A 57,671-nucleotide genomic window follows, 5' to 3' on the forward strand; every position below is an offset into this window, starting at 1 on the left:
CCGCATGCGAGCTGATGCGCAGCCGTGGGTACGGAGCGATCGGCGTGGCGGAGATCTGTGCGCGCGCCGGTGTGCGCAAGGGCAGCTTCTACCATTTCTTCGAGTCCAAGCAGGCGCTGGCCGTCACGGTCATCGACACGCACTGGCAGGCGCAGCGCGCCGTGTGGGGGCGGGCGCTCGCCGCCGACGTGCCCGCGCTCGACCGGCTCGAGCGGTTGTTCGCCGCGCAGGCGCTGGCCCAGTCCGAGGCCAAGGCCGGCGGCGGTGTGGTCGACGGGTGCCTGCTGGGCAATCTCGCCGTCGAGCTCAGCGGGCAGGACGAGGTGCTGCGCACCCGGCTCGGCGAGGTGTTCGACGAGCAGATCGCCCTCGTCCTGGCCACCCTCGCCGACGCCGTGACCGAAGGCGCCCTCGCGAGCGCCGACCGCGCGACCGCCAGGGCGCTGGTGGCCCAGCTCGAAGGCATGGTCCTGTTCGCCAAGCTGGCCGACGACCCTCACGTCCTCGACGGGATGTGGGCTCAGGCGCGGCTGTTGCTGGCCGCGTGACACCTGGGAGCCGCGTGACACATGCGAGCTGCAGGCCCTCGCCGCGTCGTGATACGGCGAGCGCGTAGGACCCGCCGATTCTGTCGGTGGGCGTGCGTACGATGCGTGGCATGACTGTCGCATTCGCCGACTTTTCCACGCCGACCGGTCAGATGATGGTCGCGGTGTCCGAAGAGGGCGTGGTCGCCGTCGGATGGCGCACCGGGCCGGCCGCGCGGGCCAGGCTGGCCGAGCAGCTCGCGCTCACCGAGGTCGTCGATCCGGGCCGCACGACGGCCGTGCTCGCCGAGTTCGACGCCTACTTCGAGGGTGAGCTGCGCACGTTCGCGACGCCGCTGGACTGGCGGCTGACCTCGCGCAGTGCCCGGCAGGTGCTGCAGGCCCTGCACGCCGTGCCCTACGGCAAGGTCGTCACCTACGGCGAGCTGGCCAGGCGGGCCGAGTCGTCCGTGCCTGCCAGGGGGATCGGCTCCATCATGGGGGCCAATCCGATCCCGATCATCGTGCCGTGTCACCGCGTCGTCGCGGGCAACGGGCTCGGCGGGTTCAGCGGAGGCGTGGGTGTGGAGTCCAAGCGCTGGCTGCTGACCCACGAGGGGTATCTGCAGCCAACGCTGGAGCTCTTCTAGCGGCCGGGGCTCAGCCCTGCTTGCCGTCCAGCTTGTCGGCGACGTTTCGGGCGGCTTCGGCGCCCTTGTCGATGTGCTGGCTGTACTTCCCGTCGGTCGCGCGGTCGGCGGCGTCCGCGGCCTTGTCGATGCCGCTCTTCGCGGCCTCCTCGGCCTTGCCCATGAGGTCGCCGGTCTGCTCCTTGAGCTTGTCCATCATGCCGCCCGCCGAGTCCTTGGCGTCGGCGGCGGCGCCCTCGGCCTTGGTCGTGGCGCTCTCGGCTGCCGACTTCGCCTGCTCAGGGACGGTCTGCGTCTTCTCGCCCTCGCCGCCCAGCATTTCCTTGACCTTGTCGAAGATCGACATGTCGTTCCCCCCGATGGTTCTGGCTGCGGGCCGATGGCCGCAGTGGTGTTCCCCGGTTCAGTCATACCCAGGGAGTTGACACACTTATCGATGTGGGTCAGCAGCCAGTCATCGCCGTCGTGGGTCCGACCGCGGCAGGAAAGTCCGATCTCGCCGTGGATCTAGCGCTTCGGCTGGGGGGTGAGTGCGTCAACACCGACTCCATGCAGCTTTACCGAGGAATGGACATCGGAACGGCCAAACTCGACCTTTCCGAGCGCAGAGCCGTACCTCATCACCTTCTCGACATCTGGGATGTGACGGTCACCGCGAGTGTCGCCGAGTACCAGCGGCTGGTCCGGCCGCTCATGGACTCGATGCTGGCAGGCGGGGTGACGCCGGTGCTGGTCGGCGGGTCGGGGCTGTACGTCCGGGCGGCGCTGGACGACCTGGAGTTCCCCGGCACGGACGCGTCGATCAGGGCCAGGCTCGAGGCCGAGCTCGACGAACGCGGCGCCGCGCCGCTGTATGCCAGGCTGGCCGAGCTCGACCCGGTAGCGGCGGCCAACATCCTGGCGACCAACGGCAGGCGTATCGTCCGGGCGCTGGAGGTCATCGAGCTGTCCGGACGGCCGTTCTCGGCGACGATGCCCTCCTACGACGCGCTCTATCCCAGCGTGCAGGTGGGCGTCGAGGTGCCGCGTCCCGTGCTCGACGAGCGCATCACACTGCGGGTCGGCCGGATGTGGGAGGCGGGCCTGGTCGACGAGGTGCGCGGCCTGCTGGAGCACGGCCTGGCCGAGGGGCGCACGGCGAGCAGGGCGCTCGGGTACGCCCAGGTCCTGCGCTTCCTGGCGGGCGAGTGGAGCGAGGAGCAGGCCTACGAGGAGACGGTCAGGGCCACCCGCAGGTTCGCCCGCAGGCAGGAGTCGTGGTTCAGGCGCGATCCCCGGGTGATCTGGGTGGCGCAGGACGACCCCGCGCTGCTGGATAGGGTGATGGCATGCGTTTCCTGAAGGGGCACGGCACCGAGAACGACTTCGTCATCCTCCCCGATCTCGACGACGAGCTCGACCTGACGGCCGCGCTGGTCGCCCGCGTCTGCGACAGGCGCGCGGGCATCGGCGCCGACGGCGTGCTGCACGTGGTGCGCACCAAGTCCAGCGACGAGGTCGCGAGCCAGGCCGGACAGGCCGAATGGTTCATGGACTACCGCAACGCCGACGGCAGCGTCGCCGAGATGTGCGGCAACGGCGTGCGCGTCTTCGCCCGCTACCTCGTCGACGCCGGACTGTCCGGGCCGGGCGAGTTCGGCGTGGCCACGCGTGGCGGCGTCAAGCGCGTGCGCCTGGGCGAGAGCGGCGACGTCACCGTCGACATGGGCCTGCCCGTCGTGTACGGCGAGAGCGTCACGTCCGTCGCGGGCGTCGACTACACCGGACTGCACGTCGACGTGGGCAATCCGCATCTGGCCTGTGTGATCGGCGACCCGGTCGCCCAGCTCGACCTCACCCACCAGCCCGCCTTCGACCCCGCGGTCTTCCCCCAGGGCGTCAACATCGAGCTGCTCAACGCCGTCGGGCCGAGGCGCGCGGTCATGCGGGTGTTCGAGCGCGGCTCGGGCGAGACGCGCTCGTGCGGCACCGGCGCCGTCGCCACCGCGGTCGCCGCCGCCCACCTGGCGGGCGAGACGAGCGGCACCTGGGCGATCGAGGTGCTCGGCGGCACCGTCCAGGTCACCCTCGACGAGGAGAGCAGCTACCTGAGCGGCCCCGCCGTCATCGTCGCATCGGGCGAGCTCACTCTCTGACCGCTGCGCGTACTGCGCCTGCCGTACTTGCCGAACGATGTTCTAGTAAGTGATGCTGAACCCATGGACCCCAAAGCGACGGCTGCGGCAGTCAAGATCCCGATCGGTGCGCTCGGCGGCGGATTCATGATCTCCCGCGAGGTCAAGGCGGCATGCGAGCGCAGCGGTCTCGGCGCACGCGAGATGTACTTCCGCGGGCGCTGCGGCGTGCTCGGCGAGGTCGACGCGTCGGTCGTGACGGCGGCTACGTTCTTCTTCCCGCCCGAGCACGTCGAGGAGCACTGGGACGCCGGACGCGCGCTGCCGGTCGGCGAGGCCGTCGAGCTGTTCGCGGCGGCGTGCGACGCCTGGGGTGCGCGCAGGCTGGCGCCCGACCACGACTGCGTACGGCTGGCCGAGATCCTGCTGCCCGTCGTCGAGCAGGCCTCCGTGCTCGGGGCGCCGCTGTTCGCCGGGTGGCGCGCGCTCCCGCTGCCCGCCGATCCGGCCGCCAGGGCCATGCGGCTGCTGCACCTGGTGCGCGAGTTGCGCGGCGGGCTGCACGCGGTCGCCGTGCAGGCCAGCGGGCTGACCCCGCTGGAGGCAACGCTCACCGGCGAGCACGGCGGCGCGCCGCTGGGCGTCTCCGCCGGGGTGGCGATGGCCAGGTTCTTCGAGTGGCGGGAGCCGTACCCGGAGCCGGGGCCCGAGACGGTCGCGCGCAGGGCCGAGGCGGAGGCGCTGACGGACGAGCTGATGGCGCCCAGCTTCGCCGTACTGGCGGGTGACCAGAGACAAGAGTTGCTACGCCTGCTGCATGTGTGAAGGTCAGCGGTGTGCCGAGGGCTGAATGCGGTCGTTCGCGTTTGGGGCACCCCCCGTGACCTGGCAGACTGACGGACCATGGACGTGGACATCTGGGCCTGGGTCGGCGACACCCAGCGGCAGCTTGCTGAAGACGGAAACGCCGGCCTCGCCATGGCGTTGGGCGACCTGCCCGCGCAGGCCTACGAAGGCCGCTACGCGCAGCTCGACGTGATGGCTCCGGCCATCGCGCAGCAGGCGGAGGTGCTCGGTCTGCCCTGGATGGAGTTCTACGCCCGCTACTGGCACCTGATCGGCAGGGTCGGCGACCGGGCCCAGGGCGTGGTCGCCATCGGCGACGCCGAGGAGCTCGTCGCGTTCTCGCGGCGCGAGGACGTGCGCGACTGCCCGGCCGCGCCCGCGGCCGTCGAGGCGCTCGCCCAGACCTGGGCCAATGCCGACTCCGCCGGTTACGCCGCCGAGCGGCTGGCCACGGTGGGTCCCGTCCTCGACTCCGTCGAGCCGGACTCGCCCGCCTTCTGCGGCCTCGTGACGCAATACGTCTCGGCGCTGACCGACGACGGCAGGGCCGAGGAGGCCGTGGCCTACGCCGAGGCCGCCGTCGAGCGGCTGAGTGCCGCCGGGGCCCAGGCGAGCTGGGAGCTCGGCGCCGAGAGCGCACGCGCGCTGCTGGCCGTCGGCCGCACCGAGGACGCGCTGGTCGCCCTCCAGGCCGCCGCCGACTTCAAGCCGGACGACCCGGTCGCCAAGCCGCACCGCGAGGGTGTGCGCCGCGCGCTCATCCTGGCCACGCTCGGCAGGCCGGCCGAGGCCGTCGACGCGCTGCCCGACCTCGATGTCGTCGGCGACCACCCGCGTTCGTTCGTCGAGTGGTCCCACGCCGTCAACAAGCTGGCGAGCTCCTCGCAGATCACCAACACCTGGCAGCTCGGCCGGGTGCTTCGCCAGTGGACCGACTACTTCGGCATGATGGGCTGCTACCGCTCCCGTGTCGAGCTCGCGCTGGTCGCGGGCGATCTGGCCATCGCGCGCAAGGGCCTGTGGCAGGCCAGGCTGCTGGCCGACGTGGCCGAGGCCGGCACCGCCGAGCTCAGGACCACCGAGGGCCTGCCCGAGCGGATCGCCGCCCTGCGCGCCGCCGCCGACGCCGCCACCCCGGCGCCCGCGCCCGGCCCGGCGGCCGAGCTGGTCGGCATCTTCGACGCCGCCGACGGCCGGGTCGCCGACCCCGAGGCGTGGATCGGCTGGCTGGCCCCGCTGTCCGGCCAGGACGTCGAGGCCACGCGCAGGCACACCACCACGCTCGGCTTCCTCGGCTACCCGGCGACCGGCGCCGACGTCTACTGGACGATGCTGGTCGACGGCGGTTCGATCGCCACGGCCGACGCCGAGGACGTGGGCTACCTCACGACGCTGCTCATCGAGGCCCGTCAGGACGAGCGTCTGGAGCAGATGGCCGCCCTGCTGCCGCATGCCGCCCAGCACCTCACGCTGGCCAGGCTGCACGCGGCCCGCGAGCGCTGGGCCGAGGTCGTGGAGGAGGCGGGCCATGCCAAGGAGGCCGGGGCCGGCATCGAGGCCAAGCGCCTGCTCGCCGGGGCCCTGCAGCAGCTCGACCAGGACGGCAAGGGCGCCGAGGTGCTCCGCGAGGCGCTGTCGGACGCCGACTCCGGCGACGAGGACGTCTGGCGCATGATCGTCATGGCGTCCGCCGCCGAGGACTGGGAGACGGTCAGGGCGGGTGCCGCCAAGCTCGGCATGCCGCTGACCTCGACCGAGGGTCCCGTCGAGGAGGAGATGGGCCTGATCAGGGTCATCCTGCCCTCGCCCGACGGCGGCCAGCGCCAGGTGCTGAGCCTGCGCACCGGCCCGGCCACGGCCCGCCTGGCGCTCCCGCAGCCGCGTGGCATGGACTACAACGCCGGAGACCTGGTCGTCTTCAACCCCGAGCTCCTCGAGCCGATCCCCGACGACCCCGAGGAGCAGCAGAACTTCGTCCCGCCGTTCGCGGCGGTGCGCATCCTGCGGCCCGGCGGCTACACCAGCTACTTCTTCGACGGCGCCGCGCCGAGCGAGGAGGACTGGTCGGAGTTCAACGAGGTGCTGGCCGAGCGCGGCTGGCCCATGTGGGTCTACAGCGACGAGAACTACCAGGTCACCCATCCCACGACCGGCGAGTCGCTGCCCGGTGTCTTCGGCTGGGTGGCCGTGCCGCCGACCGTGTCGCCCGCCGAGGTCGACGCCCTCCTCGACGACGCCACCGAGCGCTGGGTGCACCCGCTGGCCTGGCTGGAGCTGGCCCAGCAGCTCGAGGTCGAGGTCGAGCGGCACGAGCGCATCGTGAAGGAGTACGGCCTCTAGGCCGAAGGCGGGACGAGGGGCGGAGGCGTGAGCTTCCGCCCCTTTCACGTGCGCTCGCCCCTCAGGAACACCGCCGCCAGCACGCCACCGGCCGCGGCGAGCAGGGCGTTGACCAGGATCGCGGCGCTCACCCCGGTGAGCACGGAGGAGCCCGAGGCGACGACGGCGGTGGTGATGGTGCTCATGACCGGGATGCCCATCGTGATGCCGATCTGCTGCGTCATCGTGGCCAGGCCGGTCGCGAGCCCCTGCTCGGCATCGGGCAGGCCGGACGTCGCGGTGACCATGAAGCCGACGATCGCCACCATGTTGCCCACACCCCCCGCGAACGTCGCCACCAGCAACACCGGCAACCACCCACGCGAGTCCCCGAGCGAGACCAGCGCGAGCGTGGCCACAGCCTGTACGGCGAAGCCGACGACAAGGGCGCGGCGCGTGCCGAGCCGGGCCAGGACGCGAGGCGCGAGCACGCCGCCCGCCACGGTGCCCGCGCCGAGCACCCCGAACGCCAGACCGGTCGCCAGCGCCGAGTACCCCAGCACCTTCTGCAGATAGATCGTCAGCAGGAACACCAGCGACGTCTCGGTCAGGAAAGCCAGCAACCCGGCCACATTCCCCCAGCTCACCGAGCGACGCCGCAGAATACGCACGGGCACGAGCGGCGAGCCCACGCGCCTCTCGACCGCCCAGAACACCGCGAGCGACGCCACCCCGAGCGCCAGGAAGCCGATCGCGGCGGGGTCCCCCCAGCCGTGCTCGCCCGCCACCGTCAGCCCGTAGACCAGCGCCAGCAACCCACCGGTGACCGCGACGGCCCCGGGCACGTCCAGCCTGCCGCCCCCGTCCTGACGGCTCTCGGCGAGCAGCCTGGGCGCGACGGCGAGCACGCCCAGCACGACGGGCACATTGACGAGGAAGGCCCACCGCCACGACAGCAGGTCGGTGAGCAGCCCGCCCAGCACGGCTCCCGCGGTGAACCCGGCCGACATCAGCGCGCCGTTGAGCCCGAGCGCCCGGTCGCGCAGCCTGCCTTCGGCGAAGGAGGTGGTGAGCAGCGACAGCCCGGCCGGTGTGACCATGGCGGTGGCCAGCCCCTGAGCGACGCGCGCCGCCAGCAGGACGCCGGGGCTCGTCGCCAGGCCGCCGGCCAGCGAGGACACGCCGAGCAGGACCATGCCGAGCAGGAACAGCCTGCGCCTGCCGAACAGATCGGCTATCCGCCCGAACAGCAGTGTGAACCCGGCGGCGGTGAGCGCGAACGCGGTGGCGATCCACTGCAGCGACCCGAGCGGGAACCCGAGGCCCTGGCCGATCACCGGCAGTGCGACGTTGAGGATGGAGAAGTCGACGGCGAGCATGAACTGCGACAGGAGCAGCACGACGAGAACGGCACGCTGCCGAGACGTCATGCGCTCCCCGGGCCTTGCGAGGACTGCGGTCATGAGATGAACCCCAAACGGGAGATTTGTTCCGTTAAGATGATGGGGACGCTAGCACCTCTTCGCGCTTAATGGAACTGGAGACCCATTTGGACCCCACCCCCGGCACCGTACGGCCAGGCGGACGCACCGCGAAGGTCCGGCAGGCGGTCATGGAAGCCACGCTCGCCGAACTGCTCGACGGCGGCTTCCACGGCCTCAACATGGACCGCGTCGCGGTCAGGGCGGGCGTCGGCAAGACGACCGTCTACCGGCGCTGGGGCCACACGATCGGCCTGGTCACCGACCTGCTGATGGCGCTCGTCGAACGGGCGACACCCCTGGTCGACACCGGCTCGGTCGAGGCCGACCTGACCGCCATGGGCCGGGGCATGGCCGCCTCGCTCACCGACCCCGCGACCAGGGCCGTCGTCGAGGCCGTCGTCGGCGCGGCCACCTGCGACGCCGACGCCTCGGCCGCCCTGTCGGCGTTCATCGACGGCAGGACCGGCCAGTGGGGCGAGGTCGTCGACAAGGCCGTGGCGCGCGGCGAACTGCCGCCGGGCACGGCGGGTATCGAGGTGGCCCGGGCGGTCGCCGCGCCGATCTACTACACGCTGCTGATGCGCCGCAGGCCGCTCGGCGCCGAGGTGGCGGACGCGGCCGTGCGTGCGGCGCTCGCGGCGGCCAGGGCGGGTGCGTTCACGGCGGAGCCCGGCCTCTAGAATCTCCTTCGGTAGCTATCTGGGAGGTCCAACGTGCTCGACCGGTTCAAGCTCGACGGCAAGGTCGCGATCGTCACCGGAGCGTCGTCGGGGCTCGGCGTCGCGTTCGCGCGGGGTCTGGCCGAGGCGGGCGCCGACATCGTCGTCGGCGCGCGGCGCAAGGACCGGCTCGCGGCCACGCGGGAGCTGGTCGAGGCCGCGGGACGGCGTTGCCTTGCCGTACGGACCGATGTGACCAGTCCGGAGGACTGCACGGCGCTGGCCCAGGCGGCGCTGGAGGAGTTCGGCGCGGTGGACGTCCTCATCAACAATGCCGGGGTCGGCACGGCGGTGCCTGCGTTGCGCGAGACGCCGCAGGAGTTCAGCCAGGTCGTCGAGATCAACCTGCACGGCACGTACTGGATGGCCCAGGCCTGCGCCCGCGTCATGAAGCCGGGCTCCTCCATCGTCAACATCGGCAGCATCCTGGGCGAGACCACGGCCGGGCTGCCGCAGGCCGCCTACAGTGCCTCGAAGGCCGCCGTCATCGGCCTGACCCGCGACCTGGCCCAGCAATGGACGGGCAGGCGCGGCATCCGGGTCAACTGCCTGGAGCCCGGCTTCTTCGCCTCGGAGATGACCGAGCAGTACGCCGAGGGGTACCTGGAGCGCATGCTGGAGCAACGCGTGCCGATGGGGCGCCCCGGAGACCCGGCCGAACTCGTCGCGGCGGCGATTTTCCTGGCCTCCGACGCGTCGTCTTATGTGACCGGCGTCACTTTGCCGGTCGATGGCGGTATCCTCGTCACCTGAGCTCCGTAGGGGATCACCCTGGCTTCACCCGGGAGTCTCCGGAGCAACGTGTGCAGGTCACCGGCCTGTGCCACAGTTCATCTCATGACTTCGCAGGGCGACGATGGAGGCATCTTGCTGGACAGCGACCGGCTCGACAAGGTGATCCGCGACGAGCGGCCATGGGGGGCGTTCGAGCAGTTCACGCTCAACGAGGCGTCCACCGTCAAGATCATCACCGTGAATCCGGGCCAGCGGCTGAGCCTGCAGCGCCACGAGCACCGCGACGAGCTGTGGGTGGCGCTCGACCCGGGCGCCGTCTTCGAGATCGCGGGCGAGCGCATCGAGCCCGAGGTCGGCGACCGGGTGCTGATCAAGGCGGGCCAGACCCACAGGCTCAGCTCCAGCGGCCCGGCGACCCGCATCCTGGAGGTCGCGTTCGGCTTCTTCGACGAGGGCGACATCGAGCGCCTCGAAGACTCCTACGGCAGGGCCTGAGCCACGGCCGCGAGGTGAGGTGGGGACGCCGGTTCTCCACCTCATCCGGACACTTGTTCGCAGCCGAATGTAGCTCTATGTTCGGTGCGTAGTCCGGGACGATCCTCACCGGAGGGCGCATGGCAGGCCGGCCGCGTTTGCTGATCATCGGTGCCGGCATCGTGGGCTGCGCCCTCGCCGACGAGCTGACCGCACGCGGCTGGAACGACGTGACGGTCGTCGAGCAGGGCCCGCTGTTCGCCGCCGGAGGCTCCAGCTCACACGCGCCCGGCCTGGTGTTCCAGACCAATCCGGCCAGGACGATGACCGCGTTCGCGTCCTACACGGTCGCCAAGTACCTCAGCCTCGGCTGCTTCGAGCCGGTCGGCGGCCTCGAGGTGGCCACGACGGCCGAACGCTGGGCCGACCTGCACCGCAAACACGGCTGGGCCCAGTCGTGGGGTGTGCCCGCACGCCTGCTCGACCCCGCCGAGTGCGTCAGGCTGTGGCCCCTGCTCGACCGGAAAGCCGTGCTCGGCGGCCTGCACGTGCCTGGCGACGGCCTGGCCGACGCGGTCGGCGCGGGCGAGGCACAGGCCCGCAGGGCCGCCGAACGCGGCGCCAGGTTCCTCGGCGGTCACAAGGTCGTCGACATCGAACAGCGCGGCGGCCGGGTCACCGGCGTCGCGGTCCTGGCCGGTGGCGAGGAGCGGCTCATCCCCGCCGACGTCGTGGTCTGCGCGGCCGGATTCTGGGGCCCGGCGATCGGCGCGCTGGCGGGCGTGAGCGTGCCGCTGCTGCCGATGGCACACCAGTACGCCAGGTCGGGCCCGCTCGACGGCGTCGCCGACGGCCTGCCGATCCTGCGCCACCAGGACGCCGATCTGTACTTCCGCACCCACGGCTCCCGTCTCGGCATCGGCTCCTACGCCCATCGCCCGATGCCCGTGCGTCAGCACGAGATCGAGGAGCGGGCGACCACGATGGCCTCGGTCCAGGAGTTCACGCCCGCCGACTTCGTCCCCGCCTGGCAGGAGGCCGCCAGGCTGCTGCCCGCGCTCGGCGCCTCGGCCTTCGAGCAGGGCATCAACGGCGTCTTCTCCTTCACCTCAGACGGCTTCCCGCTGATCGGCGAAGCCCCCGAGCTGGAGGGCTTCTGGCTGGCCGAGGCGGCCTGGGTGACGCACTCGGCCGGGGTGGCCAGGGCGCTGGCCGAGGTGCTGGTGACCGGGCGCTCGTCGGTCGACCCGCACCAGTGCGAGATCAGCAGGTTCGAGCCGGCCCAGCTCAGCCCGGCCTATGTCGAGGAGCGCGCGAGCAGGAACTTCGACGAGGTCTACGACGTGATCCACCCCCTGCGACCGGCCTCGTCCCCCAGGCCGACGCGGATCAGCCCCTTCCACGTCAGGCAGGCCGACCTCGGTGCGGTCTTCGCCGAGAGCGCGGGCTGGGAGCGCCCGCAGTGGTACGAGAGCAACGCGGCCCTGCTCGACACGCCCGGCCTCGACACCGGCGAGAAGCTGCGCGACGCCTGGGCGGCCAGGCACTGGTCGCCGATCGCCGCCGCCGAGGCGCACGCCACCCGCGAGCACGTCGCCCTGCACGACCTGACCTCGCTCAAGCGCATCGTCGTCGACGGACCGGGCGCCACGGCCTTCCTGCAGTACTTCACCACCAACGACGTCGCCAGGCCGCCGGGCTCGGTCGCCTACACGCTGCTGCTCGACGCCAAGGGCGGCATACGCTCCGACCTGACCGTCGCCAGGATCGAGGAGGAGCGCTTCCAGATCGGCGCCAACGGCAACCTCGACCTCGACTGGCTGATGCGGCACGCCCCGCCGAAGGTGAGCGTGCGCGACGTCACCCCGGGCACCTGCTGCATCGGCGTGTGGGGCCCGAAGGCGCGGGAGCTGCTGCAGCCGTTGACCGACATGGACCTGTCGTTCGGCTACTTCAAGCTGGCCAGGGGACATGTCGGGCACGTGCCGGTCACCGCGTTGCGCGTCTCCTACGCGGGCGAGCTCGGCTGGGAGCTGTGCACCAGTGCCGATCTCGGGCTGGCGCTGTGGGACACGCTGAAGCGGCCGCACGTCGCCGCGGCGGGCCGAGCCGCGCTCAACAGCCTCAGGCTGGAGAAGGGCTACCGGCAGTGGGGGGTCGACATGACCTCCGAGCACACGCCCTACGAGGCCGGGCTCGGCTTCGCCGTACGGGAGGACAAGGACTTTCTGGGGCGGGAGGCGCTGGGCAAGGAGGTGACGCGCAGGCTGGTCACCTTGCTGACGGCCGAGGTGGTGATGGGCGGTGAGCCGGTCGCCGGAGGCGGCTACGTGACCAGCGCGGCCTACGGGCACACCGTCGGCAGGCCGATCGCCTATGCCTGGCTGCCGGTCGAGCGCAGTGCGCCCGGCACCGAGGTCGAGGTGACGTACTTCGGGCGGCGGGTGCCCGCCGTGGTGGCGGCCGGGACGCTCTACGACCCGGAGCGGGAGAAGATCGGGCGGTGAGCCCGCCTGAGCCGCTGTGGCGCGACCCCGATCCGCGACCCGCCTACGACGTGGTGATCGTCGGCGGGGGCGGGCACGGCCTGGCCACGGCGTACTACCTGGCGGCCGAGCACGGTGTCACGAATGTCGCGGTGCTGGAGAAGGGCTGGCTCGCGGGCGGCAACATGGCGCGCAACACCACGATCATCCGCTCCAACTACCTCCAGGACGCGAGCGCGGCCCTGTACGAGCACGCGCTGACGTTGTGGGAGGGGCTGGCGCTGGAGCTCGGCCACGACCCGATGTTCAGCAGGCGCGGTGTGCTCAATCTGGCGCACGACCAGCACGACGTGCGCGAAGGCAGACGCCGGGTCAACGCCAACGTGCTCAACGGCGTCGACGCCGAATGGCTGGACGCGGCGGAGGTGGCGAGGTTCTGCCCGATCGTCAATGTCGGCCACTCGGCCAGGCACCCGGTGCTCGGCGCCACGCTGCAGCGCCGGGGCGGCGTCGCCAGGCACGACCACGTCGCCTGGGCGTACGCACGCGCGGCCGACCGGCTGGGCGTCGACCTGATCCAGGGCTGCGAGGTGACCGGGTTCGAGATCACGGGCGGCCGTGCCACGGCGGTGCGCACCTCGCGCGGCACGGTCGCGGCCGGCCGGATCGCCCTGGCGGCGGCGGGACACACCTCGGTGCTGGCCGCCATGGCCGGGTTCAGGCTGCCGCTGCGCTCGCACCCGTTGCAGGCGCTGGTCTCCGAGCTGCTCGAACCCGTGCTCGGCTGCGTGGTCATGTCCAACACCGTGCACGTGTACGTCAGCCAGGCGGCCAAGGGCGAGCTGGTCATGGGGGCGGGCATCGACGCCTACGACTCCTACGGCCAGCGTGGGGCCTTCCGGGTGATCGAGGAGCAGATGGGCGCCGCGCTGGAGCTGTTCCCGATCTTCGAAAGGGTCAGGGTGCTGCGGACCTGGGCCGGGGTCGTGGACGTCTCGCCCGACGCCTCCCCGATCATCGGCCGCACGCCGGTCGACGGGCTCTATGTCAACGCCGGGTGGGGCACGGGCGGGTTCAAGGCCACACCGGGCGCGGGCCGGGTCTACGCCCACACGCTGGTGAACGCCGAGCCGCATCCGCTGGCGGCGCCGTTCGGGCTGGAGAGGTTCGGCACGGGCGCGCTGGTCGACGAGCACGGCGCTGCGGCGGTGGCGCATTGATGTCGCTGGAGTGCCCGCACTGCGGGCCGCGCGACGAGAGCGAGTTCGGCTACGGCGGCCAGGCGGGTATCGCCCTGCCCGATCACCCGCAGGAGTGCTCGGACGCCGAGTGGGCCGAGTACCTGTTCATGCGCGACAACCCGAAGGGCTGGCTGCGCGAGCGCTGGTTCCACGTGCACGGCTGCCGTACCTGGTTCACCGTCGAGCGGCACACGTTCACGCACGAGACGAGGGACGCCGGGTGAGGTTCAGCTTCGACGGGCGCGAGCTCGAAGGCCGTCCGGGCGACACGCTGGCCTCGGCCCTGCTGCGCGCGGGCGTGCGCGTCACCGGACGCAGCGCCGTGCTCGGCCGCCCGCGCGGGATCTTCTCGGCGGGCGTCGAGGAGCCCAACGCCCTGGTCAGAGTGGGATCCGAGCCGATGGTCGCCGCCACGGTCGTCCCCTTGCGCGAAGGCTTGCGCGCGTGGAGCCTGAGCGGCAGGGGAAGGGCCGAACTCCCCGCGCGCGGCGACGGCGTGCACAGCGACAAGGGCTACCTGCACTGCGACGTCCTCGTGGTGGGCGCGGGCCCGGCGGGGCTGGCCGCAGCCCGTGCCGCGTGCGCCCAGGGCGTGCGCGTGGTGCTCGTGGACGACCAGCCCGCACCGGGAGGCGCACTGCTGAACCACGCCGACCCCCGCGTACGCGCCTGGGCGGCACCGGTGGCCGCGTCGCTCACGGCCAGGGTGCTGGCCAGGACGACGGCGATCGGCTACCACGATCACAACTACGTGGTGGCCGTGCAGCGCGGCGAAGGCTGGGAACGCCTGTGGCACATCAGGGCGCGCCAGGTCGTCCTGGCCACCGGAGCGCACGAACGCCCGCCCGTCTTCCCCGGCAACGACCGGCCGGGCGTCATGCTCGCCTCGGCCGCCGCGACCTACGCCAACAGGTACGGCGTGCGGCCAGGCGCCAGGGCGGTGGTGTTCACGCTGGCCGACTCGGGCCACCGGGCGGCAGCCGACCTGCGGGCGGCGGGCGTCGAGGTGGCCGATCTCGTCGACCCGCGCGAGGACGGCCGCGTCGTCACCGGCACCAGCGCCGACGCCGACGGCGTGCTGAGCGGCGTGTGGATCGGCGAACGTCATGTCGAGGCCGATCTGCTGGCCGTGTGCGGCGGCTGGAACCCGGCCGTGCAGCTGTTCGGCCAGGCGCTGGGCACGCTGAGGTACGACGAGGCGCTGCGGGCGTTCGTCCCGGGCCTCGCCGTACAGGCCGTGCGGGTGGCCGGGGCGTGTGCCGGGGAGTACGGCACGGGCGGGGCGCTCGTCCAGGGGCATGACGCCGGGCTGGCCGCGGCGGGCGGGGCCGGACGGCCGGTGGAGGCGCTGGTGGATCCGGCGCCAGAGGACGGGCCGGTGCGGGAGCCGTCGGGGATGTGGCTGGTCGACGGCGATCCGGACGAGTCGTTCGCCGATCTGCACCGCGACGTGACGGTGGCCGATCTGGCCGGGGCCACGGGGGCCGGGCTGCGCTCGGTCGAGCACGTGAAGCGATACACGACGGCCGGGACGGGAGCCGACCAGGGCAAGACGTCGGGCGCGGTCGTCGTCGGGGTGATGGCGGCGCTGCTCGGCTCGGCCCCGGGCGAGGTGGGCGTCACGACCTTCCGCCCGCCGTACGTTCCGGTCGCGTTCGCCACGCTGGCCGGGCGGGACAGGGGCGCGCTGTCCGATCCGGTGCGCACGAGCGCGATGCACGCGGCGCACGAGGAGATGGGCGCGGTGCACGAGGACGTCGGGCAGTACAAGCGCCCGCTGTGCTTCCCGCGCGAAGGCGAGACGATCGCCGAGGCCGTGGCCAGGGAGTGCGTGGCCGCGCGGACGGCGGTCGCCGCCATGGACGTCTCGACGCTCGGCAGGATCGACGTCGGCGGGCGCGACGCCGGGCTGTTCCTCGACCGGATCCACACCGGCCGTATGTCCACCCTGGCCGTCGGCGCCTGCCGCTACGGCGTGATGTGCCGCTCCGACGGCATGGTGTTCGACGACGGCGTCACCACCAGGCTCGGCCGCTCGCACTACCTGACGACCACGACCACGGGCAACGCCGCCGCCGTGCTCGACTGGCTCGACGAATGGCACCAGACCGAGTGGCCGGACCTGGACGTGCGCCTGACCTCGGTGAGCGACCACTGGGCCGCCGTCGCGGTCGTGGGCCCGCGGGCCAGGACCGTGCTCGCCGCACTCGCCCCCGGGCTGGGCGACCTCGCGTACATGCGTTACGCCGAGACCGAGGTGCTCGGCGTGCCGGGCCGCGTGTTCAGGATCAGCTTCTCGGGCGAACTCGCCTACGAGGTCAACGTGCCCTCCTGGTACGGCGAGGCGCTGTGGCGTGCGGTGACCGGGCTCGGCGTCGTGCCCTACGGGACCGAGGCCATGCACGTGCTGCGGGCCGAGAAGGGCTATCCGATCGTCGGGCAGGAGAGCGACGGCACGGTCACGCCGCAGGATCTCGGGCTCGGGCGGCTGCTGTCGGGCGACTATGTGGGCCGCCGCTCCCACCGGCGTCCGCACACGGCGTCGGCGGGCCGCAGACGCCTGGCCGGACTGCTGGCCGACCCGCCTGACGCGCCGATCGAGGAGGGCGCGCAGCTGGTCAGGCCGGAGGGCGGGCCGATGTTCGGCCATGTGACGTCCGGCTATGCGAGCGCGACGCTGGGGCGTACGTTCGGCCTGGCCATGGTGCGGGACGTGCGGGAGGGGGAGCGCCTGGTCGCGGTGTCGCACAGGCGGCGGGTGGCGGTCTCGGTGGTCGCGCCCGTCTTCTACGACCCCGGCAACACGCGCAGGGACGGCGATCCGGCGGGGCCCGCGGCCGGCCCGTCTCCCGGGCCGCTCGCCGCGCGCAGCCCGGCCGCCGCCTATGCCGGGCGTTTCGAGGCGGCCGGTGGTGCGGGCGTGCGCGTGCGTGAGGTGGCGTTCGAGCGGATGTGGGAGGTCAAGGGGGAGGATCCCGGCCGTGGGCTGCGGATCGGGCCCGACCGGTGGCTGCTGGCCGGCGGGCTGGAGGGGGTGGCGCCGGAGACGGCGGTGGAGGTGTCGGCGCAGCGGGCCGTGCTGGAGGTGGCGGGGCCGAGGGCGCGGGAGGTGCTGCTCACCGGGTGCGCGGTCGACCTGGATCCGGCCGTGTTCCCCGGGGTGGCCCAGACGCTGCTCGGCCGGGCTCAGGTGATCGTCGAACGCGCCGGGCCTGACGTTTTCCGGATCCACGTGCGGTCGTCGTATGCCGGTTACCTCAGCGAATGGCTGATCGATGCGATTTCTTGGGATAAAGCATGGAATCAGGGTGATTGATATACCTAGTCATTAACTACGGACTAGGTGGGGGTTACGGTGGCTGCACGCGAGGGACGGACGGTCCTCGCAGGACTGGCCGCCGCACTGCTGTTGTCGGGATGCGGCGCACTTGAGGCCGCCGACCTCGACACCGCCGGTGGCGGCGAGAAGCCCGGCAAGAGTGAGAAGATCGACGTCGCCAAGGCCCGCAAGGCGCTCGGAACCCTGGACGTCAAGGGCCGGGCCCCGCGCACGGGCTTCGACCGGGACAAGTTCGGGCCCGCCTGGTCCGACGTCGACCACAACGGCTGCGACACGCGCAACGACATCCTCAAGCGCGACCTGGTGGACGAGACGTTCAAGCCGGGCACCCACGACTGCATCGTGCTGACCGGCGTGCTCGACGACCCCTACAGCGGCAAGATGATCAAGTTCAAGCGCGGCCAGGACACCAGCACCGCCGTACAGATCGACCACGTCATCCCGCTGTCGGACGCCTGGCAGAAGGGCGCGCAGCAGTGGTCGGCCGCCACCCGCAAGGAGTTCGCCAACGACCCGCTCAACCTGATGGCCGTCGACGGACCGCTGAACGGCCAGAAGAGCGACTCCGACGCCGCCACCTGGCTGCCGCCCCGCAAGGCGCACCGATGCGCCTACATCGCACGGCAGATCCAGGTGAAGGACAAGTACGACGTCTGGGTCACGGCGGCGGAGAAAGCCGCGATGAGCGGCATCCTGGACGGCTGCTGACCCGAAGGCCGTCCAGCCGCCCGTCAGCCCCTTCGATCAGTCGTCGTCGTTGTCGTCACGGTCGTCGTCGGCGTCGTCGGCGTCGTCCTTGTCCTCCTCGAAGGCGACGATCTTGCCGGTCGCGGCCGACACCGTGACCTCGTACTCGGTCGTGCCGTTGCGCAGGTCGACGTCCCAGGTGGGCTGGTCGTTGTCGTCGTCGTCGCGCTCCACCTCGGTGACGGTGGCGCCCGGCACACGCTGCTTGGCGGTCTCGACGGCCTGGGCCTCGCTCACCCCACCGGGTACGGCGGGCGCCGGGGTCGCGGGGGTCGCCGGGGCGGGCGCCGACGTCGTGGTGACGGGGGCCACGGGCGTGGGGGAGGCGGCCAGCGCGGCGGGGGCGCCGATCGCGACGGCGGCGACGGCGGCGGAGGCGGCGAGCAGGAGCTTGCTTCGGTTCGTCATCATGCTCCACAGCCTCGCCCGGCCCGCGATAGCGCCGCGCTAGGAGGTCGTTAAGGCCGGGCTAAAGGTCAGCGACACCGTCGCGCCAGGCCCCTGCGACACCTCGAACGCCGCAGCGGTGCGCCTGGCGATGTCCAGCCCGAGCCCGGTCGACCCGGCCCCGCTGCGCCCCCGCTCCAGCTCCTCGGCCGCGAACCCGGGCCCCTCGTCCGACACGGTCAGCCGCACCCCGGGCTCCAGCCGTACGGCGAAGGCCACGCCCTCGGGGGTGTGGGCGAACACATTGCCGAGCAGGGCGTCGACACAGGCGGCCAGATCGGCGGCGGGCACCGTGACCGGCAGCGGGCCGGGCGCGACCTCGATCGTGAACGGCCGGTCCTGGTCCTCGGCCAGCACCGACCAGAACGCGGCGCGCTCGGCCACCACGGCAGCCGCGTCGCACCCCGAACGTTCGCCGGTGCGCCGCCTGGCCTCGGTGATGACGGCGCTGACCGCGCGTTCGAGCGCGTCGGCCCGCTCCCTGATGCCGGCCGCCTCCTCGGGGTCGCGCAGCGACTCGGCCTCCAGCCTGAGGCCGGTCAGCGGGGTGCGCAGCCGGTGCGACAGATCGGCGACCGACTCGCGCTCCTCGGCCAGCAGGTCGCTGATCCTGGTGGCCAGGTGGTTGAGCGCGAGGGCGACCGAGCGCACCTCCTGCGGCCCTTCGGGCACGGCCCTGGCGGCGAGGTCGCCTGCGGCCAGCCGGTGCGACACCTCGGCCATCGTGCTCATCGGCCTGGTCAGCGCCCTGGCCAGCCGATCGGCCACGACCACGCCGACCGCGATCAGCGCGAGACCGAGCACCAGCAGCCCGAGCCAGGCCTCGCGCACCCCGGCCCGCAGGTCGTCCTCGCCGACGAACACCCTGACCACGGCGGTGCCGTCGGCCGAGAGCACCGAGACCAGCACCTCACGCCCGCCGGGCGCCTCGGCGGTGACGCTGCGCCCGAGCGAGGCCAACCTGACCGCGGCCGAGCGCGGCGCGGCCTGCCCGACGACCGCGCCGCCGGGCAGGAACACCGTCATGGGCCGATCGGCCTGCTCAAGGGCGAGGGCGAGCTCGCCGGGGGCGACGGCGGGCACGGCGAAGGCGACCGACTCGGCGGCTCCCGTCGCACCGTCCATGGCGGCGTTCTCGGCGACCGAGCGGATCAGCAGCGCCATCGGCACCAGCAGCGCGACCAGGACGAGCGAGGTCGTCGCCGCGACCAGGAGGGCCAGCCTGCGCCTCACTGCGGCTCCACCAGTCGCACGCCGACCCCGCGCACGGTCTGCAGGTACCTGGGCTCCTGCGCGCTCTCGCCCATCTTGCGGCGCAACCACGACAGATGCACGTCGACCGTCTTGTCGGCGCCGCCGTAGGGCACCTGCCACACCTCGGTCAGCAGCTCCCGCTTGGTCACCACCTCGCCCGGCCTGCCCGCCAGGTAGCACAGCAGGTCGAACTCCCTCGGCGTCAGGTCGAGCTCCTCGCCGTCGAGCGTGGCGACACGCGTACGCGGATCGACGCCGAGCCCGCCGACGACCAGCGCCTCGTCCGGCCGATCGGCTCCGCTCCTGCGCAGCACGGCCCTGATCCTGGCGTCGAGATGGGCGGCGCTGAACGGCTTGACCACATAGTCGTCGGCCCCCGCGTCCAGCACGGGCACCATCGCCGCGTCGCCGTCCCGTGCGGTGGCCACGATGACCGGGACCCGGCTGACCGCGCGCAACATCCGCAGCAGTTCGGCCCCGTCCAGGTCGGGCAGCCCGAGGTCGAGCACGACGAGGTCGGGCCGGTCGCGCACGGCCAGGCGCAGCCCCTCGAAGGCGGTCGGCGCCGAGGAGACGGCGTGCCCCAGCTCCCGCAGCCCCCGCGTGAGGCCGGTCCGGATGGTCACGTCGTCCTCGATGAGCAGGATGTCGGACATGTAGCCACACCGTAGACGCATCCCGGCCATGCGGTAACCCGCCTTATCGCGCTCTTAACGTGGCGTTATCACGACCTGGGGGAGAGTGGGGCCATGCGTCGAGGAGTCATGCTGGCAGGAACCGGTTGGCTGGTCGCGGCCATACTCGCCACAGGGGCGGGCGTGGCCGTGCTCCAGCTGATCGGCGGCCCGATCGCGGCCGACGACGAGCGTGTGCTGTCGGCGGCCGAGGTCGAGGCCGCCCTGACAGCCGCCTCCGCCCACCCCCAACCCTCGGGTACGGCGCCGCCGCAGCCCTCGGCCGATCCCCAGGGGCGTTCCAAGGCCATCAGAACGCCAGGCGGCACCCTCGTCGCCGAGTGCGCGCAGGGATCGGTCAGGCTGCGGTCGTGGAGCCCGGCCCAGGGTTTCGCCGCCGACGACGTCGAGGCCGGACCGGCCCCGGTGGCCAAGGCCGAGTTCGAGAGCGAGGCGGCCGAGGTCAAGGTCGAGGTCACCTGCGGCCCGGACGGCACGCCGGTCGAACACCTCACCACCGAGCTCGACGACCCGTCCTGACGGGCGGGCCTCAGTTCTCTGCGGCCAGCGCCGACTTGGTCAGCTCGGCCTGCTGCCCGATGCGTTCGAGCACCAGCGGGTTGACGCCCTTGGCCGCGAACGTCGCCACCATGCCGTCCAGCACGGTGAAGGCCCGCTCCAGGTCGCCCGAGCGGGCCTGGGCCCTGGCCAGGCGGCGGAAGACCAGGTTCAGCGTGATGTTGTCGATGCTCGCGCTGCGGGCCACCACCGACAGCTGCCGTATGCCCTCCTTGGCGTCGGGCGCGCGGACGTGCAGGCGCTTGGCCGCGGTGAGCTCCTTGAACTCGCGTTCGGCGTTGAGCCCCTTCACCAGCCGCGCGTAGACGGCGAGCGGGTGCTCGCCGTACCTCTCGACGACCTCGTCCAGGGCGGCGTTGCCGCTGCTCAGGGTGGAGGAGTCGGAGCCGAGCAGGGAGAAGAGCTTGCCCTGGTCCTCGCCCAGCATGAGCTCGGCGACGTGCTGGTCGGTCTCGCCCAGCGGGTAGCGCACCCGGATCGCGCACGGCGGCGAGACGATGCGGGAGCCGTCGGCGGCGATGTACTGGCCGCGCACGACGTACTCGCCCGGCTGCTGGAAGTAGTGGCCGTCGCGGCCGTGGCCGATGTAGGCGCTGCGGTACATCGCCGGGTTGTGCTCGTCCAGGCGGATCTCGGGGGAGGAGTCGACGCAGTGGCGCATCATCGGGCGGTACAGCACGGTCCTGCCGCCCGGCTGGGTGATGCTCACCTGGGTGAACTCGGTGTCGGGGTGCAGGTGGTTGTGCGTGGTCCTCGGCTCGCCCGCATGGCCGAGCTTGAGTTCGACCACGACGGGCTCGCCGAAGCCGAAGGAGTCCTTGGCCCGCAGCTCCAGCTTCAGGCCCGAGTGGTCGCGCACCGGCTCGGCGAACGGCTCGATCTCGGCCGCTCCGGCCGCGAAGGCGCTGCCGCCCATGGCGACGTCGCGGAAGAAGCCGTGGCGCAGGTGGCGGAGTTCGGCGTCGGTGAACTGGAAGGGGAAGGCCGCCCAGTAGCCCGCCTCACCCCCGGGACGGTAGTTCTGCACGTAGTTCATCCACGACAGGTCGCCGAACCCGCCGTCGGGGCCGAGCGGCTGCGGTGGTCTGGCCAGGTTCTTCTGCCAGGAGTGCAGCAGGTTGAACGCATGACCGAGCTCGTGCACGTAAGTCCGCAGCTGGGCGCGCTGGGCCGCGGGCGAGTCGCCCTTGACGGCGTCGTGGAACACGGCCGAGCCCTGACGCTGGCAGGCGTCGTTGTAGTCGAACATGATGCCCCGGAAGCCGCCCACGTGCTTGCTGGCCACCAGCATCCACACCCGCCACTGCGCCTGGTCGGCGAACGTGCTGAAGTGCTGCGTCATCGCATGGTGCAGCTCGGCGTCGTCCCACGCCAGGTCGCGCCCGGCCCCCTGGACGCCGATCACGCCCGGCCGCGCCACCCGCAGCTCCACCCCCGCCTCCCCGAACGCCCCCGCCACGTCGAGCGAGCGCGCCGCACCGACGCCGGGCCCCGGCAGCAGCCCCGTCTGGTAGGAGACGAACGGCACCGCACCCGCCACCGAGTCCTGCTCCAGCAACACACTGCGGAAGTACGGCGAGACGAACGCGACCCGGTAGGCACGTGCCTGTCCACGCCCGGAGAACGTCACCACGGCGTCCTGCCCGTTCACCTCCACCCGGACGTCCGGCCGATCGGTGGCGAAGGTGAACGAGCCCTTGCCCGCCAGCCCTTCGACGACGAACGAGCCGACGTACGACGTGGTCGCGCCCTGGACGGTGAAGAAGTCGCCGCTGACCCGGTGCTGCGGCCTCGGGCCGTCGACGTCGACACGGAGTTCGAGCTGGGACTCCCCGTCCGCGCCTCGGTACAGCCCGCTGATCATGGCAGCCTCCTTGCGTCTCGGGATACCTAAAGGACGGTTCACCCGGGGAAGGAGCCTGTCAATGGGGTCAGGCCCACACGACGGACACGCCGAGCTCGGCCTCCACGACCGTGATACGGGAGGCGTAGGCCATCCCGCCACGCGGGGCGAAGGCGGAGGGGATGTTGTGCCCCCACAGCAGCCCGACCGCGCTCGCCTCGGTCGCGTCGTTGTCGACGATCACCAGCGATCCCGAGTCGCCCTTCTGACAGAACGAGCCGCCGGGCGTGTGCACGGCCATCTGCTGCAGCAGGAACGCGTCCGGCCCGCCCGAGGGCCAGTTGAGCGAGACGTGGTCGTGCACGATCGTGCCCGAGGTGACGCCGGTGACGAAGCCGCGCTTGCGCACCGGCATGGTGACGCCGGGAAGCACGGTCGAGGTGACGGCCCTGACCAGGTCGGGAAAGCCGTGGTCGTGCCCGGCGATGCCCCCGGTGACGCCCCTGCCCTGCGCCCGCGCCGCGTCGAGCGAGAAGACCGCCGAGTCGGTGTCCCCGGCCAGGATCGGCAGGAACGGGATGAGGTGGATGTGCGGGAAGTCCACCCGCAGCACGTCGCCGACATTGTCGTCCTTCGGGATCGGCGAGCCGAAGATCAGCGGTGGCGAGTCCGGCTGCCAGATGTTGCCGGGGAAGGGCTGGCCCGGCTGGCCGGTGACGTGGAAGCAGGTCAGGCCGAGCAGCTCGCCCGTCGAGGTGTCGAGCACGACCGCGCCCATCGTGCCGGACCCGGCCATCGGTGAGGTGATCTTGATACCGCCCTTGAGATCGGCATACCTCGTCGCGTCGGGCAGCACGCACGGCTCCACATTGCGCTCGACCACGCACACCGGCACGCCGAGTATGTCGCCTGGCAGCCCCTCGGGCACCGAGGTGAAGTCCGAGACCATGATGACGACGGCCAGTTCGTCGAAGAACTCGCCGTTCTCCTCGCGCATGCCGAGCCCGATCCCCGTCACGCCGGGCAGGGCCAGGATGGACGGTTCGACCAGCGACTTGGCCTCGACCAGCTCGAAAGGGATCTCCATGAGCGCAGCCTGCCGCGTGTGGTCGCGCCCGTCATGAGTAGGGGCTACTCACCGTCGCCGCTCAGGCGTGGTAGCCGATCCTCCGGCTGATCTCACGCGCGCCGTCGGCCATCAGCGCGCCGACCTCGGCGATGCGCCCCGGCGTCAGCCGGTAGCTCGGGCCCGACACGCTGAGCGCGGCCACGACCGAGCCGTCCGGGCCCCTGACGGGCGCGGCGACCGCGTTGAGCCCGACCTCCAGCTCCTCCACCGTCCAGCCGTAGCCGAGCCGCCTGATCTCGGCCAGCTCGGCGGCCAGCTCGTGCGGCGAGACGATCGTCTGGGCGGTGTAGCGGTCGAGGTGCTCGCACGCCAGGCCGCGGAAGGCCAGCAGGACCTTGCCGCTGGAGGTGGCGTGCAGCGGGGTGCGCCTGCCGACCCAGTTGTTGCCGCTGATCGCCGAAGGCCCGACGGCCTGGGCCACATTGACCGTGTGCCCGTCCAGGACCACCGCCAGGTTCACCGTCTCGCCCAGCGTCCCGGCCAGGCGCTCGCAGACCTGCCTGCCCTCCTTGGCCAGGTCGAGCTGTGCGGTCGCCGCGCCCGCCAGCCGTACGACGCCGAAGCCCAGGCGGTAGCGGCCGCGTTCCTCGCTCTGTTCGACGAGGCCGCCCTGCTCCAGGGCGTTGAGCAGGCGAAAGGCCGTGGACTTGTGCACGGAGAGCTCGACGGCCAGATCGGTCACGCGGGTGGGGCCCCTCCGGGCCAGGATGTCGAGAATGGCGATCGCCCGATCGACGGACTGAACCGAGCTGTTGCTCATAGCGCGAAACACTATTATCTCGCCGCGTAAAGCACAGTCGATGAAGGAGAGACCATGGCCGCGGCCAAGCGCACATGGGTGTGGAAGGCGTTCTTAGCGGCCGTCGTGGCCGTGGTGGTGCTCGGGTTCACCGCGACCGGGTGCTCGCGGGTCAGCACCCAGCCGGACGAGGTCGTGCTGCACTACGCGGGCGGCACGTTCGAGGCGATCAAGTTCGAGCGGTGCATCAACCCCTCCAGCGGCGCCACCCTGCTCGGACCGGGCGACACCGGCTACTCCTATCCGTTCGGGCAGCGCACGTTCGACTTCTCCGGCGCCGGGGACTCCGAGTCGGGCGGCATCAGCATCGTCTCGCGCGACAACGTCGAGATGAAGGTCGCCGGTTCGGCCACCTTCACCCTCAACACCGACTGCAAGGTGCTGCAGCAGTTCCACGAGAAGATCGGCCGCAAGTACGGCGCCTACTTCGAGGACAACGAGTCCACCGGATGGGCGCGGATGCTGAACTTCTACTTCAAGCAGCCGCTCGACCGGGCGATGGACGCCGCCTCGCAGGAGTTCGAGTGGAAGAAGCTGTTCAACGACCCCGAGGTCAAGCAGGCGTGGGAGCAGCGCGTCGGCGCACTGGCCAGGCAGTTCATCCGTGAGACCGCGGGTGCCGACTACTTCTGCCAGCCCAACTACGGCGGCACCGGCGACTGCGGCGACGTCGTGCTGACCATCCAGAAGCCGCAGCCGCCCGACAGCCTCATCGAGGCCCTCGCGGCCGAGCAGGCGGCCAAGCAGCAGAACCTGGCCCAGCAGCAGATCAACGCCAAGGTCAAGACCGAGCTGGAGTCGATCGAGGACCTGGTCCGCGTGCTCGGCCGCGAGGGCGCGATCACGTGGAAGGCCATCCAGGACGGCAGGGTGGAGGTCATCCCCGTCCCGCAGGGCTCCGGCATCACCGTCACCACGCCCAAGCGCTAACCCAGCTCCGCCCCGAACTCCTTGGCGATCAGCCGCATCCCGGCCGCGAGTTCGTCCCGGTCGAGCGCGTCGATGCGCTCGGCGGGGCCGGACACCGACATCGCGGCCACCACCCTCGTCCCGTCGTGCACGGGCACGGCAAGGCAGTGCACACCGAGCTCCTCCTCACCCAGGTCGAGGGCATACCCCCTGTTCCTGACCAGGTCGAGCTCGGCGAGCATGGCGTCCGCGTCGGTGAGCGTGTTGGCCGTACGGCGGGCCATGCCGGTGCGGCCGAACAACGCACGCGCCTCGGCCGGGGGCCGCTCGGCCAGCAGCACCTTGCCCACCGCCGTGCTGTGCGGCAGCACCCGCCGCCCCACCTCGGCGAACATCCGCAGCCTGCGCGGCGAAGGCGCCTGCGCCACATAGACCACGAAGTCGCCCTCGAGCACCGCCATGTTCGCCGTCTCGCCCGACAACTCCACCATCCTGACCAGGTACGGCTGCGCCCACACGGCCACCATGCGTTCGGCGACGCCGCCCAGCCGCACCAGCGCGCCGCCGAGCGCGTAACGCCTGTCCGACTCCTGACGCACATAGCCACGCAGCAGCAGCGTGCGCAGCAGCCGATGGATGGTCCCGTAGGGCAGCCCGGTCCTGGCCGCGATCTCGGAGAGCCCGGCCTCGCCGCCGTGCGCGGACAGCGCCTCCAGGACGTCCAGCGCACGCTCGACCGACTGCACCCCCGTGTTCGGCCTGCTCTCGTTCACAACGCCACCCCTCGCATCGACGCGTCGAGCACCTGGGCGGTGTGCGCGACGCGTATCTCCTGGCCTCTGCGGCCCATCGCGGCCGCGATCTGCAGGGTGCAGCCGGGATTGGCCGACACCAGCACCTGCGCCCCCGTGCCCGCCACGCCGCCCGCCTTGCGGTCGCCCAGGTCGCGGGCGGCACGCGGCTGGAAGATGTTGTAGGTCCCGGCCGAGCCGCAGCAGATGTCGGACTCGGGCAGCTCCCGCAGCACCAGCCCCGGCACGGCGCGCAGCAGCTCACGCGGCTGGGCCCGCACGCCCTGGGCATGGGCCAGATGGCAGGCGTCGTGATAGGCCACGGTCAGCTCCAGCGGCTCACGCCTGGCCGCCGGTCCCAGCTCGACGAGGTACTCGGCCAGGTCCAGCACACGGAAGGGCGGCTCGGCGCCCAGCAGGTCCGGGTAGTCCTTCATCGTCGAACCGCATCCGGCCGCGTTGACCACGACCGTGTCGACGCCCGCCCTGGCGAACGTCGCCACCGTGCGCGCGGCCAGCCGCCGGGCCTGGTCGCGGCGTCCGGCGTGCACACTGAGGGCGCCGCAGCAGCCCTGCGCCGCCGGGATCACCACGTCGCAGCCCTCCATCGCCAAGACCCTGGCCGTGGCCGCGTTGACCTGGGGGAAGAACTCGCCCTGCACACATCCGGTGAGCATGCCGACCACCGCACGCCTGGGTCCTCTCGCCCGCACCCGGCGCGGCAGCCGTACGCGCGGGCCTGGGGGTGGGGCCAGGGCGGCCATCGCGCCCAGGCTCGGGTGCACGCGGTCGAGGAACGGCGCCAGCCGCCCGCTCAGCCGCATCGGCAGCCGCAGCGCCCGCAGCCTGCGCGGGTAGGGCAGCAGGCCGAACACCAGGGCGCGTACGGCACGCTCCTGCGGATCGCGTTCGTGCAGCCGCTCGACCTCTGCCCTGGCCCCCTCGATCAGCCGGTCGTAGCGCACGCCCGAAGGGCAGGAGGTCAGGCAGCCCATGCAGCCGAGGCAGGCGTCGAAGTGCCCGGCCATCTCGGGCGTCAGCGGCACGCCTTCGACGTGCTGCTTCATCAGATGGATCCGGCCGCGTGGCGAGTCCATCTCCTCGCCCCACAACACATACGTCGGGCAGCTCGGCAGGCAGAAGCCGCAGTGCACGCAGTCCTTGATCAGCTCGGGGTCCATGGCGTCAGATCCCTCCGACGAAGCGCCCGGGAGACAGCCTGCGCCCGGGATCGAACCTGTCCTTCACCCTGCGCATCAGCGCCAGCCCGTCGACCCTGCCCCACCGGTCCAGGCGCCTGGCGACGTCCTCGGGCGCGGTCACCACGCGCAACCTGGCCCCGGCGTCGTCCAGGTCGCCGCGCAACGCCGAGACGAACGCGGCCACGCCGGATGCCTCGCTCCCGCCGGGCAGCGCCACGTGACACACGGGCTCGGGCATCAGCCACACCTTGACCGACGGCCGTACGCCCGAGCCGCGCGCGGCCGCGTGTACCGCGATCATGGTCGTGGTGATCGAGGCGGGGCCGGGCACGACGGCCAGCAGGATCTCCTCGCCCGGCAGCAGCCCCCATCCTGGCGGCGGCGTGCTCACGCCCTGTGGCACGCGTCCGGCCGCCGCGTGCCCCTCGTACAGCGCCGAGACCGTGAAGGGGCCGTCGTGGGCCGGCCAGTCGAGCTCGACGCCGCTCGGCTCGGCCTGGCTGGCGGCCAGGGCGCGCAGCAGTTCGTCGGGATCGGCACGCCACCGGGTGGAGTCGTGCGGCGCCGCGTCGTCGTGTGCGTGCCTGACGCTGAGCGGGCCCGGGTGCTCGGTGCGCGTCCACAGGCGCTGGGCGGGGATCGGGTGCAGTCGGAACGTGGCCTCGGCGATCACACCGAGCGTGCCGTACGAGCCGGTGAACAGCTTGCCGAGGTCGTAGCCCGCGACGTTCTTGACGACCTTGCCGCCCGATCTGGCCACGGTGCCGTCGGCCAGGACGACCGTGACGCCGATCAGCAGGTCGCGTGCGGTGCCGTACCTGAAGGCCCGGGGGCCGGCCAGGGCGGTCGCCAGCGTGCCGCCGACGGTGGCGCCGGGCACGGGCGTGTCGAGGGCGAGCTCCTGGCCCGCCTCGGCCAGCCTGCTCGCCAGGGCGTCCATCGGCACCCCGGCCTGCGCCCTGACCACCAGGTCGCCTTCGGCGTGCTCCAGCACCTCGTTCAGGCAGCACAGGTCGAGCAGCACGTCGCATCGGTCGGGCCTGCGGCCCCAGTGCAGCTTGCCGCCCGCGCCCACCGGCACCACGGCCAGGTCGCGTTGCGCGCACTCGCGCAGCACCTCGGCGATCTCCTCGACCGTCTCGGGCAGCGCCACCCACCGGGGCGAAACGCCCGACACCGCGTCGCCGGGCCCCGCGGCCCTCGTCGTCACCACTGCTCGGCCTCTCCCGATGCGACCAGGGGATGCACGCCCTTGCGCACGCCGGGCGCCTCGCCGCACAACCTCGGGGTGGGGAAGATCTTGCCCGGGTTCGACAGGCCGTGCGGGTCGAAGGCGCACCGCAGCAGCTGCATGGTGTCCAGGTCGTCCGCGGTGAACATCTTCGGCATCGAGCGCGCCTTGTCCACGCCCACGCCGTGCTCGCCGGTGATCGAGCCGCCGTGCTCCACGCACAGCTCCAGGATGCGGCCCGAGACCAGCTCGGCCCGCTCGGCCTCGGCCGGGTCGGCGTCGTCGAACAGCACCAGCGGATGCAGGTTGCCGTCGCCCGCGTGGAAGACGTTGGCCACCCTGATGCCGTGCTCCGCCGAGAGCGCGTCGATCCCGGCCAGCACCTGGGGCAGTGCGGTGCGCGGCACGACGCCGTCCTGGACGATGTAGGCGGGACTGATCCTGCCGACCGCGGCGAACGCCGACTTGCGGCCCTTCCAGATCGCCGCGCGCTCGGCCGGGTCGTCGGCCACCCGCAGTGCGAACGCCTCGCCGCACATCGCCTCGATCCGGGCGAACTCGTAGGCCACCTCGGCGCTCGGCCCGTCGAGCTCCACGATGAGCACGGCTCCGGCGCCCTCGGGGTAGGAACAGGCCACCGCGGCCTCGGCCGCCTCGATGGCCAGCGCGTCCATCATCTCGATCGCCGAAGGCAGCACGCCCGCCCCGATGATCGCCGAGACCGCCCTGCCGCCCGCCTCGATCGTCTCGAACGCCGCCAGGACCGTCATCACCGTCTCGGGGGCCCGCGTCAGCCGTACGGTGACCTTGGTGGCGATGCCGAGTGTGCCCTCCGAGCCGACGAAGGCGCCCAGCAGGTCGTAGCCGGGGTTGGCGTCGCTCAGTTCGACGATGTCGCCGTCCGGGGTGACGATCTCGCAGGCCTGCACGTGGTTGACGGTGAAGCCGTGCTTGAGGCAGTGGGCGCCTCCCGAGTTCTCGGCCACATTGCCGCCGATCGAGCACACCTGCTGGCTGGAGGGGTCGGGCGCGTAGTAGTAGCCGTGCTCGCGTACGGCCTCGGTGATGGCCAGGTTGGTCACGCCCGGCTCGACCACGGCCCTGCGCCTGCCGATGTCGACCTCCACGATCCGCCGCATCCGGGAGGTCACGATCAGCACGCCGTCGGCGCGGGGCAGCGCGCCGCCCGACAGGCCCGTGCCCGAGCCGCGCGCCACGAACGGCACGCCGTGCTCGTTGCACAGCCTGACCACGGCCGCGACCTGCTCGGCGTCGTCCGGCAGCACGGCCACGGCCGGGGTCGCCCTGTGCACGGTCAGGCCGTCGCTCTCGTAGGTGCGCAGCCGTACCCGGTCGGTGATGACCTGGCCGGGGCCGAACGCCTCGACCAGGCGTGCGCGCAGCGTGTCCAGCGGTGTCACAGGGCTCATCCTCCTCCACGGCGACGCCGGGGGCTACGGCATCCGCTCGTAGGCCGGGAGCGTGAGAAACTCGGCGAAGTCGTCGTCGAGCGCCACCTGCTTGAACAGAGCGGTCGCCTGCTCGTAGCGTGCGGCGTCGTAGCCGGGCTCGGCCGCGATCTTGGCGAGCTCCTCGGCGATGATCTCCTCGACGAGTGCGCGGGTGACGACCCGGCCGGTGTCGGCGAGTTCGATGTCGTTGTGGATCCACTGCCAGATCTGCGAGCGCGAGATCTCGGCCGTCGCGGCGTCCTCCATCAGGTTGTGGATGGCCACCGCGCCGAGCCCGCCCATCCACGCGGCCAGGTAGCGCAGCGCCACGTCCACGTTGTTGCGCAGGCCCGCCTCGGTGATCTCGCCGGGCGTCTTGGCCACCGACAGCAGGTCGGCGGCCGACACCGAGACGTCCTCACGCAGCCTGCCGAGCTGGTTGGGGCGCGTGCCGAGCACGCCGTCGAAGACCTCGCGGCAGATCGGCACCAGGTCGGGGTGTGCCACCCAGGAGCCGTCGAAGCCGTCGCCGGACTCGCGGGTCTTGTCGGCGCGGACCTTCTCCAGGGCGATCGCATTGACCTCGGGGTCGCGGCGCGAGGGGATGAAGGCCGCCATGCCGCCGATGGCGTGCGCGCCGCGCTTGTGGCAGGTGCGCACGAGGAGCTCGGTGTAGGCGCGCATGAACGGCGCCGTCATCGTCACCGCGTTGCGCTCGGGCAGCAGGAACTCGCGGCCCCGCGTGCGGAACTTCTTGATCACGCTGAACAGGTAGTCCCAGCGTCCGGCGTTGAGCCCCGCCGAGTGCTCGCGCAGCTCGTAGAGGATCTCCTCCATCTCGAACGCGGCAGGGTAGGTCTCGATGAGCACGGTCGCCCTGATCGTGCCCCGGGGGACGCCCCTGAGTTCCTGTGCCCTGACGAACACGTCGTTCCACAACCTGGCCTCCAGATGCGACTCCATCTTGGGCAGGTAGAAGTAGGGGCCCTTGCCCTTGGCCAGTTGCCGCTCGGCGCTGTGGAAGAAGTAGAGGGCGAAGTCGAACAGCGAGCCCGAGACCGGTGAGCCGTCGACCAGCAGGTGCTTCTCCTGCAGGTGCCAGCCGCGCGGGCGCACCACGACGGTGGCGAGCTCGTCGTCCGGCCTGAGGGCGTAGCTCTTGCCGCCGGTCTCGAAGTCGATCGTGCGGTCGAGGGCGTCGCGGAGGTTGAGCTGGCCGTTGACGGCATTGTCCCAGGTGGGGGAGTTGGCGTCCTCGAAGTCGGCCAGCCAGACCTTGGCGCCGGAGTTGAGGGCGTTGACGGTCATCTTGCGGTCGACCGGGCCGGTGATCTCCACCCGCCTGTCCTCGAGGCCGGGAGCCGGGGGCGCGACCTGCCACTCGCCCTCGCGCACGTGCACGGTCTCCGGCAGGAAGTCGAGGGTGCCGCCCGCCGACAGCTCGGCCTGCCTGGCCTGCCGCGCGGCCAGCAGCTCCAGCCGCGTGGCGCCGAACTCCCGCTGCAGCGCGGCCGCGAAGGCCAGCGCCTCAGGCGTGAGGATCTCGTCGAACCTGTCCGCCATCGGGCCGGTGATCTCGATGCCGCTCATGAGCTCCCACTCCCTCTTTTCCATATTGTGGAAAAAGACTTCTGGATTATGGAAGCGAAGCTACTCCACGGCCGGGCAAGGGTCAAAGGCGGGGTAGCCTCCGGGGTTTCCCCGATGCCTCAGGTCCTACCCAGGCGGGAGGATCGTCGACATGAAGACGAAGAACGTCGTGGCCGCCCTCGCGGCCCTCGGCTCGTGCGCCCTGCTGACGGGATGCGGTCTGGCCGGCATCGGTGGCCCGACCCAGGAGGACACCGTCACCTACGAGGTGTCCGACCGCGTCGACCTCATGCAGGTGTTCGCGGAGGCCGGCGACGTCGTCGTCACCCAGTCGGCGTCCACCACCGTGCGCGTCGTCGAGACGCTCTACTGGCGCGGCGACCGGCCCAGGACCGAGCACAAGGTCGACGGCTCGACGCTGACCCTGCGCTACGACTGCCCCAAGAGGTTCGGCAGCTGCGGGGTCAACTACCGGGTCGAGGTGCCCGCCGGGCTGCGCGTCAAGGCCGACTCCGGCTCCGGCGACATCACCCTGCGCTCGTTGTCGGGCGACGTCGAGGCCTCCTCCGGCTCCGGCGACATCGAGGCCGGCTCGCTGACCTCGCCCAAGGTCTTCGCCGAGAGCGGCTCCGGCCACGTCAAGCTGAGGTACTCGGGCGTCCCCCGCAGCGTCGAGATCGAGACCGGCTCGGGCGACGCCGAGGTACGGCTCCCGCAGGGCCCCTACGACGTCACCAGCGACACCGGCTCGGGCCGCAGCGACATCAAGGTGACCGACCAGCCGGGCGCGCCCAACAAGGTGACGATCTCCACGGGCTCGGGCGACGTGGACGTGCTGCCTGGTTGAGGGTGAAGGACCAGCCGGGCGCGCCCAACAAGGTGACGATCTCCACGGGTTCGGGCGACGTGGACGTGCTGCCTGGTTGAGGGTGACCTGAACGACGAGCCGGGCGCGGGTGACGGGGGTCTCAGGGCTTTCCGGGGCTCGGCGGTGTGAACGTGCTGCCTGTTCGACGGTGTGCCGATGCGTGATCGGCGGGCATAACCAGGTGAACCCCGGTGGGATGTCATGTCACCATCGGGGAAGACACCACGGTGTCCAGACGTTGCCTACAAGAGATGACACGAATGCACAACGACTCCCGTACTCGCTTCACCCGTGACTCCGCCCGGCAGTGGGACGACCTCGAAGGCGCCCCCGACACCGGCGAGATGGACCTGGAGGAGCGCCAGGCCCTGCGGCGCGTGGCCGGTCTGTCCACCGAGCTCCAGGACGTCACCGAGGTCGAGTACCGCCAGCTGCGGCTGGAGCGGGTCGTCCTCGTCGGCGTCTGGACCTCAGGTACGGCGACCGACGCCGACAACTCGCTGCTCGAACTCAAGCTGCTCGCCGAGACCGCGGGCTCGGAGGTCCTCGAAGGCCTCATCCAGCGGCGCCAGAAGCCCGACCCGGCCACCTACATCGGCTCGGGCAAGGCGCTGGAGCTGCGCGACGTGGTCGAGTCGACCGGCGCCGACACCGTGATCTGCGACGGCGAGCTGACCCCTGGTCAGCTGCGTCAGCTCGAAGAGCTGGTCAAGGTCAAGGTGATCGACCGCACCGCGCTGATCCTCGACATCTTCGCCCAGCACGCCAAGAGCCGCGAGGGCAAGGCCCAGGTCGAGCTGGCCCAGCTGCAGTACCTTCTGCCGCGTCTGCGCGGCTGGGGCGGCAACCTGTCGCGCCAGGTCGGCGGCCGGGCGGCGGGCGGCGTCGGCATCGGCGGCCGAGGCCCCGGTGAGACCAAGATCGAGCTGGACCGCCGCCGCATCCGCGAGCGCATGGCCAAGCTCAGGCGTCAGATCGCCGAGATGTCGACCTCACGCGAGACCAAGCGCGCCCAGCGGCACCAGCGCGAGATCCCCGCGGTCGCCATCGCCGGATACACCAACGCGGGCAAGTCCTCGCTGCTCAACCGCGTCACCGGCGCGGGCGTGCTGGTCGAGGACGCCCTGTTCGCCACCCTCGACCCGACCGTGCGCAGGGCGCGCACGCCGGAGGGCAGGCTGTTCACGATCGCCGACACCGTCGGTTTCGTCAGGCACCTGCCGCACCAGCTCGTGGAGGCGTTCCGCTCGACGCTGGAGGAGGTCGCCGACGCCGACCTGATCCTGCACGTCGTCGACGGCTCGCACCCCGACCCCGAAGGCCAGCTGGCCGCGGTGCGCGAGGTGTTCGCCGACATCGAGGGCGCCTCCGACGTGCCCGAGGTGATCGTGGTCAACAAGGCCGACGCGGCCGACCCCGATGTGATCGACCGGATCACCCGGCGCGAGCGCAACTCCATCGTGGTCTCCGCCCGCACGGGCGCCGGCATCGAGGAGTTGCTGGCGCTGATCGAGCGCGAGCTGCCGAGGCTGGACCACGAGGTGCGGCTGCTGGTGCCCTACGACAGGGGCGACCTGATCTCGCGTGCGCACAAGGAGGCCGAGGTGCTCTCCATCGACCACACCGAGGACGGCACCGTGCTGCACGCCCGTGTTCTGCCTTCACTTCTGCACGATTTGGAGAAGGTCGCCAAGCCGGTGGAAATGGCATAACAGTAACCCAGAGTGTCAATGTGTGGACTCACTGTAGTGGGTTCGCACATTGCCATTTCCGGGGCATCGGTGATCGTTGTGATGTATACGCAGGCCGGGGGCATGATGCGCCGTTGTGCTCGATGCGGGCGCTCGTTGCTGCGAAACTTGCAGCGGAATTCGCATTCGGCGACAAAAACGACAGTGGTCCTTCATCCTTGTGATTGCTAGGATAAGCCAGGCCTTACGAACTAATGGCGTGGGTTTGAATGATGGCTTCAGCGGGCAGACGGGCGGGACCCCGATGGGGGTCGCGTGCCGAGTGTGATCAGTGGGCTTTCTTCGCAATAAGCCTGTACACCGAGCCGACCTGTGAAATAACGTAACTGAACTGAAATCGCCGGATCATCATGAGCCCGGCGACAAGGTCATCTCGCGCATGAGAGCAGGAGACCCCCCAATGTCGTCCGGACCCGGAGCGGACCCCTTGGGCGCGGCGCCAGCCGTGCCGTGGGCGCTGCGCGCTCTTGGGGAGGTGGTGCGATGACCGTTCGGCTGCTCACCAACATCGGCCGTCTGTGGACCGGCAACGACGTCTGCAGCAATGCCGCCATCCTCGTGCACAACGACCGCATCGCGTGGGTCGGCCGCGCCGCCGACCTGCCGCAGAGCGTTCCCGGCGTCGTCGACGACATCGTCGACGTCGACCACGTGGAGAACCTCGGCGGCGCACTCGTCACGCCCGGCCTCATCGACGCCCACACCCATCCGGTCTACGCGGGCAACCGCTATGCCGAGATGGCCATGCGCTCGGGCGGCTCCAGCTCGTCCGCGATCACCGCTGCGGGCGGCGGCATCGGCTCGACGGTGACCGTGACCCGCGGCACCGACCCGTGGACCCTGTGCAACGGCGTGCGCGAACGGCTTCGCGCCTGGCTGCTCAGCGGCACCACGACCGTCGAGGCCAAGACCGGCTACCACCTCACGCGAGACGGCGAGCTGTCCGACGTGCGTCTCCTGCGCGAGCTGGAGAAGGAGCCGATGATGCCGCGCGTGCACGTCACGTTCCTCGCGGCCCACGTCGTGCCTCCGGAGTACTTCGGCCGGCAGCGCGACTACGTCGAGGCCGTGGGCGCATGGTGCGCCGACGCCGCCGCTGCGGGCGCCGACAGCGTCGACGTGTACTGCGACGAGGGCCACTTCACGACCGAGGAATCACGCTGGGTCCTCGCCTCCGGCCGCAACGTCGGCCTGCTCCCACGCGTCCACGCCGGCGCCTACAGCCGCCGCGGAGCCGTACAACTCGCCGCCGAGCTCGGCTGCGCGTCGGCCGACCTGCTGCACAAGACCTCCGACGAGGACATCGCGATCCTGTCGCGCTACGGCGTACCTGCCGTCGTGTGTCCCGCCACGGCCATGCAGCGCGGCAGCCTTCCTCCTGTGCGGCGCATGCTGTCGCAAGGCGTGACGGTCGCGCTCGGCAGCGACCACAATCCCGGCCACTGCGGGATCACGTCGATGTCGCTGGTGATCTCGCTGGCCGTCGCGGCGTTCGGGATGAGCGTCAACGACGCGCTCCGGGCGGCGACACTCGGCGGTGCGACCGTACTCGGGGCGCCTGACCGCGGCGTGCTCGCGCCCGGACGGTTGGCGGACATCGTGCAGTGGGACGCGGATCACGAAGGCGCGTTCGCTTGGTCGTTCGGGTTGAAGCCTCGCCGGGTTTGGCGCGGCGGGACGCCTGTGCAGTAGGTCGGGGGTCCTGGAGGCTCTGGGGGCTCCCGGGGTTGGCTGGGGCGTTTGCCTGCCTGCCTTGGGGGCTTTTGGGGGCGGCTGGCGGCTGTGGGGTGGCTTTCTTGGTTGTTGCGGCCTGTGTTGTGCGGCGGGCGGCTTTAGGCTGAGGTGTGAGGGGTGAGGGGTGCTGCGGCTTGCTGGGGGTTTTCTTGTTGGGCTTCTTCGGTTGGTGGTGGGCTGGGGTTGAAGTGTGTGTTTTGGCGGGGCTTTGGGGGCGTGCTTGGTGGGGCGGGCTGTCTCGTTGTCCTGGCTTTGGGTGAGTTGTCCTGGTGTGGGGCGAAGAGATGATCGGCTTTGGGTGGGCCGGGTCGAGATGGTCGGCTTCGGACGGGCTGGGGCGAGATGATCGGCACCGTGGACGTGACCCCGGATGGCCCGGATGGAGTTGATGGCCTCGGGTGGCCCGGATCGAGATGATCGGCCTTGGATAGCTGGAAACATCCCCCAAGTGGGTAGCCTCCGTACATGTCGCCATCCGTCGCCATCATCACGGACTCGACGGCCTATCTTCCGCCGTCCCTAGTGTCCGCTCTGGGCATCACCGTGGTCCCCCTCCAGGTGATCGTCGGCGGCAAGCCCCACGACGACGTCACACTCGACGCGAACACCGTCTTCGACGCCCTCGGCGACTGGTCACCCATCACCACCTCACGCCCCGCCCCCCAGCGCTTCGCCGACGCCTACGAGGCCGCAGCCGCCGCAGGCAGCGTGGGCGTCCTCTCCCTGCACCTGTCCGCCGAACTCTCCGGCACAGCCGACTCCGCCCGTACGGCCGCCGCCGACGCCCTCATCCCCGTCGAAGTGATCGACAGCCGCTCGATCGCCATGGGCCTGGGCTTCCCCGTCATCGCCGCCGCCCGCGCCGCCCAACACGGCAGCCCCCTGTCGCAGGTCGCCGCCGCCGCGCGTACGTGCATGTCCGGCATGCGCAGCTACTTCTACGTCGACACCTTGGAGTACCTCCGCCGCGGCGGCCGCATCGGCGCAGCCGCCACCCTGCTGGGCTCCGCCCTGATGATCAAACCGCTGCTGCACATCGAAGGCGGAAGCATCGTCCCTCTGGAGAAGGTACGGACGTCGTCCCGGGCCATCGCCCGTCTCGAGGATCTGGCAGTCCAGGCGGCAGAGCGCGTCGACGGTGTCGTGGATGTGGCGGTACAGCATCTGGCGTCACCCGGCCGGGCCGAGGCGCTGGCGGAGCGGGTGGGGCAGCGGGTGGGGAAAGTCGGCGAGGTGGGGGAGTTGCTGGTGGTGGAGGTGGGGGCGGTCATCGGAGCCCACGTGGGGCCGGGGATGCTCGGGGTGACGATCGCGCCTGCTGGAGGGTGATGCCGAGGCGACTCCGTCGCGGAGCGCATCTAGCTTTCACAACGACTCCCACCCTTCGCCGCGGAACCCTGGCCGACTCAACCATGTGAACTCACGGCTCAGCCGTGCGAGCCCATGACTCAGCCGTGCGAGCCCACGATTCAACCGCGTGAACCCACGGCTCAACCAGGTGAACCGACGACCACCCCGAGGCCAGGCACACCGCCGCCCGTCTACCGCCCAACCCCGGCCACGTGCCCATCAACCGGCGCAGTCCGTCGCCTTTTGGGGCGAGTCCGCGGCGGCTTCGGCCCCCACCCGGACGAACTACGGCGGAGTGGTGCCGATTGGAGGCCTTCGGCCTGGAAGTGTCGCGGTTGATCGCCCACTTCGATCTGTGCAGCTGCTGCTTTGTGGGTGGCTTGTGGAACCTTGTGCGGCCAGTTGCGGTGCTGTTTGGTCGTGGTTGCGTTCCTTGGGCGGGGCGGAGTTCCGCCGACGATGGAGTCCTCGAATGGCCGCGGTGTGCTGTGGGCGTATGGCCTTCGACCGGAACGAATCGCCCATCACACCCGCATAGCCGTCGTCCGGCGGTCACTCCCCGAGGTAGGAACGAGGCGCCGATCCGCATCCCGCATCGCGATGTCGGCCGTCACTCCCAGGGTAGGAACGCGGCGCCCATCCACACCCCCGCGCAATGGCCGCCGTCACTCCCAGAGATACGCACAAGGCACCCATCCACACTCCACAAAGCGACGCCGCCGTCATCCTCAGAAGCGCGAACGAAGCGCCGATCCACACCCCATAACGCGATGCCGGCCGCCATCCCCAGAACCACGTTCGCCCTCTTCAGGCCCACCAGCCGCCCCGTACGTTGACCGACGTGCGGAGCAACCCCCAACCAACAGAGCGAGCCATAGCGGAATCCCGCCTACGCCGCCTCACCATGACGGCTTGGACCCCCGCCCCCTCGCCGCCCCTCCACCATGCGCCCCATACCGAAACCACCCTCTCGCCATCCCTCCGCCACAGGCCCTCCACCGGAACCGCTCCCTCACCGCCCCTCCGCCAGACGCTTCAAGGCAGAACTACCTCCCCACCCTCTCCGCCTCCTTACTCCTCGAACCACGACACCAGCCAGCCCTTGTCCGTTCCGTCCTTCGTAGACGACAGAGCGGCCTCTCACAGTCCCGAAGGGCTACCCCTCCACCTCCATACGCCCACGTCCGACACCCTTCACGATCCGCGCACTCGGCCCGGCCCGCCCAACCCACACACCTCGTACATACCTGTCGAGCTGTACGCCGCCTCGGAGCCCGACGAGGCCCAAGACTGGCAAGCCGACCAAGGCTTCCCCGAGCCATCCCCTTTCAACGACCCTCACTACTCACCTCCCACCCGGCAGGACCCCCACTCGCCACGCCGCCACCCATACCACCAGCCACATGGCCTGCCTCCTGGACCCTGGACACCTGACGCCCAGCCGCCCGATCCCCAACCCTTCGACGCACTCTCCCCACCGGACCTCGCGCCATTCAACCCCACCCCGCATGGCCCCTTGCCGCCCGCGTTCGCCCTCCCCGCTCTCGCCCCATCCGACCTCGGCCCGCAAGGCCTCGCCTCACACGACCTTGGCCCACACGGGTTCGCCTCACACGACTTGGTGCCGCACGGTCTCGCCCCACATGACCTTGTGTCGCCTGGCCAGGTCGTCTACGACCAGGCATTGCACGACGCCCCCTCGCACGGCGACTCCTCATACGACCAGGCTTCAGCCGATCAGTCGCCTCCCGGTCGGTCTCCTCACGTGTGGTCGCCTGCGGATTGGCCTTCCGAGGACTGGGTGCCCAACGATCAGCAGCTCGCCAACAGGCAACATGTGGAACGCCAGCTCACTGACGGCCAGCTCATGAACAGCCAGCCCAAGGACGGGCAGCCCATGGACGGCCAATTCACAGACAGGCCGTGTACGGAGGAACGGCTGACCGGCGACCGGCCCCGCGCCGGCCAATCTCCAGCCGCCCCCTCACCACAAGCATCCGCCCTCTCCTCCTTCACGGCCTTCAAAGCGGCGGTCGAATCGGGCGTGTCATCCCCAAACGGCGGCCGTTCAGGCGGAGTACGCGTCCTCATCGCCCTTGGCGTACTGGCGGCTGTCGCCGCAGCCATCTACGCATGGCGCTCCCAGCCGGAACCCGTCCCTCTACTCCCTCAACAGCCAATCGCCACCACCTTCCCGTCCACAACAGCCGCCGCCCCCAACCAAAATCAGCCAATCACCACATCGACCCCACCACGTCTGACAGTCCATGTAGCCGGCAAGGTACGCAAGCCAGGCGTCTACGAACTCCCCACCGGCTCACGCGTAACGGACGCCGTACAAGCAGCAGGCGGCCCGCGACCAGGCGCATCAACCAATTCCGTAAACCTGGCCAGAAAACTGATCGACGGCGAACAAATCGTCGTAGGCACTCCCGGCTACGCCGCCCCCGTCACATCCTCCGGAGACCCAACCTCCACAACCCCGACAGAGCCACTCGACCTCAACACAGCCACCCCGGCCCAACTCGAACAACTCCCCGGCGTAGGCGAAGTCCTAGCCGCCCGAATCGCCGAACACCGCGCCACTCACGGCGGCTTCCGCACCATCGAACAACTCCGCGAGGTATCCGGCATCGGCCCCAAAAAGTACGAAGACCTCAAATCCAAAGTCCGCATCTAGCCCCGCCCTCCACCTCGGTCCCCCGCATCTCTCCCGCCCTCCCTCCGCCTTCCTTCTGCCTGCTCCCTGCTCCCTGTAGACGGTTCTCCCGAGTGCCCTCACTTCCTGTTCCCGCCCTCATGTGCTCCGCCGCTGTCTGCCCTCTATCCCGGGACTTCGCCAATCCCTGCGCTCTCGGCGCCGGGCCTCCAGCCCCGACCCTCTTCCCTTCGACCAGGAAGGACCCAGCCGTGGAGCCCGGTAGCGAGGTGCTGAAGCGTTCCCATACGTGGACTCTCGTACCACCAGCTTTCATGGTTTGGGCCAATGCTCTTGTCCTGCTCGGCGCTCCGGTCCTAATCATCGTTGGGGCGGCCCTTCTCCAAGCCTTGGCCGCCGTCGCCCTGGCAATTCGCAGAGGCCAACCGTCACGAATCGGGCATGCGTCGGCCTCAGCAGTACGGCGCCAAGCCTCGCCACAAGAACCAACACGCGCGCCAGCCGAGGACGACCAACTCGCTCACCCTCAACAGGCTGCGGCCCAATCCGCGCAAACCCATTCCCCGCACGCTCACCAACCGCAATCCGGCGCAACGCCTGATCACCAACCCCAACTCCTCCCGATCGCTCGTAGACTTCCCACGGCAAGCAGCCTGTCCGCGTTCGCGCGATCGCGCCTCCATCGGACGACAGCCGCGCTATCGCAGGCCGGTCAGATGCGTAGCGCGCTCACCGCCATGTTCGTCTGTGGTGCAGCGGCGGCTGCTTCGGTGGCGTTCCACGTTTTGGCCGTTACGACCGGTCCCGTCCCCAGCCTGGCTGCGACGCGTGCCCAGATATCCGGCGAGATCGTCCTGACCGACGATCCCAAGCGCCTCAGGTCAGTCGAGGGCGTCCAGCAGCAGGAGCGCTTCGTCGTCCCAGCACGCCTGGAGATGTACGTCCGGCCGGGCCACGCCTCGATCGCGCGTCAAGCCGTACGCGTACCGATCACTGTGTTCGGGTCCGGTCCGGCCTGGCGGTCCTTGTTGCCGAGTCAGAGGCTCCAGGTGTACGGCAGGCTCGGGCCGGGGGAGCAGGGGGAGTTGGTGGCTGCCGTGATGTTCGTGCGGGGGGCGCCGCAGGTGCTTTCGGGGCCGACGGCGGTACAGGCGGTGGCGGGGGAGTTGCGGGAGGGGCTTCGGGAGGCGGCTGATGTGCTGCCTGCCGATCAGCGGGGGCTGTTGCCGGGGCTGGTGGCGGGGGACGTGTCGCGGATGGAGGCCCAGGTTACGGCTGACTTCAAGGATGCGGGGCTCAGTCATCTGACGGCTGTGAGTGGGGCGAATCTGGCCATTGTGGCTGGGGCCGCGCTCGCGTTGTCGCGGCTGGCGGGTGTGCCGCTGGGGGCGCGTGCCGTACTGGCTGCGGTGGCCATGATCGGGTTTGCGATTGTGGCCAGGCCGTCGCCGAGTGTGTTGCGGGCGCTGGTGATGGGGCTGGTCGGGGCGGTGGCTCTGGGGAGTGGGCGGGCGAAGGACGGGGTCGCGGCGCTTGGGGTGGCTGTGCTGGTGTTGGTGTTGTTCGATCCTGGGTTGGCTCGGTCGTATGGGTTCGCGCTTTCGGTGGCGGCGACGGCGGGGATCTTGCTGCTTGCGCCTCGGTGGCGGGACAGTCTGGCGAGGCGTATGCCTCGTTGGGCCGCCGAGGCCATCGCGATCCCGGCTGCGGCTCAGGCTGCTGTGACGCCGGTGCTCGTACTCATGGTGGGCGAGCTTTCGCCGATCGCCGTTCCGGCGAACCTGCTGGCGGGGCCGGCTGTCGCGCCCGCCACGGTGCTGGGGTTCGGGGCGGCGCTGGTGGCTCCGGCGTTTCTGGAGGTGGCCCGGCTGCTCGTACTGCCTGCCGGGTACGCGGTTGGCTGGATCATCGTTGTGGCCGAGCATGCCGCAGCCGTGCCGATGGGTACGTTGCGTTGGCCTGGCGGGGTGTTGGGGTTGGTGCTGCTCGCCTTGTGCACGGTGGTGGCGGTCTATCGGGCGTATCGCCGGTCCGTGCGCGGGGACGAGGAGGCGGGGGCGGGGGCGACTCGTGTCGTCCTGCCGCTTTCTCGGCGGTTCCTTGGGCGTGCTGTGTTGGCTGTCGGGGCGGGGGCGCTGGTTGCGGCGGTTGGTGTGGTGCCGTTCGTGAGCGCTTGGCCGCCTGGTCGTTGGGTGATGGTGGTGTGTGACGTAGGGCAGGGGGATGCGATCGTCCTCGCGGCTGGGCCGGGGCGAGGTGTGGTGGTCGATGTCGGGCCTGACACGGTTTCGGTGGATCGGTGTTTGCGGCGGCTTGGAGTGCGTGATGTGCCGCTGCTCGTGCTCACTCATCCGCATGCTGATCATGTGGGAGGTCTGGCCGGACTGTTCCGGGGGCGTCGGGTCGGGGCGGCGCTGGTGGCGGGGACGCCTGGAGGGGAAGGCGGGCGGGTGGCGGGGGAGTTGAGGCGGCGTGGGGTGCCGGTATGGGAGGCGGTGGGCGGGATGCGCTGGGTGTACGGACCTACCGAGGTGACTGTGCTGGCGCCGGTCGGGGTCGGAGGGCCGGTGCCGCGAGGGCCGGGGGACGGGGCGGATGTGAACAATTCCAGTGTTGTGCTGCATGCACGCTGGCGTACGGGATCGGCCTTGCTCAGTGGGGATGTGGAGACCGAGGCGCAGGCGGATTTGGTGCGTAGGGGGGTGCCTCGGGTGGATGTCCTCAAGGTGCCGCATCATGGGGCGGCTCGGCAGGACGCCGGGTTCCTGGCGGCGGTCGGGGCGAGGGCGGCGTTGATCAGCGTCGGGGCGGGCAACTCGTACGGACATCCGGCTCCGGCGACGTTGGCGCGGCTGTATTGGCTTGGCGCTCGGGTTCACCGTACCGATCAAGGGGGTGATCTCGCGGTTGTGGAGCGGGGGGCGAGGGCTGGTGGGCTGGCCGTTCTGTCACGGGGGGTGAGTGGGGAGGGGCGGTGAGGAGTGGGGGCGAGGCATGGAGGGGGCGGAAGGGCGGTCAGGGCTGTGAGGTGGCGGGAAGCGTCGGCGGGGCGATGGGAGCGCATGCGTAGGTGTCGTTGACGCGTGGGTGGCGTTGGGCGTCTGAGGGGCATTGGGGCCGTGCGGGTGTGGGGTGTGAGTGGGGCGGATCAGGGAGGGAGCTCAGGGCGAGGGGAGCTTGTGAGGGGTGGAGATGGGGATTGGGTTCTCGTGGGGAGGGGGTGTCGTGGCATGCTGCACGGCATGGCTAGCGAACCCGCACTTGTGACGCTCGTTGTCGGCGACGAGGAGCTTCTGGCGGAACGGGCGGTATCGCTCGTGGTGGCGGCCGCGCGGGCGGTTGATCCCGAGGCGGAGACGCAGGACCTGGTGGGGTCGAAGGTCGAAATGGGGGAGTTGACGCGGCTCGCTTCGCCGTCGTTGTTCGGGGATCGGTCGGTTGTGGTGATTCGATCGGCTCAGGATCTGGGCAAGGATGTCATCGCCGAGGTTGTGGCGTATGCGAAGCAGCCTTCGGATGATCTGGTGCTGATCCTCGTTCATCCGGGAGGGGTGAAGGGGAAGGCGCTGGTCGACGGGATCAAGAAGACGGGCGCTTCGCTGGTCACCGTGACCAAGCTGACGAAGCCCGCCGAACGGCTTGAGTTCGTCAAGAGCGAGGTCAAGCGGGCGGGGCGTGGGATCGCGGGAGACGCCGCTCAGGCCCTGCTGGACGCCGTTGGCAATGATCTGCGGGAGTTGGCGGCCGCGTGCAGCCAGCTGGTGTTCGACACGCAGGAGAAGACGATCGATCTCGCGGCCGTTGCCCGGTATCACAAGGGGCGGGCGGAGATCAGCGGGTTCACGGTGGCGGACTCGGCGATCGAAGGCAGGCTGGGGGATGCGCTGGAGCAGTTGCGGTGGGCGATGGGGACCGGGGTTGCGCCTGTACTGCTGGTGAGCGCATTGGCCGGGGGGTTGCGTTCGCTGGCCAAGGTCGGGGGAGCGCCGCGCAATCTGCGGGGTGGGCAGTTGGCGTCCCATTTGGGGATGCCGCCGTGGAAGGTCGATCGCGTACGGCGGCAGCTCAATGGGTGGGGGCCCGAGGGGTTGTCGCGGGCGTTGCAGGCGGTGGCCGTTGCGGACGAGCAGGTCAAGGGGGGCGGTGCTGACCCGGGGTATGCGTTGGAGCATGCCGTGCAGACGATCGTGGGGAGCCGGAACGGGCGGTAGTTCTTGGGCCTCGGGTCGGGGGCCGGTAGTTCTTGAGGCCTCGGGTCGGGGAGGCCGGCGAGTTTTCGGTCCTCGGTCGTTTGTTCCGATTCTTATCGTCTGTTCTGTTTCTGGCCGTTTGTTCGGTTTTTGGCTGACCGTTCTGTTTCTGGTGTTCTGTGCCTGCCGGTCTCCCGTTGTTGGGTTGGGATGTTGTGGCTGCTCGTCGTGGCGCGAGGTGGGGCGGTTGCTAGTGCTTCTGGATCGTCCCGTTTGGCGGATCGTCTCGCCTTAGGTTCTCGCGGTGTGCTTGTGGCTATGGGGTTGAGGTTGGGGGGTCTTGGGGTTCGGTGGTGAGGAGGAGGCGTTTGAGGAGGGCGGAGAGGGTGTCTTGTTCGGCGGGGGTGAGGGGGGTGAGGAGGGCGTGTTCCACGTCGGCTCGGATGTCCATGGCGGCCATCCAGAGGTCGTGGCCTTTGGGGGTGAGTTCGACGTCCACGCGGCGGCGGTCGGTGTCGCTGCGGAGGCGGCGGATCAGGCCGGCGCGTTCGAGGGTGTCCAGGCGGCCGGTCATTCCGGCGGGGGACAGGCGGAGTTCGGTGGCGAGTTCGGACGGGGTGGCCTGCCAGGGGGCGCCTCGGGCGGCCAGATGATGGAGGGTCTCGAACTCGAAGTCCTGCATGCCCACCTGTGCGAGCGCCGCCTCTTTGGTCGTACGCAGGTGCTTCACCAGGTACTGCATCCGCGTGACGATCGCCTCGACGCGTTCGTCGAAGGGGGCTTTGCCGCGCCAAAGGGCCAGGTGGCGATCTACGGAGTCCTCCATCGAGCCAGTATGCCAGGGCCGGGTACGACGATACGTCGGCGAGTATTTAGTTGACGAAAGATTAGCCAACGAAATACATTCGCCTGGTGATTCTTCGCCTCGTTCTCGGGCGGTCGCTGTCGGCTCTCGCCACCGCGCTCGTGCCCACCACGCTCACCCTTGCCGTGCTCAGGGCTACCGGGTCGGCGGCTGATCTTGGGATCGTGCTGGCCGCGGAGTTGGTGCCGCTGCTGTTGTTGCTGCCGGTGGGCGGGGTGCTGGCTGACCGTTTCGCGCCCGAGCGGGTGTCGCTGGTCGCCGACCTGGTGCGGGCGGGGGCGCAGGCGTCGATCGGCGTACTGCTGGTGCTGGGGGTGGCCCGGATCGCCGATCTTGCGGTGCTGGCGGGGGTGACGGGTGTGGCGATCGCATTCGGTACGCCTGCCGTGCCCCGGTTGGTGATCGCGGTGGCGCCCGCGGGGGAGCGGTTGCGGGTGAACTCGCGGATCGGGGTGGCGACCAGCCTGTCGGCCGTGGCGGCTCCCGCGCTGGCCGGGGCGGTGGCGCTGGCGGCGAGCCCGGGCTGGGCGTCGTTGCTGACGGCTGCGCTGTTCGTGTGCTCGGCCTTGACCCTGGGCGGGGTGCGTACGGTGGCTGCGCATGGTGGGGGGCGAGTGCTGGCGGGGCGTGTTGGCGCTGGTGCTGGTGCGGTCGTATCCGGTGCGCTTCAGGGGGTGAAGGCGGGAGCTGGGGCTGTGGGGGCGGCGGGGAATTCGGGCCGGGGAGGTTCCGCGGTCGAGGGCGGACATGCGCGGGCGGATGTGAAGCGGGCGGGACGGTGGGGGCTTGGTGGGGTTGGGCGGGAATTGGGGGAGGGCTGGGAGGAGGTACGGCGGCGGCCGTGGTTCCTGGTGAGTGTGCTGGGGCATGGGGTGTGGCACTTCGCGGCGGGCATGTTCCTGACCTTGGGCCCGTTGATCGCGGTCACGGGGATGGGGGGTGAGGCCGCCTGGGTGGTCATCATGCAGAGTGGGACGGTTGGGCTGGTGATGGGGGTGTTCGCCGCGCCGAGGTTGCCGATTCGGCGGCCGCTGGTGGTGGTGGCCGTGGGGGCCGCGCTGTACGGACTGCCGTTGGGGGCGCTGGCCGTACCGGGGGCGCTTGGAGTGGTGGCGGGGGCGTACTTCGTGGCGATGTTCGGGCTTGGACTGCTCAGTCCGTTGTGGGAGACCGTGGTGCAGAATCGGGTGCCTGAGGAGACGATCGGGCGGGTACGGTCGTTCGATTCGCTGATCTCGTTCGCGGCGAGGCCGTTGGGGTTGGCGGTGGCGGCGCCGCTGGCCGGTGTGGTGGGTACGGCGTGGCCGTTGTCCGTTGCGGCCGTGCTGGTGGTTGTGGCGAGTTTGGCGGTTATCGCACTGCCTGACGTACGGGTGAAGGAGTCGAAGGGCGCTGCCGCGTGAACGTCAGCTGGCCCACCACGGTCGCCGCCAGCGCGAGGACGAATCCGGCGAACTGCAGTGCGCCCATGGACTGGTCGAGCACGACCCAGCCGAGCACCGCTGCGGTCAGGGGGCTGAGCGTGCCGAGAAGCGAGACCTGTACGGCGGGCAGGCGCGAGATGCCGCGGAACCACAGCGTGTAGGCGGCGGCCGTGCCGACCAGGCCGAGCCAGAGGTACCCGCCCACGGCCGCGGCGTCCATGGCCGGGGGAGGGCCCTCGATGATCAAGGCGAGCGGGGCGATCAGCAGGCCGCCCGCCGTCAGCTGCCAGCCGGTCAGCGCGAGGTCGGACACGCCCTGCGGCTTGCCCCATGCCCTGGTGAGTACGATGCCCGACGCCATGCCGACTCCGGCCAGCAGCCCGGCGAACACTCCCAATGCGTCGAGGGCGGCATTGGCCCGCAGGACCACCAGGCTGACGCCGATGGAGGCGACGATTCCGGCGATCACACGGTGTACGGCCACACGCTCGTGGAGCACGGCTCGGGTCAGGCCGGCGACGATGAGCGGCTGGATCCCGCCGAGCACCGCAGCGACGCCTCCCGGCAGGCGATAGGCCGAAAGGAAGAGCAAAGGCATGAACATGCCGATGTTCAACGCGCCCAGGACCGCGGCTCGCCACCACCAGTCGTTGCGGGGGAGCAGGCGGGTCACGGCCAGCAGGAGAAGCCCGGCTGGGAGTACGCGGAGCAAGGCGGTGAGGAGGGGGCGATCGGGTGGGAGGAACTCGGTCGTTACCAGGTATGTCGTACCCCAGACGGTGGGGGCGGCGGCGGTGGCGAGGATCAAGGCGGGTCGCATTGTGGTGCCTTTCGGGTGGGAGGTGCTGGGCGGGGTGAGGTACGGCGGTGCGGGGAAGGCTGGGTGGCCAGGTAGCTCGTTAGTAATTAACTTAGCACTAAGCTATTTAGTGTCAAGCTTTCCCGGTAGGGTGATGGGTATGACGGAGGACGCGGTGGATCGCATCGTTGAGCAGTGGCGTGTGGAGCGGCCGGATCTGGAGCCTGATCCGATGGCGCTCTTCGGGCGCATCTACCGGATCTCGCGGTTGATGGGCGATCGGATGGAGACGATCTACGGGCGGTTCGGGCTGGGGCGGGGGGAGTTCGATGTCCTCGCCACCCTGCGTCGAGCCGGTGCGCCGCACGTCCTGTCGCCCAAGGCCATGACGGAGAGCCTGATGCTGACATCGGGCGGTATGACGGGGCGGCTCGACAGGCTGGAGCGTGCAGGGCTGGTCACACGGGAGCAGGATCCCGGGGATCGCAGGGCGTTGCGGGTCGGCCTCACACCTGAGGGGCTGCGCGTGATCGACGACGCCGTCGCCGCGGGACTGGTCGATCAGCACGACGTACTCGCCGCCATGCCGGAGCAGGACCGCGCCCGCCTGGCCGACCTCCTCCGCGACCTCCTCCACATCCTCGACTAGCCACACCCGCCTCGACTGGCTGTTCTGTCCTGAGAGGTTAGGAACACGACTGGGTGGCTGGCCGCCGAGTGCGGTGTGACCGCGGTGGTGATTGTAGGCGTGCAGCCACTGTGGGAGTGTCCGGCGGCGCAGAGGGGCGGGGCCCCAGACTCTGGGTGAAGGATCGGCTCATCCCAGACGCTCCACCCAAAGCTCCACCAGAAGCCCGCGCACCCCCGGCAAATGCGCGCCCACAGGGGCGAGCCCCCGTCAGCCAGACCAGCACAGACCCCATAAGACGCCACCGAAAAGCGCCCCGCCAATCATCCTCCAAGCCCTTGGCCCCAAGCCTCAAGCCTCAAGCGTCAGGCGCCAAGCCCCAAGCGCCAGGATCCAAGCCTCAGGCACCAAGACATAAGCCCCAGGCTCCAAGTCCCAAGGTGCCACCAAAAGCACCCAAGCCCCCCTACCCCCCCACAACCGCCGCCTCATGCAAGATCCCATCGCTGATCTCCAGCACCCGATCAGCCAGCGTGATCAAAGACGGATCATGCGTGGCAACAAGCGCCGTAACCCCCTCACTACGCACCAACGCCCGGATCAGCTGCATGATCTGCCGCCCGGTCTGCGAGTCCAGCTGCCCGGTGGGCTCGTCCGCGACCAGCAACCGAGGCCGGTTCGCCAAGGACCGTGCGATCGCCACACGCTGCCGCTGCCCTCCGGACAGTTCGTACGGCCGTTGGTTGACGTGCTGTTCGAGGCCGACCAGCGACAGCAGCATGCGGACGCGCTTGTCGCGTTCGGCGGACGGCGTACGGGACAGCCGCATGGGCACGCCGACGTTCTCGGCGGCCGAAAGGACGGGAATGAGGCCGAACGACTGGAACACGAACCCCACGACGTCGCGCCTGAGCGCCAGCAACCCCTCCTCGGGCAGTGCGGTGACCTCCTGGCCCGCCACGACGACGCGCCCGCTGTCGGGACGGTCGAGGCCGCCGATCTGGTTCAGCAGGGTGGTCTTGCCGGACCCCGACCTGCCCCTGATCGCGATGAGTTCGCCGGGGTAGGCGGAGAACGTCACCTCCCGCAGCGCGACGACCTCCTTGGGGCCGGTGCGGTACACCTTGCGCAGGCCCTCGACGACGACCAACGGCTCACTGCTCATCAGCGGGTTCCTCCCGGGCCGGCCACACGCCGATGTGGTCGGATTCGAGTTCGAGGCGCACGCGGCGCTCCATCTCCAGGGCGTTCATGAAGTCGCGGGGGAGCTGCAGCCGCCCGACCCGGTCGAGCACGGCGTACTCCTCGGCGATGATCTCGCCTTCGGCGCCCTCGCGGCGCAGCGTCTCGCTGCTGGTACGGCCGTCGCGGATGCCGATGGTCCGGTCGACCTGCTCCGAGACCAGGGCGTCGTGCGTGACGATCACGACCGTGACACCGAGTTCGCGGTTGGCCCGGCGCAGCGCCTCGAACACCTCCTCCGACGTCTCGCTGTCGAGTTCGCCGGTGGGCTCGTCGGCCAGGATGAGCTGGGGGGAGTTCGACAGCGCGACGGCGATGGCCACGCGCTGCTGCTCGCCGCCCGACATCTCCGACGGCCGCCGCCCGGCGCAGTAGCCGACGCCGAGCAGTTCGAGCAGTTCGAGCGCCCGTCCCTTGCGGGGCTTGCCCGCCAGCTTCATCGGCAGTTCGACGTTCTCGCGGGCGTTGAGGTAGGGCAGCAGGTTGCGCCCGGTCTGCTGCCAGATGAAGCCGACCACCTCACGCCGGTACCGGAGCCGATCGCGCGCGGTCATCGCCAGCAGGTCGGTGCCCGCCACCTTGGCCAGGCCCGCGGTGGGCACGTCCAGGCCGGACAGGACGTTCAGCAGGGTGGACTTGCCTGAGCCGGAGGCGCCGACGATGGCGACCAGTTCGCCCTTCTGGATGAGCAGGTCGAGGCCCTGGAGCGCGACGACCTCGACGCCTTCGGTCTTGTAGATGCGCACCAGGTTGTCGCACACGATATGAGCGTCATGTCCGAAGGCAGCCTTCTCCTGGGTGGCCTGCGCCTCCAGCTCGGACAGGGTCGGATTCACTGAGCCTCCTGTGTTCCTTCGATCCACAACGCGATCCACAACGCGATCCACAACGACGTGCCACCCGGGCCACTCGCTCCACCCATGTCAGTCACCCACCCGCAACACCGACCCGAGCCTGCGACGCCGGCTCACGGCGGTGTGCGCGTAGGCCCCGAGCACGGCCACGGCCGCCAGCCCGGCGGCCAGCACGACGGGCACGGTCAGATCGGGCGTGAGCTCACCCACCGCCATGCCGCCCCCGTACGAACTGAGATCGACGCCGGGCCCGAGCGCGAGCGGGAGGCCGACCCCGAGCAGCAGCCCGGCCAGCGCCGTGATGATGATCATCGGAGACACCTCCAGCACCGTGAGCCGTTGCGCCTGACCTGCGGACAGCCCCAGCGTACGCAGGAACGACAGCGCCTTCGCCCGGTCGTCCGCGCTGATCACCAGGGCCAGGACGACCGCGACGAGCGCGTACCCGGCCAGGGCGATCGTCACGATGAGGAGCGTCGTCTGGATGGTCCCGGTGAGCGGCCTGTCCTTGATCGCGGCCAGGGCGGACGCCTGCGAGGTCACGGTGACCCCGGGCAGCCCGATCGCCGCCTTGATCGCCCCGGCCGAGGCGTCGCCCTTGACCAGCAGGGTGTTCACCTGCAGCCACGAGCCGGACCTGGCGGGCGCATCCAGCGGCACGACGACGAAGTTGCCCTCGGTGAACAGGCCGGGCACCCGTTCGACGATGCCGGTCGGCGTCAGCGTCATCCGGCGGAACCAGCCGATCTCCAGCGTGTCCAGGCCGCGCAGGTCGCGGGAGAACAGCGCGGGGATCCCGGGCCCCTTCGGCGGCGGCGGCAGGACGAGCGGCCCGTCGTCGAGGATGCTCTGGTAGTCGGCCAGGTCGACCGCGATGATGGCGGTCCTCCTGCCGCCGAGCCCGATCTGCGCCTGCCCGACCTGGGCGGTCACGACGTGCTCGACGCCGGGCGTGCTCCGCAGGCGTGCGATGGCCTCGGGGGCGATGGTGGCCTCGCTGACGACCCTGATCGGCGCGCCGACCTTCTCCCACGCGGCGCGCTCCTGCGTCTGCGCGATGCCACCCGAGATGATCGCCGCGAACACCGAGACGGCGAGCGCGGGCAGCAGCACCAGCACCGGCAGCACGGTGAACGACTTGGCCCTGGCGGCGAGCGTGAGCCCCAGGAACGGCACGGCGGGCCTGCGCCGCGCGGCGAGCCCGAGCATGGCCCGCAGCGGATAGGGATACAGGCGCAGGGTGACGAGCGCGGCGGCCACGGTCAGGGCGATCGGCACCAGCAGCAGGAACGGGTCCTGCCCCTGCGTGCGTACCTCGGTGGTGAGCCCCCGGGTGCGCAGCAGGTAGGCCCCGCCGAGCGCCAGCCCGACTACCACGACCTCCAGCGTGACGCGCTTGGCCGACGGCCGCGCCCTGACCACGTCGTCACGCCGTTCGGTCACGGGCGAGCGATGGGTGTGCGCGAGCCGAGCCGCGGTGAAGGCGACGGCGGTGAGGAACACCAGCACGGGCGCGAGATGCACGATCAGCACGGCAGGGCCGGGCACCAGCCCCGACAGGGCGTAGCCGGCGAGCGCTGCGGGCGCGGTGACGAGCGCGACCAGCGCGGTGCCGGTCCCGGCCACCCGCGCCAGCGACCCGCCGCGCGCCCGCATGAGCGCCAGGGCCGGGTCGAGCCGCTCGGCCAGCAGCTGCACCGCCAGCACGATGACACCGAGCGCGACGATCAGCAGACCGCCGAGCACGAGGTACATCACCGTCTGCGCGGTCGACAGCTCCCCGAGGAAGGTGCCGAGCAGCTGCGGCAGCCCGGTCTGCAGCCGGTAGGTGGAGGCGTCGGCCGGCTGCAGCGACACCACGCGCCCGTAGTCGGCCAGCGACCTGATCACGCCCGGCACGTCGAGCGCGTCCGCCTTGGCCGCGTCGACGCTCAGCACCCAGCTGTAGACGAGGTTGCGGTCGGCCCCGCTGAGCATGGACAGCCCGGCCGAGGGGATCAGCGCCGTGATGTGCGTCTCCTGCTCGGGGCTGCCGGGCACGGTGACGATATTGACCTTGGTGATGTCGCGGTGGTGGTCCCAGTACGGGTCGGCCTCGTCGTCGACCTTGAACACACCGGTGACCTTGACGGCGGCGAAACGCGTGTTGCCGACCACGGCCAGCGTGCCGACGTCCAGGCCCATCATGCCGACGGCCTGCTCGACCACGCCCACCTCGAAGATCGGCACGACGCCGACGTCGGGACGGCCGGGCACGGGGCCCCGCTGCGGCGCGCCCGGCGCCCTGCCCTTGACCCAGCGCACCCTGGAGTCGGCGTCCGACAGCCAGGCCATGTTGATGTACTGCATGCCCCGGTCGTTGGCGGGTGTCTGGAAGGTCTTGGCGCTCTGGTGCGTGGTGCCGCCCGATGGCCGTACGACGGCGGCGAGCCGGGGCGGCAGGTTCTTGCGGAACAACGCGTCGCGCTCGGTGAACTGGCGCGTCTCGCGCAGGTCGTCGCCGCGCGACTCGTAGGTGATCGACAGGTCGCGGGCGTCGGCCTTGGCCGTGCCGATCGAGTCGCGCAGCGCCTGGTCGTAGGAGCCCTGCAACGCGCGCGGCATGCCCGCGACGAGCAGGCACGCGCTGAGGGTGAGCGCGGCCAGCACGGCCACGGCGCCGAGGTGCACCCGGGCCAGCAGCAGGGTCTTCACTGGTCCTCCCCGATGCGCAGCACCTGGCCGAGGCCACGCCTGCGCAGGTTCCTCGCCAGCGCGGCGACGATCGCGAACAGCAGGACGGCCACGACGGCGAGCATGAGCAGCGTGGCCGGCCAGGGGATGTCGAGCAGCACCGACGGCGTGACGGCCGCGGCCTGCCCGGTGAGCACGATGTGCGGCACCACCAGCGTCCCGACGACGAGGGCGAGCACGGTGCCGGAGACGAGCGAGAGGCCGATGATGAACGTCTGCTCGATCGCCAGCAGCCCGAACACCTGACGGAAGCTCACCCCGAGCGCCCGAAGGATCACGAACTCGCCCAGCCGCTCGCGCGCCGCGACGGCCGCGTTGACCAGGAAGCCGAGCGCGGCGAACACCAGCGCGGACAGGAACCCGAGCACGAGCGCGCCCTGCAGCCCGCTGGCCAGCGGGTCGTCGCGCAGCTTGGCGGTCAGGCCAGGCAGGTCGACGGCGGTCGTGGCCCACTCCGGCTTGGCGGCGAGCGCCTTGAGCGCGGCCGAGGTGTCGCCGCCGCCGGTGCTCATCCACCATTCGGTCGCGGGCTGCGGCAGTGTGGCCGAGGCGAGCGCCCGGCCCTGCAGCGTGTCCCAGTCGACGAGCAGGGCGGGCCGGTCGGGGGTGGTCGTCGGCATGCGCTCGACGATGCCCGCGACCCTGACCTCGATCGTCCTGCGGTCCATGCTGATCGGCGCGACCTGGCCGGTGACGAGCTTGAGCTCGGTGGCGAGTTCGGCGGTGAGCACGACGGGCAGCGGCTTGAAGATCCCGGCCCCGGCGCTGCGCGGCGGCGCGAACAGGGCCTGGTCGTCGATCTCCTGGGGTGCGGGAAGCACCACGTACGGCCGTGCGTCGCCGTCGGCGCCCGCCTCGGGGGGCGGCGCCTTCAGGGTGAACATCGCGCCCGTCGCACTGATCTCGGGCGTTGCGCCCCGCGTCCCCGCCGCCCACCGCACGCCCTGCGGGAGCGCCAGGTCGCGGCCGTCGGCGGCGACGCGGTCCACGCTCACCCCGACGCTCGCCGTACCCGGTGGCACGGTCACGGTGAAGCCGCGCAGGCTCAGCGGGTAGGACAGCGTGCCGCTGCGGCCGGCCAGCGCCTTGAGGTCGACGCGCACCTGGTTGGCGCCGAGCTTGAGCGGCCCGACGACGATCTCACGCCACACGCCGAGCGCGTCGGAGAGCGTCATCCGCACGGGCAGGTTCGTGTACGTCCCGGCCTGCGCCGCGGGCGCCTCGACCCTGACGTCGAGGACGAGCGCGTCCGGCTCGCCGGGCACGGGAACGGCCACGATCGAGGGCCTGGCCGCGCCGAGCCGCTGGGCCATCGTGGCGACCGGGTCGTCCGACAGATCGGCCCGCAGGGCGAACAGGCCGGGCATGCGATCGGCGTCGAGCCCGAGCAGGGTGACGTCGGCCCCGCCGAGCTCGGCCTGCCCCCTGAAGGCCGGGGCCGCCTCCCGCACGCCGGGCAGCGCCGCGAACGCCGTGCCCCGGCCGAACACGCCGAGTTCGGGGCCGTCGGGCGGGCCCGAGACGCGCAGGTCGGCCCCGGCCTGGTGCCTGGCCTGGTCGGCCTGCGAGGAGCGCCAGGTGGCGGCGGTGGCGATGGACACCACGCCGATCGCGACCGCCATCGTGAGCAGCAGCGCGGGCCCCGCGTACCTGAGCGGCCTGCGGCTGACCTGCCACGCGCCGAGCGCGGGAGCCAGCGACGTGCGCCGTGAGGTGATCTTCTCCGCCAGCGCCGAGATCCGTGGCACCAGCCGCAGCCCGAGCATGCCGCCGCACAGCAGCGCGAGCGCCGGACCCGAGATGATCAGCGGATCGATGCCGAGCGCCCCGGTGGCCGTCGCGGTGACCGGCGCCCCGTAGTGCCGCAGCTGCCAGATCGCCAGCCCCGCCACCACGAGCAGCGCCAGGTCGGCCCCCGCACGCTGGATCAGCCCCCTGCCCCCGCTGCGCCCACGCGCCGACTGCTCCTCGACATAGGTACGGCGGGCGCCGCTCAGGGCGGGAAGCGCGAGCAGCACGGCCGAGGCCACGGCCACCGCGACCGAGACGGCGAACGTGCTCGCCTCGACGGAGGGCGTCAGCCGTACCCCTGTCGACTCGATCCACGGGATGGAGGCGACCAGGCGCAGCAGTGGCGGCCCGAGGAACGGCGCGACGAGCGCGCACGGCAGCGCGACCAGCAGGGCCTCGCCCCCGGCCAGCGCCACCAGCCGGACGGTTCCGGCGCCGCGTGAGCGCAGCAGCGCCACCTCCATGCGCCGATGGTCGGCCAGCAGCCTGGCGGTCAGCATCAACGCGTAGGCGGCCAGCAGCAGCAGTTGCAGCACCGGGATGAGCATGGTCGAACGGGCCACCAGCGAGGCCGTGGACAGCTGCGTGAGCATCTCGGGCAGACGGCTGGACGCCGAGCAGTTGACGCATCCGGCGGCCCGCAGGTCGTCCTTGAGCTCGCCGACCCCCCGGGCGAAGGGCCGCAGCCGTTCGGGGGAGAGCGTGCGCAGGTCGGGTACGGCCAGCCAGGTGGCGGTGACATTGCTGGCGAAGCGCTCGACGAAGGTGTCCTGCGGCACGACGAGCGGGCCGTAGGTGGTGAAGTTGCCGACCTCGACGCCCCGCGTGAGCAGCTGTTCGCCGTCCCACCGGTCGGCGCCGGGGTCGTTGAGCTGGAAGACGCCGGTGATCTTCACCTGGACGGGCGCGCGGTCGATCCTGGCCTCGGTCGTGATGACCTGGCCGGTGCCGAGACCGAGCGAGGCGGCCGTCGACATCGAGATCGCGGCCTGCACGACGCGTCCCTGCGCGGGGCCCGGCCAGGCGCCGTCGGTGAGCCGTGCGTTGCGGTCGAGCTGCTGGTAGGAGGCGAAACGCAGGAGTTCGGGCGTCTTGCGCTGTTCCTGGCCGGGCAGCACGTAGGAGTCGGAGCGCAGTGCGGTCGTCACCTGGGCGGGCACGCCCTGGTACACCTTGGCGACCTGCGCCCTGACGGTGGCGTCGCGCTGGGCGAACGTCTCGGCGGTGACCGGGCCGCTGACGGTGGCGGCGACCGTGCGCACGGAGGCGGTCTCCATCGTGCGCCGCACGCCGACCTGGGCGATCGACGAGGCGTACATGGTCAGGGCCACCAGCGTGGTGGTGGCCAGCAGGATGGAGCCGAAGGCGGCCAGCAGCAGCATGGGCTGGCTGAACGCACGTTTGACCACCAACGGCACGCGCCCCCGCATGAGCCCCCCAACTCCCCGTATGTCCTGTTCAATGAACTTTTGCGGAGAGTCAAGGTCATGGGCAAGACGATCTTCCCAACGGTGACGGACCTGATGCGCTGCGGCGATGCGTGCGTGATATCGAAACTGTGACAGTCTTCACACGGAACTGTGACAGCTCCTATGCACCCACATACGGACTGAGATCAACTCCCGGCCCCAGCACGGGGGCGAGGCCGAGACCGAGCAGCAGACCGACGACCACGGCCACCACGATCATCGGCCCCACCTCGAGCAACGTCAGGCGCCGAGCCTGCCCCCTCGACAGGCCCAGCGTGCGCAGGAACGACAGCGCCCTGGCCCGGTCCGACGCGGTCAGCACCATGGCCAGCACGACGGCGGCCACAGCATAGCCGCCGAGAGCCAGCGTCACGATCAACAACGTGCTCTGCACCGTCCCGGTGAGCGGGCGCTCCTCGATACGGCGCAGCGCGCTCTCGTAGGTCGTGACCACGACGCCCGGCCCGGCCGCGGCCCTGAGGTCCTCCTCGCGCAGGCCTTCGCCCGCGATCAGCACGGTCGTCACCTGCTTGACGACCTCGCCGGGCAGCACCACCAGGCTGTGCACGCCCGCAAGGCCCGGCAGCGTCTCGACCGTGCCGCCCGGTGTGACCTTGATCAGCTGGCGCTCCCAGCCGACCTGGATCTCGCCGACGTTCAGCTCCTTGGACACCAGCGCGGTGCCGTCGAGCACGTGCGGCACCGACAGCGGCGTGCCGTCCAGCAGCCCGCTGTAGGCGGCCAGGTCGACCGCGACCACGGTGGCGTTCCTGCGCCACCCGGCCCCGATCTGCGCCGAGCCGACCGTGGCCGTGCCGATCTGCGCCGTCACCGCCTTGCGCACGCCCGGCGCCCGGCCGATCCTGGCGACGGTCTCGGGGCTGAGCGGCGTGCCGCTCTGGATCCTGGCGTGCGCGCCCACCTGCTGCCAGGCGGCCAGGCTCTGGCTGTCGGCGATCCGCCCGGCGATCACCGCCCCGAACGTCGCCACCGCGAGCGAGGGCAGCAGCACCAGCACCGGCAGCACGGCGAACCGGCCCGACCTCGAGGCCAGCGTCAGCCCGAGGAAGGGCACCGCGGCCGGCCGCCTGGACGCCAGCCGCGTCATGAACCGCAGCGGAAAGGGATAACACCGCAGGGTGAGCACGGCCGTGGCGACGGTCAGCCCCAGCGGCACCGCGAGCAGCAGCGGATCGGCCCCGCCGGATGCCACCCCCGTCGTCAGCCCGCGCTCGCGCAGCAACCAGGCTCCGGCCAGCGCCAGCACCACCACCGTGAGCTCAAGGGCCACCCGCAACGGCGAGGTACGCGTCACGGTCACGTCGTCGCGCTGCTCCAGGGCCGGCGCCCGATGCCCGAGCGTCAGCCGTACGGCGGCCAGCGCGACGGTCGCGAGGACCACCAGCAGCGGCCCCACGTGCGCCGAGGCCGTGGCGGGCCCCGGCACCAGCCAGGACAGCCCGTAACCGGCGCCCCCCGCGAGCACCGAGACGAAGGCCACCACGGCCGTCCCCGCACCCGCCACCTGGCCGAGCGACCCGCCCCGCGCCCTGGCCAGCGCCAACGACGGCGACAACCGCCCGCACACCAGCTGTACGGCCAGCACGATCACCCCGAAGGCGACCACGAGCAGCCCGCCGAGCACGAGCGACATGACGGTGTCGGCGGCGGCGAGCTCGCCGAGGAAGGAGGTCAGCACCGTGCCCAGATCGGTGTCCGTCGAGAACACGCTG

Annotated in this window: 45 protein-coding genes (2 of these 45 only partly in view); 25 read left to right on the plus strand and 20 right to left on the minus strand. The window is 71.0% G+C overall.

Going from position 1 to position 57,671, the window contains the following annotated elements:
- A protein-coding gene (locus ACTWNK_RS12290; RefSeq protein ID WP_474304034.1) for a TetR family transcriptional regulator crosses the window boundary here: on the plus strand, positions 1-548 show its 3' portion. Its footprint begins 40 nt before the window's first position; 548 of the gene's 588 nt are visible here — the last part of the coding sequence; its start codon lies off the left edge, out of view; the stop codon is at positions 546-548.
- A 110-nt stretch (positions 549-658) separates the two neighbouring features.
- Positions 659-1,177 (plus strand): methylated-DNA--[protein]-cysteine S-methyltransferase, encoded by a 519-nt coding sequence (locus tag ACTWNK_RS12295; RefSeq protein WP_474304035.1) that lies wholly within the window; start codon positions 659-661, stop codon positions 1,175-1,177.
- 10 nt (positions 1,178-1,187) lie between these two features.
- Here ACTWNK_RS12295 and ACTWNK_RS12300 read toward each other — a convergent pair whose 3' ends face one another.
- Positions 1,188-1,523 (minus strand): Rv0909 family putative TA system antitoxin, encoded by a 336-nt coding sequence (locus tag ACTWNK_RS12300; RefSeq protein WP_474304036.1) that lies wholly within the window; start codon positions 1,521-1,523, stop codon positions 1,188-1,190.
- A gap of 92 nt (positions 1,524-1,615) precedes the next feature.
- On the opposite strand from ACTWNK_RS12300, the gene miaA reads away from it, so the two are divergent.
- The 4 genes from miaA to ACTWNK_RS12320 all read left to right on the plus strand — a co-directional run bounded on the left by miaA (position 1,616) and on the right by ACTWNK_RS12320 (position 6,477).
- Positions 1,616-2,518: a tRNA (adenosine(37)-N6)-dimethylallyltransferase MiaA gene (gene miaA, locus ACTWNK_RS12305; RefSeq protein ID WP_474304037.1), complete on the plus strand. Its 903-nt coding sequence runs from the start codon at positions 1,616-1,618 to the stop codon at positions 2,516-2,518.
- Positions 2,506-3,312: a diaminopimelate epimerase gene (dapF, locus tag ACTWNK_RS12310; protein WP_474304038.1), complete on the plus strand. Its 807-nt coding sequence runs from the start codon at positions 2,506-2,508 to the stop codon at positions 3,310-3,312. The genes miaA and dapF overlap by 13 nt, the downstream gene beginning before the upstream one ends.
- Before the next feature lie 63 nt (positions 3,313-3,375).
- On the plus strand, positions 3,376-4,116 hold the full coding sequence (locus ACTWNK_RS12315) for an SCO6745 family protein (protein WP_474304039.1): 741 nt from the start codon (positions 3,376-3,378) through the stop codon (positions 4,114-4,116).
- A gap of 78 nt (positions 4,117-4,194) precedes the next feature.
- Positions 4,195-6,477 carry a tetratricopeptide repeat protein gene (locus tag ACTWNK_RS12320; protein WP_474304040.1) on the plus strand — a complete coding sequence of 761 codons (2,283 nt, stop codon included), beginning with the start codon at positions 4,195-4,197 and terminating at the stop codon, positions 6,475-6,477.
- A 44-nt stretch (positions 6,478-6,521) separates the two neighbouring features.
- On the opposite strand, the gene ACTWNK_RS12325 is transcribed toward ACTWNK_RS12320, so the two are convergent.
- The gene (locus ACTWNK_RS12325) at positions 6,522-7,886 is read right to left on the minus strand and encodes an MFS transporter (protein ID WP_474304041.1); all 1,365 of its coding nucleotides are present in this window, start codon (positions 7,884-7,886) and stop codon (positions 6,522-6,524) included.
- Between the two features lie 119 nt (positions 7,887-8,005).
- Between ACTWNK_RS12325 and ACTWNK_RS12330 the strand changes: the two genes are divergently transcribed.
- From ACTWNK_RS12330 to ACTWNK_RS12365, 8 genes are all read left to right on the plus strand, one after another.
- Positions 8,006-8,620, plus strand: coding sequence for a TetR/AcrR family transcriptional regulator (locus ACTWNK_RS12330; protein WP_474304042.1), 615 nt, complete (start codon positions 8,006-8,008; stop codon positions 8,618-8,620).
- A 33-nt stretch (positions 8,621-8,653) separates the two neighbouring features.
- On the plus strand, positions 8,654-9,412 hold the full coding sequence (locus ACTWNK_RS12335; protein ID WP_474304043.1) for an SDR family NAD(P)-dependent oxidoreductase: 759 nt from the start codon (positions 8,654-8,656) through the stop codon (positions 9,410-9,412).
- Positions 9,413-9,526: 114 nt separating this feature from the next.
- Complete coding sequence (locus tag ACTWNK_RS12340) at positions 9,527-9,889, plus strand: phosphomannose isomerase type II C-terminal cupin domain (RefSeq protein WP_474304044.1); 363 nt, start codon at positions 9,527-9,529, stop codon at positions 9,887-9,889.
- A gap of 119 nt (positions 9,890-10,008) precedes the next feature.
- A complete protein-coding gene (locus ACTWNK_RS12345; RefSeq protein WP_474304045.1) occupies positions 10,009-12,375 on the plus strand; it encodes a GcvT family protein in 2,367 nt (788 codons plus the stop codon).
- Positions 12,372-13,574, plus strand: coding sequence for a sarcosine oxidase subunit beta family protein (locus ACTWNK_RS12350; RefSeq protein ID WP_474304046.1), 1,203 nt, complete (start codon positions 12,372-12,374; stop codon positions 13,572-13,574). Before ACTWNK_RS12345 ends, ACTWNK_RS12350 begins: the two co-directional genes overlap by 4 nt.
- Positions 13,574-13,819: a sarcosine oxidase subunit delta gene (locus ACTWNK_RS12355; RefSeq protein ID WP_474304047.1), complete on the plus strand. Its 246-nt coding sequence runs from the start codon at positions 13,574-13,576 to the stop codon at positions 13,817-13,819. Before ACTWNK_RS12350 ends, ACTWNK_RS12355 begins: the two co-directional genes overlap by 1 nt.
- Positions 13,816-16,911, plus strand: a complete 3,096-nt coding sequence (locus ACTWNK_RS12360; protein WP_474304048.1) for a 2Fe-2S iron-sulfur cluster-binding protein — start codon at positions 13,816-13,818, stop codon at positions 16,909-16,911. The genes ACTWNK_RS12355 and ACTWNK_RS12360 overlap by 4 nt, the downstream gene beginning before the upstream one ends.
- 39 nt (positions 16,912-16,950) lie before the next feature.
- Complete coding sequence (locus tag ACTWNK_RS12365; RefSeq protein ID WP_474304049.1) at positions 16,951-17,643, plus strand: HNH endonuclease family protein; 693 nt, start codon at positions 16,951-16,953, stop codon at positions 17,641-17,643.
- Positions 17,644-17,679: 36 nt separating this feature from the next.
- On the opposite strand, the gene ACTWNK_RS12370 is transcribed toward ACTWNK_RS12365, so the two are convergent.
- Genes ACTWNK_RS12370 through ACTWNK_RS12380 form a run of 3 tightly spaced genes read right to left on the minus strand, consistent with a single transcriptional unit; the run spans position 17,680 to position 20,039 of the window.
- Positions 17,680-18,093, minus strand: a complete 414-nt coding sequence (locus ACTWNK_RS12370) for a PepSY domain-containing protein (RefSeq protein ID WP_474304050.1) — start codon at positions 18,091-18,093, stop codon at positions 17,680-17,682.
- 36 nt (positions 18,094-18,129) lie between these two features.
- A complete protein-coding gene (locus ACTWNK_RS12375; protein ID WP_474304051.1) occupies positions 18,130-19,362 on the minus strand; it encodes a HAMP domain-containing sensor histidine kinase in 1,233 nt (410 codons plus the stop codon).
- Positions 19,359-20,039: a response regulator transcription factor gene (locus tag ACTWNK_RS12380; RefSeq protein WP_474304052.1), complete on the minus strand. Its 681-nt coding sequence runs from the start codon at positions 20,037-20,039 to the stop codon at positions 19,359-19,361. Before ACTWNK_RS12380 ends, ACTWNK_RS12375 begins: the two co-directional genes overlap by 4 nt.
- Before the next feature lie 108 nt (positions 20,040-20,147).
- On the opposite strand from ACTWNK_RS12380, the gene ACTWNK_RS12385 reads away from it, so the two are divergent.
- Complete coding sequence (locus ACTWNK_RS12385; protein ID WP_474304053.1) at positions 20,148-20,597, plus strand: hypothetical protein; 450 nt, start codon at positions 20,148-20,150, stop codon at positions 20,595-20,597.
- 10 nt (positions 20,598-20,607) lie between these two features.
- On the opposite strand, the gene ACTWNK_RS12390 is transcribed toward ACTWNK_RS12385, so the two are convergent.
- From ACTWNK_RS12390 to ACTWNK_RS12400, 3 genes are all read right to left on the minus strand, one after another.
- The gene (locus tag ACTWNK_RS12390; protein WP_474304054.1) at positions 20,608-22,500 is read right to left on the minus strand and encodes a zinc metalloprotease; all 1,893 of its coding nucleotides are present in this window, start codon (positions 22,498-22,500) and stop codon (positions 20,608-20,610) included.
- 67 nt (positions 22,501-22,567) lie between these two features.
- A complete protein-coding gene (locus ACTWNK_RS12395) occupies positions 22,568-23,566 on the minus strand; it encodes a chymotrypsin family serine protease (RefSeq protein ID WP_474304055.1) in 999 nt (332 codons plus the stop codon).
- 61 nt (positions 23,567-23,627) lie between these two features.
- Entirely contained in the window at positions 23,628-24,368 is a 741-nt protein-coding gene (locus ACTWNK_RS12400; RefSeq protein WP_474304056.1) for an IclR family transcriptional regulator, read from the minus strand.
- A gap of 54 nt (positions 24,369-24,422) precedes the next feature.
- On the opposite strand from ACTWNK_RS12400, the gene ACTWNK_RS12405 reads away from it, so the two are divergent.
- The gene (locus ACTWNK_RS12405) at positions 24,423-25,337 is read left to right on the plus strand and encodes an SPFH domain-containing protein (protein WP_474304057.1); all 915 of its coding nucleotides are present in this window, start codon (positions 24,423-24,425) and stop codon (positions 25,335-25,337) included.
- On the opposite strand, the gene ACTWNK_RS12410 is transcribed toward ACTWNK_RS12405, so the two are convergent.
- From ACTWNK_RS12410 to aceB, 5 genes are read right to left on the minus strand one after another with little or no spacing between them, the layout of a single operon-like run.
- Positions 25,334-26,089 (minus strand): IclR family transcriptional regulator, encoded by a 756-nt coding sequence (locus ACTWNK_RS12410; RefSeq protein ID WP_474304058.1) that lies wholly within the window; start codon positions 26,087-26,089, stop codon positions 25,334-25,336. The two genes, ACTWNK_RS12405 and ACTWNK_RS12410, sit on opposite strands and share 4 nt — an antisense overlap.
- Positions 26,086-27,288: a (Fe-S)-binding protein gene (locus tag ACTWNK_RS12415; RefSeq protein ID WP_474304059.1), complete on the minus strand. Its 1,203-nt coding sequence runs from the start codon at positions 27,286-27,288 to the stop codon at positions 26,086-26,088. The genes ACTWNK_RS12410 and ACTWNK_RS12415 overlap by 4 nt, the downstream gene beginning before the upstream one ends.
- A 4-nt stretch (positions 27,289-27,292) precedes the next feature.
- Entirely contained in the window at positions 27,293-28,519 is a 1,227-nt protein-coding gene (locus tag ACTWNK_RS12420) for an FAD-binding oxidoreductase (protein ID WP_474304060.1), read from the minus strand.
- Positions 28,516-29,970 carry an FAD-linked oxidase C-terminal domain-containing protein gene (locus tag ACTWNK_RS12425; RefSeq protein ID WP_474304061.1) on the minus strand — a complete coding sequence of 485 codons (1,455 nt, stop codon included), beginning with the start codon at positions 29,968-29,970 and terminating at the stop codon, positions 28,516-28,518. Before ACTWNK_RS12425 ends, ACTWNK_RS12420 begins: the two co-directional genes overlap by 4 nt.
- 24 nt (positions 29,971-29,994) lie before the next feature.
- Positions 29,995-31,581: a malate synthase A gene (gene aceB / locus ACTWNK_RS12430; RefSeq protein WP_474304062.1), complete on the minus strand. Its 1,587-nt coding sequence runs from the start codon at positions 31,579-31,581 to the stop codon at positions 29,995-29,997.
- Positions 31,582-31,732: 151 nt separating this feature from the next.
- On the opposite strand from aceB, the gene ACTWNK_RS12435 reads away from it, so the two are divergent.
- The 7 genes from ACTWNK_RS12435 to holA all read left to right on the plus strand — a co-directional run bounded on the left by ACTWNK_RS12435 (position 31,733) and on the right by holA (position 44,154).
- On the plus strand, positions 31,733-32,428 hold the full coding sequence (locus ACTWNK_RS12435) for a DUF4097 family beta strand repeat-containing protein (protein WP_474304063.1): 696 nt from the start codon (positions 31,733-31,735) through the stop codon (positions 32,426-32,428).
- Positions 32,429-32,709: 281 nt separating this feature from the next.
- Positions 32,710-34,161 (plus strand): GTPase HflX, encoded by a 1,452-nt coding sequence (gene hflX / locus ACTWNK_RS12440; RefSeq protein ID WP_474310898.1) that lies wholly within the window; start codon positions 32,710-32,712, stop codon positions 34,159-34,161.
- A 522-nt stretch (positions 34,162-34,683) separates the two neighbouring features.
- Complete coding sequence (gene hutI / locus ACTWNK_RS12445) at positions 34,684-35,892, plus strand: imidazolonepropionase (RefSeq protein WP_474304064.1); 1,209 nt, start codon at positions 34,684-34,686, stop codon at positions 35,890-35,892.
- 507 nt (positions 35,893-36,399) lie between these two features.
- Entirely contained in the window at positions 36,400-37,263 is an 864-nt protein-coding gene (locus tag ACTWNK_RS12450; RefSeq protein WP_474304065.1) for a DegV family protein, read from the plus strand.
- 1,822 nt (positions 37,264-39,085) lie between these two features.
- Positions 39,086-39,964: a ComEA family DNA-binding protein gene (locus tag ACTWNK_RS12455; protein WP_474304066.1), complete on the plus strand. Its 879-nt coding sequence runs from the start codon at positions 39,086-39,088 to the stop codon at positions 39,962-39,964.
- Positions 39,965-40,659: 695 nt separating this feature from the next.
- Positions 40,660-42,921: a ComEC/Rec2 family competence protein gene (locus tag ACTWNK_RS12460; RefSeq protein WP_474304067.1), complete on the plus strand. Its 2,262-nt coding sequence runs from the start codon at positions 40,660-40,662 to the stop codon at positions 42,919-42,921.
- Between the two features lie 252 nt (positions 42,922-43,173).
- Positions 43,174-44,154: a DNA polymerase III subunit delta gene (holA, locus tag ACTWNK_RS12465; protein WP_474304068.1), complete on the plus strand. Its 981-nt coding sequence runs from the start codon at positions 43,174-43,176 to the stop codon at positions 44,152-44,154.
- Between the two features lie 295 nt (positions 44,155-44,449).
- Here holA and ACTWNK_RS12470 read toward each other — a convergent pair whose 3' ends face one another.
- Positions 44,450-44,959, minus strand: coding sequence for a MarR family winged helix-turn-helix transcriptional regulator (locus ACTWNK_RS12470; RefSeq protein WP_474304069.1), 510 nt, complete (start codon positions 44,957-44,959; stop codon positions 44,450-44,452).
- 86 nt (positions 44,960-45,045) lie between these two features.
- On the opposite strand from ACTWNK_RS12470, the gene ACTWNK_RS12475 reads away from it, so the two are divergent.
- Positions 45,046-46,401, plus strand: a complete 1,356-nt coding sequence (locus tag ACTWNK_RS12475) for an MFS transporter (protein WP_474304070.1) — start codon at positions 45,046-45,048, stop codon at positions 46,399-46,401.
- Here ACTWNK_RS12475 and ACTWNK_RS12480 read toward each other — a convergent pair.
- On the minus strand, positions 46,349-47,242 hold the full coding sequence (locus ACTWNK_RS12480) for an EamA family transporter (RefSeq protein ID WP_474304071.1): 894 nt from the start codon (positions 47,240-47,242) through the stop codon (positions 46,349-46,351). The genes ACTWNK_RS12475 and ACTWNK_RS12480 overlap by 53 nt on opposite strands.
- A gap of 139 nt (positions 47,243-47,381) precedes the next feature.
- Between ACTWNK_RS12480 and ACTWNK_RS12485 the strand changes: the two genes are divergently transcribed.
- Complete coding sequence (locus ACTWNK_RS12485; RefSeq protein WP_474304072.1) at positions 47,382-47,870, plus strand: MarR family winged helix-turn-helix transcriptional regulator; 489 nt, start codon at positions 47,382-47,384, stop codon at positions 47,868-47,870.
- Between the two features lie 445 nt (positions 47,871-48,315).
- Here the strand turns inward: ACTWNK_RS12485 and ACTWNK_RS12490 are convergent, their stop codons facing one another.
- From ACTWNK_RS12490 to ACTWNK_RS12510, 5 genes are all read right to left on the minus strand, one after another.
- Positions 48,316-49,014: an ABC transporter ATP-binding protein gene (locus ACTWNK_RS12490; protein WP_474304073.1), complete on the minus strand. Its 699-nt coding sequence runs from the start codon at positions 49,012-49,014 to the stop codon at positions 48,316-48,318.
- Complete coding sequence (locus tag ACTWNK_RS12495; RefSeq protein ID WP_474304074.1) at positions 49,004-49,927, minus strand: ABC transporter ATP-binding protein; 924 nt, start codon at positions 49,925-49,927, stop codon at positions 49,004-49,006. Before ACTWNK_RS12495 ends, ACTWNK_RS12490 begins: the two co-directional genes overlap by 11 nt.
- A gap of 87 nt (positions 49,928-50,014) precedes the next feature.
- Complete coding sequence (locus ACTWNK_RS12500) at positions 50,015-52,639, minus strand: hypothetical protein (RefSeq protein ID WP_474304075.1); 2,625 nt, start codon at positions 52,637-52,639, stop codon at positions 50,015-50,017.
- Positions 52,636-55,899, minus strand: a complete 3,264-nt coding sequence (locus ACTWNK_RS12505; protein ID WP_474304076.1) for an ABC transporter permease — start codon at positions 55,897-55,899, stop codon at positions 52,636-52,638. The genes ACTWNK_RS12500 and ACTWNK_RS12505 overlap by 4 nt, the downstream gene beginning before the upstream one ends.
- A gap of 160 nt (positions 55,900-56,059) precedes the next feature.
- Positions 56,060-57,671, minus strand: the 3' portion of a protein-coding gene (locus ACTWNK_RS12510) for an FtsX-like permease family protein (protein WP_474304077.1). 851 nt of this gene lie beyond the right edge of the window; only the last 1,612 of its 2,463 coding nucleotides appear in the window; the start codon falls outside the window, past its right edge; it ends in the stop codon at positions 56,060-56,062.

The organism is Nonomuraea sp. IBHARD001, from assembly GCF_056106265.1.

Excerpts from the sequence above, each read along its gene's own strand:
- ACTWNK_RS12295 (WP_474304035.1), top strand. The coding sequence starts at position 659 with ATGACTGTCGCATTCGCCGACTTTTCCACGCCGACCGGTCAGATGATG.
- ACTWNK_RS12300 (WP_474304036.1), bottom strand. The coding sequence starts at position 1,523 with ATGTCGATCTTCGACAAGGTCAAGGAAATGCTGGGCGGCGAGGGCGAG.
- dapF (WP_474304038.1), top strand. The coding sequence starts at position 2,506 with ATGCGTTTCCTGAAGGGGCACGGCACCGAGAACGACTTCGTCATCCTC.
- ACTWNK_RS12315 (WP_474304039.1), top strand. The coding sequence starts at position 3,376 with ATGGACCCCAAAGCGACGGCTGCGGCAGTCAAGATCCCGATCGGTGCG.
- ACTWNK_RS12320 (WP_474304040.1), top strand. The coding sequence starts at position 4,195 with ATGGACGTGGACATCTGGGCCTGGGTCGGCGACACCCAGCGGCAGCTT.
- ACTWNK_RS12325 (WP_474304041.1), bottom strand. The coding sequence starts at position 7,886 with ATGACGTCTCGGCAGCGTGCCGTTCTCGTCGTGCTGCTCCTGTCGCAG.
- ACTWNK_RS12345 (WP_474304045.1), top strand. The coding sequence starts at position 10,009 with ATGGCAGGCCGGCCGCGTTTGCTGATCATCGGTGCCGGCATCGTGGGC.
- ACTWNK_RS12355 (WP_474304047.1), top strand. The coding sequence starts at position 13,574 with ATGTCGCTGGAGTGCCCGCACTGCGGGCCGCGCGACGAGAGCGAGTTC.
- ACTWNK_RS12370 (WP_474304050.1), bottom strand. The coding sequence starts at position 18,093 with ATGATGACGAACCGAAGCAAGCTCCTGCTCGCCGCCTCCGCCGCCGTC.
- ACTWNK_RS12380 (WP_474304052.1), bottom strand. The coding sequence starts at position 20,039 with ATGTCCGACATCCTGCTCATCGAGGACGACGTGACCATCCGGACCGGC.
- ACTWNK_RS12385 (WP_474304053.1), top strand. The coding sequence starts at position 20,148 with ATGCTGGCAGGAACCGGTTGGCTGGTCGCGGCCATACTCGCCACAGGG.
- ACTWNK_RS12390 (WP_474304054.1), bottom strand. The coding sequence starts at position 22,500 with ATGATCAGCGGGCTGTACCGAGGCGCGGACGGGGAGTCCCAGCTCGAA.
- ACTWNK_RS12395 (WP_474304055.1), bottom strand. The coding sequence starts at position 23,566 with ATGGAGATCCCTTTCGAGCTGGTCGAGGCCAAGTCGCTGGTCGAACCG.
- ACTWNK_RS12400 (WP_474304056.1), bottom strand. The coding sequence starts at position 24,368 with ATGAGCAACAGCTCGGTTCAGTCCGTCGATCGGGCGATCGCCATTCTC.
- ACTWNK_RS12405 (WP_474304057.1), top strand. The coding sequence starts at position 24,423 with ATGGCCGCGGCCAAGCGCACATGGGTGTGGAAGGCGTTCTTAGCGGCC.
- ACTWNK_RS12415 (WP_474304059.1), bottom strand. The coding sequence starts at position 27,288 with ATGGACCCCGAGCTGATCAAGGACTGCGTGCACTGCGGCTTCTGCCTG.
- ACTWNK_RS12425 (WP_474304061.1), bottom strand. The coding sequence starts at position 29,970 with ATGAGCCCTGTGACACCGCTGGACACGCTGCGCGCACGCCTGGTCGAG.
- aceB (WP_474304062.1), bottom strand. The coding sequence starts at position 31,581 with ATGAGCGGCATCGAGATCACCGGCCCGATGGCGGACAGGTTCGACGAG.
- ACTWNK_RS12435 (WP_474304063.1), top strand. The coding sequence starts at position 31,733 with ATGAAGACGAAGAACGTCGTGGCCGCCCTCGCGGCCCTCGGCTCGTGC.
- hflX (WP_474310898.1), top strand. The coding sequence starts at position 32,710 with ATGCACAACGACTCCCGTACTCGCTTCACCCGTGACTCCGCCCGGCAG.
- hutI (WP_474304064.1), top strand. The coding sequence starts at position 34,684 with ATGACCGTTCGGCTGCTCACCAACATCGGCCGTCTGTGGACCGGCAAC.
- ACTWNK_RS12450 (WP_474304065.1), top strand. The coding sequence starts at position 36,400 with ATGTCGCCATCCGTCGCCATCATCACGGACTCGACGGCCTATCTTCCG.
- ACTWNK_RS12460 (WP_474304067.1), top strand. The coding sequence starts at position 40,660 with ATGCGTAGCGCGCTCACCGCCATGTTCGTCTGTGGTGCAGCGGCGGCT.
- holA (WP_474304068.1), top strand. The coding sequence starts at position 43,174 with ATGCTGCACGGCATGGCTAGCGAACCCGCACTTGTGACGCTCGTTGTC.
- ACTWNK_RS12470 (WP_474304069.1), bottom strand. The coding sequence starts at position 44,959 with ATGGAGGACTCCGTAGATCGCCACCTGGCCCTTTGGCGCGGCAAAGCC.
- ACTWNK_RS12480 (WP_474304071.1), bottom strand. The coding sequence starts at position 47,242 with ATGCGACCCGCCTTGATCCTCGCCACCGCCGCCGCCCCCACCGTCTGG.
- ACTWNK_RS12485 (WP_474304072.1), top strand. The coding sequence starts at position 47,382 with ATGACGGAGGACGCGGTGGATCGCATCGTTGAGCAGTGGCGTGTGGAG.
- ACTWNK_RS12490 (WP_474304073.1), bottom strand. The coding sequence starts at position 49,014 with ATGAGCAGTGAGCCGTTGGTCGTCGTCGAGGGCCTGCGCAAGGTGTAC.
- ACTWNK_RS12505 (WP_474304076.1), bottom strand. The coding sequence starts at position 55,899 with ATGCGGGGGCGCGTGCCGTTGGTGGTCAAACGTGCGTTCAGCCAGCCC.